Consider the following 57,671-nt stretch of genomic DNA (forward strand, 5'->3'; position numbering starts at 1 on the left):
GCCTCGGTGTTTTCAAATGCGCGGGCGGCGCTGACCAGTTCCTCAAGGTTTTCGACCCGGGCCTGGCCTTTCTCGCCTTTTTCCGCTTCGTGATAGGCAATCAGCCCGGACTGCTCGATCACGGTCTGGGTCATCAAATGCAGGGGCATTTCTGCGCACTTGGCCGTCAGGTTTTCGATCAGCTCGACAAACACCCCCAACGCCCCGGCGGCACGGCCGGTCAGGCCTTTGTTGGCGATCAGCAAGCGCATGGCTTCCCACATCGACACATCGGCATGGCGGGCATGGTCGCGAATCGCTTCAACGGTTTTTTCGCCGATGCCACGGGCCGGGATATTGATCACCCGCTCCAGCGCCGCATCGTTGCCACGGCCTTCCAGCAAACGCAGGTAGGCCATGGCGTTCTTGATTTCGGCGCGCTCGAAGAAGCGCTGGCCGCCGTAAATGCGGTACGGGATGCGCTCGCGCAGCAAGGCTTCTTCCAGCACCCGCGATTGGGCGTTGGAACGGTACAGAATCGCGATGTCGCTGCGGGCCAGGCCGGTTTTCAATGCGCTTTCGATGGTTTCCACCACGTAGCGCGCTTCGTCGTGCTCGTTGAACGCCGCGTACAGGTTGATCGCTTCGCCTTCGCCGCCGTCGGTCCACAGCTCTTTGCCCAGGCGCCCGGTGTTATTGGCGATCAAGGCGTTGGCGGCCTTGAGGATACCGGCGGTGGAGCGGTAGTTCTGCTCCAGGCGGATGGTGACCGCGTCCGGGAAGTCTTCGGAATACTGGTAGATGTTCTCGATTTTCGCGCCGCGCCAGCCGTAGATCGACTGGTCGTCGTCGCCCACCACCATCAGGCTGTCGCCGCCCTTGGCTAACAGGCGCAACCAGGCGTACTGCACGGCGTTGGTGTCCTGGAACTCGTCCACCAAGATATGCCGGAAGCGTTTCTGGTAATGGGCCAGCAGGCCGGGGTTATCGCGCCACAGGTCGAGGGCGCGCAGCAGCAACTCGGAGAAGTCGATCACGCCGGCGCGCGCGCAGGCGGCCTCGTAGGCTTCATAAATGCTGCGCATGGTGGCCAGGAACAAATCGCCGCTGGCCTGGATATGTTGCGGGCGCAGGCCTTCGTCTTTCTGGCCGTTGATGAACCACTGGGCCTGGCGCGCCGGCCAACGCTGTTCGTCGAGGCCCAGCTCGCGGATCACGCGCTTGACCAGGCGTTGCTGGTCATCGCTGTCGAGGATCTGGAAGGTCTGGGCGAGGCCCGCTTCCTGCCAATGCGCCCGCAACAGGCGGTGCGCCAGGCCGTGGAAGGTGCCCACCCACATGCCGGCCGGGCTGATGCCCATCAACTGCTCGATGCGGTGGCGCATCTCGGCAGCGGCCTTATTGGTGAAGGTCACCGACAAGATGGAATGCGGGGACGCGTTCTCGACCTGGATCAACCAGGCGATACGGTGCACCAGCACTCGGGTTTTACCGGAGCCAGCACCGGCCAGGACCAACTGACGGCCAACGGGGGCCGCTACGGCCTGGCGTTGGGCATCGTTGAGGGAGTTCAGCAAAAGGGAGAGATCATCGCGCATCGGCGCATTCTATGGCCCGCGGGGGAGTGGGGCAAATCCCAATGCCGGGTGGTCGACGGAAAACATCCATGGCAATCCTGGACGGGTGGGCATTCTGGCGGCGCTGATGACCGGTCGGTCATGGGCCGCAGGCCGCGCAGCGCCTCGCTCAAGCTGTCTGGCCCCGAGGTTTGCGTGGCACGCCCCGGTGGTTTTTATGACGCGCAGCAGTTTGGCCCAGGCGCTTGCTTGTGTATGCTCCGTCGACGTTTCGGGCTCACCATTATAAGAACACCGCCTATGACCCTTAGCACCGACCTGTTTGGCCCCACGGCGGCGCCCGCGCAGGTTATCCGAAAACACTACGCTACCGAGATGGCGGTCGAACGCACGCGCCTGCTCTACCAGGGTTCGCTGCTGCCGACCTTATTGATGCTGGTCAACGGCCTGGTCTGCGCCTGGTTGATCTGGAACCCCAAACACTACCTGCTCGACAGCATCTGGCTGGTCTGGCTGCTGGCGCTGGTGGCGTTGCGCGTGATCCAGGTGGCCGCCTTTGACTCGGCGATGCCCAGCCGCCAGGCCCAACCGATCTGGCGGCGCATGTTCATGCTCGGCTCAGCGGTCAGCGGCCTGACCCTGGCCACCGCCGCCATTGCCCTGGTGCCAGCGGACAGCTTTATGCAGCAGGCTTGGGTGTTCGGCCTGATCGGCGCGGCGACGTTGTCCGCCAGCGTCGCCTATGCGGTGAGCCTGTCGGCGTTCCTGTCATTCGCGCTGCCGTGCCTGGTGCCGGCCATCGTCTATCTCTTCTGGAACGGCGCCGAGCAACAACAGGGGTGGGGGGTGCTCGGCCTGATCCTGCTGGGGTCTTTGAGTGTGGTGGCGTGGCAGGTCAATCGCCTGATCCAGCACGGGCTGTTGCGGCGCTTTCAAAACCAGGCGCTGATCGAGCATTTGCAACAGGCGCAGCAGCGCAGTGAACAGTTGAATCAGGACCTGGTGCGCGAAGTCGAGCAGCGCCGCCAGGTTGAGCAGGAACTGCGTGAAGCGCAAATCGGCCTGCAGGACCGCGTGGCGCAACGCAGCCAGGAGTTGGACGCCGCCAGCCTGGCGCTGAATAAAAGCGAAGCGCGCCTGGCGATGGCGCTGCAAGCCAGCGAATTGGGCCTGTGGGACTGGAACCTGCAAACCGATGAAGTCCACCACACCCAGCTCAAGGAGCTGTTCGGCCTGGAGCCCGAGTACGTCACGGCGATGCTCAGCCACCTCAAGCCGCGCCTGCATCCCGACGACTTGCCGCTGCTCAAGCGTGCGCTGGTGGAGCACCTCAAGGGCCGCAGCGAGGATTATCAGGTGGAATACCGGGTGCGCCATGGCGATGGCCATTGGGTGTGGATCGAAGACCGTGGCCGCGCCGTGGAGCGTTCGCGCAGCGGTCGCGTGACCCGCATGCTTGGCACGCGCCGCGACATCAGCGCGAGCAAAGTGTTGGAAGAACAGCAACGCTTGGCCTCGACCGTATTCGAAGCGGCCAGCGAAGGTATTGTGATTCTGGACCCGGACTACGCGCTGATCGCCGTCAACCAGGCCTTCAGTCGGGTCACCGGCTTTGATATCGACGACATGCTCGGACGCAATGTGGTGGAGTTGCCGTGCAGCCGCGATGCCCGGCGGCATTTCCCGGTCATCCGCCAGGCGCTGCTCAGTCACGGCACCTGGCAGGGCGAGTTGGTAGAGACCCGCAAGAATGGCGAGCTGTACCCGCAGTGGCTGCAACTGAACGTGGTGCGCGATATTCGAGGAAACGTCAGCCATATCGTGGGCTTCTTCGCCGATTTATCGGCGCGGCGTGAATCCGAGGAGCGTATGCGCTACCTCACGCACTATGACGAGTTGACCGGCCTGGCCAACCGCTCGCTGTTTCGTGAACGGCTGCGCGAAGCGCACCAGCGGGTGCGGCAAGGCGGGCGCAGTCTGGCGTTGCTGCATATCAACCTCGACCGTTTCAAGTTGCTCAACGACAGCCTGGGCCATGACGTCGCCGACCAATTGTTGCAAAAAATGGCGCGCCGACTGATCAACGCCTTGCCCGAAGCCGACACCATTGCGCGTTTGTCCGGGGATGAGTTCGCTGTGCTCTTCGATGCCTACGGCAACCTCTCAAGCCTGGCGCGCGTGGCCACGCGCCTGCTGGCCAAGTTGCGCGTGCCGGTGGCGGTGGACGGGCATGAATTGGTGGTCAGCGCCTCGATGGGTGTCAGCCTGCTCCCGGATAATGCGCGGGAAATTTCGGCGTTGGTCAGCCAGGCGAACATGGCCATGCAACACGCCAAACACCTGGGCGGGAATAATTTCCAGTTCTACACCGACAGCCTGCAAGCCAGCACCCTGGAGCGTTTGCAGCTGGAAAACCAGTTGCGCAAGGCCCTCGACGAGCATCAGTTGTCGGTGTTCTACCAACCGAAATTGTGTTTGGCCACCGGCAAGCTGAACGCCGCCGAGGCGTTGATTCGTTGGGAGCATCCGCAGTGGGGCATGGTGCCGCCAGGCGACTTCATCGGCCTGGCCGAAGAAACCGGGCTGATCGTGCCGTTGGGCGAGTTCGTCCTGCGCCAGGCCTGCTGGCAGGCCTGTGAGTGGCAGCGTCAGGGGCTGGCGCCGATACGCGTGTCGGTGAACCTGTCGGTGCATCAACTGCGTCAAGGCAAGCTGGTCAGCCTGGTCCGCCAGGTGCTGGAAGAAACCGGCTTGGACCCGCAATACCTTGAGCTTGAGCTGACCGAAAGCCAGTTGCTCGACAGTGTCGAGCACATTATCGCCACCTTCCAGCAACTGCGCGACCTGGGGGTGAAGTTGGCCATCGACGATTTCGGTACCGGCTACTCGTCTCTCAGTTACCTCAAGCGCATCCCCGTGGACTACGTGAAGATCGACCAGACCTTTATCCGCGGCCTCGGCCAGGGGCGGGAAGACGCGGCCATTACCCGCGCGATCATCGCCATGGCCCACGGTTTGGCGCTCAAGGTGGTGGCTGAAGGGGTGGAAGATCAGCAGCAGTTGGATTTCCTGCGTGGGGAGCATTGCGACGAGGTGCAGGGCTACTTGATCAGTCGGCCGATGGCGGCCGAAGGGCTGGCAGAGTTGTTACGAAAAAATGCAGATTTTTCCTAGGGACGTGCCTTCAGCCTTTGTGGCTACAACTTGGCTGCCCTTAGATTCAAAGGGCAGCAGGGCGATTTAGTGATGCATCGGACGGGCAAAACGGCAATTCTTGTAGTATAACTACAAACTTGCTACATCCCTGGCATTGGCCAACAACAAGAGTCCTGTCCTTTGAACCTGTTGCAACATATCGCCCAGTCGCGCCACCTGTTACGCAAATCGGAACTCAAGGTTGCCGACCACGTGCTGCTTGACCCTGCGGCCGTAATGCACAGTTCCATGGCTGACCTGGCCCACAGCGTGGGCATCAGTGAGCCGACCATCGTGCGCTTCTGCCGCGCCATCGGTTGTTCCGGCTTCCAGGACCTGAAACTCAAACTGGCCCAAAGCCTGGCCGCCGGCGCGAGCTTCGGTCAGTTTGCGATTCACGAAGACGATTCTGTCGCTGACTACAGCCTCAAGATCTTCGACACCACGCTGCACACCCTGATGGAAGTGCGCGAGAAGCTCGACCCGGTGGAGCTGCAGAAGGCGGTGACGGCGATGTCCCAGGCCCAGCGTGTCGAGTTCTACGGTTTTGGTGCGTCGGGTGCGGTTGCGGCCGATGCCCAGCACAAGTTCTTCCGACTGCTGCTGACGGCGGCGGCCTACAGCGACCCGCACATGCAGGCGATGTCGGCCGTGACGTTGAAGCCGACCGACGTAGCCATCTGTATCTCCCAGTCCGGCCGCTCCAAAGACTTGCTGATCACCGCCAACCTGGTGCGTGAAAGCGGCGCCACGCTGATCACCCTGTGCCCGAGCCAGACGCCGTTGGCGGAACTGTCCACTATCAACCTGGCGATCGATGTTCACGAAGACACCGAAATCTACACCCCGTTGACCTCGCGCATCGCCCACCTGGTGGTGATCGACGTGCTGGCGATGGGCGTGGCCATGGCGCGCGGGCCGAGCCTGGTCAACCACCTCAAGAGCGTGAAGCGTAGCTTGCGCAGCCTGCGTCTCTCGCCCAAGTCCGTTAAAGCCCTCGACGACTAAGCGCCATACAGCGATCCAAATGTGGGAGGGGGCTTGCTCCCGATGGCGGAGTGTCAGTCACTGAATGCTTTGACTGAACCACCGCCATCGGGGGCAAGCCCCCTCCCACATTAGGTTCGGTGGTGTGGAGCAAGCTCCCTCCCACATTTGCATTTCTTGCCTGCCCAGAAGATTCATCGTCCTGTCATCCCCGCGCCGCCAAACCGTCATCCCCCACGCCCATCCTGAACTCCCCGCACTCGCATTGGGAGACTCCAAATGGCCCGGCCCTACGAAGATAGCAACAGCTCCGTCAAGACCCGTCGTCAGCAGGAAGACCAGCGCCGCATGGCGTTCCGTCGCGCAATCGAAGACCGCTGTGATCAACGCCAATTGCTGCAAAGCATCACGGACTACCCGGAACTGCACTGGCAGGCACCCGCGGCTGCCCAGCGAAGCGCTCAGCCAGCACGCTGATCTGCACCCGCTCGCTGCGGATAAAGCCCAGGAACGCATGGGCCACCGGTGACAGGCGCTTGGCCTTGGCCTGCACCAGGCACCAACTGCGGTACAGCGGCAGCTCTTCCACCGGCAGCTCCTTGAGCCCGCCGGTGGCCAGTTCCAGGTTCAGGGCGTGGCGCGTCAACAAGGCCACGCCCAACCCGGCCACTACGCACTCACGCTGCGCCTCGGCGGAGGCGACTTCCACCGTCTGGGTGAAGTGCACGCGTTTTTCCTTGAAGTATTCCTCGCACGCCAGCCGCGTGCCGGAGCCCGGTTCGCGCAGCAGCAGCGTGTAAGGCTCCAGGTCTTTCAGGCGCAGCGGCCCCTGCAGGCTCAAGGGGTGGTCGGGCGGCGCCACGGCGACAATCGGATTGTTGAGGAACGGCAGGAATTCGAGGCCCATGTCCTGGGGCACCATGGACATGATCACCAGGTCATCACGGTTGTCCGACAGTCGGCGGATCACTTGGGCGCGGTTGACCACCGTCAGATGCAACTGCACCTCAGGATGCAGGCGCTTGAACGCGGCAAACAGGTGCGGCACGAAGTACTTGGCGCTGGATTCCACCGCCAGTTTCAACTGACCCTGCAGCGAGCCTTGCATGTCCGACAACTGCATATCGAGGTTTTCCAGGCGCCCGAAAATATCACGGCTGGCCCGTTGCAGGGCTTCGGCCGCCTCGGTCATGTAGAGCTTCTTGCCGACGTAATCGAACAGTGGCTGGCCGATCAGCTCTTCCAACTGGCGAATTTGTAGGCTAACGGCCGGTTGGGTGAGGGACATTTCCTCAGCCGCACGGCTGTAGGAGCGCAAATCACACACCTCATTGAAAATCTGAAGTTGACGTAATGTCAGCCTCATCAATGACTTACGCATTTTTTAAAACCCCTCGGTCGCGTTCAATCGGCCAACTATAAGTCTTTACTTATGCACGACCCAATAATTATTGATTTTTGTTAATCCCTCAACGGGCTTAGTGTGTGTCTCGCGACTGGCTTGAAACATTTAGTCACGCGCCGACCCGGGTCTAGCGGGTCGAAGAACGCAGCAATCGGCTCAAGGGAATTTCCAAGTGATAAAAAAGATCCTGATCGCCAACCGTGGTGAAATTGCCGTCCGAATCGTGCGTGCGTGCGCCGAGATGGGCATTCGCTCGGTCGCGGTCTATTCCGACGCCGACCGCCACGCGTTGCACGTCAAGCGTGCCGACGAGGCCCACAGCATCGGGGCCGAGCCCCTGGCCGGTTACCTGAACCCGCGCAAGCTGGTGAACCTGGCCGTGGAAACCGGTTGCGATGCGTTGCACCCTGGTTACGGCTTCCTGTCGGAAAACGCCGAATTGGCGGATATTTGCGCCGAACGTGGGATTAAATTCATCGGTCCATCGGCGGAAGTGATTCGCCGCATGGGTGACAAGACCGAAGCGCGCCGCAGCATGATCAAGGCCGGCGTACCGGTCACTCCCGGCACGGAAGGCAACGTCGCCGACATCGCCGAAGCCCTCGTCGAAGGCGACCGTATCGGTTACCCGGTGATGCTCAAGGCCACCTCCGGCGGTGGCGGTCGCGGCATTCGTCGTTGCAACAGCCGCGAAGAATTGGAGCAAGCCTTCCCGCGTGTGATTTCCGAAGCCACCAAGGCCTTCGGTTCGGCGGAAGTGTTCCTGGAAAAATGCATCGTCAATCCCAAGCACATCGAAGCGCAGATCCTCGGTGACAGCTTTGGCAACGTGGTGCATCTGTTCGAGCGCGATTGCTCGATCCAGCGCCGCAACCAGAAGCTCATCGAAATCGCCCCGAGCCCGCAACTGACCCCTGAACAGCGCGCCTACATCGGCGACCTGTCGGTGCGCGCGGCCAAGGCGGTGGGCTACGAGAACGCCGGTACCGTGGAGTTCCTGCTCGCCGAAGGCGAGGTGTACTTCATGGAGATGAACACCCGGGTGCAGGTGGAACACACCATCACCGAAGAAATCACCGGGATCGACATCGTTCGCGAGCAGATCCGTATCGCCTCGGGCCTGCCGCTGTCGGTGAAGCAGGAAGACATCCAGCACCGTGGTTTTGCGTTGCAGTTCCGGATCAACGCCGAAGACCCGAAGAACAACTTCCTGCCGAGCTTCGGCAAGATCACCCGCTATTACGCGCCCGGCGGCCCCGGCGTGCGCACCGACACGGCGATCTATACCGGCTACACCATCCCGCCGTTCTACGACTCCATGTGCCTGAAACTGGTGGTCTGGGCGTTGACCTGGGAAGAAGCCATGGACCGTGGCCTGCGTGCCCTGGATGACATGCGCCTGCAAGGCGTGAAAACCACCGCCGCCTACTACCAGGAAATCCTGCGCAACCCGGAATTTCGCAGCGGCCAGTTCAACACCAGTTTTGTGGAAAGCCACCCCGAGCTGACCAACTACTCGATCAAGCGCAAACCCGAAGAGCTGGCCCTGGCCATCGCCGCCGCCATCGCCGCCCACGCAGGCCTGTGAGGAATATAACAATGAGCAAGAAGATCTTTGTCACCGACACCATCCTGCGCGACGCCCACCAATCGTTGCTGGCCACCCGCATGCGCACCGAAGACATGCTGCCGATCTGCGACAAGCTCGACCAAGTCGGCTACTGGTCCCTGGAAGTCTGGGGCGGCGCGACCTTTGACGCCTGCGTGCGCTTTCTGAAAGAAGACCCGTGGGAGCGCCTGCGCAAACTGCGCGCCGCGTTGCCTAACACGCGCCTGCAAATGCTGCTGCGCGGCCAGAACCTGCTGGGCTACCGCCACTACAGCGACGACGTGGTCAAAGCCTTCGTCGCCAAGGCCGCCGTCAACGGTATCGACGTGTTCCGCATCTTCGACGCGATGAACGACGTGCGTAACCTGCGCGTGGCCATCGAAGCGGTCAAAGCCGCCGGCAAACATGCCCAGGGCACCATTGCCTACACCACCAGCCCGGTACACACCATCGACGCGTTTGTGGCCCAGGCCAAGCAAATGGAGTCCATGGGTTGCGACTCGGTGGCGATCAAGGACATGGCCGGCCTGCTGACGCCGTATGCCACTGGCGAGTTGGTCAAAGCGCTGAAAGCCGAGCAGAGCCTGCCGGTGTTCATCCACTCGCACGACACGGCGGGTTTGGCCGCGATGTGCCAACTCAAGGCCATCGAAAACGGTGCCGACCACATCGACACCGCCATCTCCAGCTTCGCCTGGGGCACCAGCCATCCTGGTACCGAGTCGATGGTCGCGGCCCTTAAAGGCAGCGAATTCGACACCGGCCTCGACCTGGAACTGTTGCAGGAAATCGGCCTGTACTTCTATGCCGTGCGTAAGAAGTACCACCAGTTCGAAAGCGAATTCACCTCGGTCGACACCCGCGTGCAAGTCAACCAGGTGCCGGGCGGGATGATTTCCAACCTGGCCAACCAGCTCAAAGAGCAGGGCGCACTCAACCGCATGGGCGAAGTGCTGGCTGAAATTCCGCGCGTGCGTGAAGACCTTGGTTTCCCCCCGCTGGTCACCCCAACCTCGCAGATCGTCGGCACCCAGGCGTTCTTCAACGTGCTGGCCGGCGAGCGCTACAAGACCATCACCAACGAAGTGAAGCTCTACCTGCAAGGCGGCTACGGCAAGGCGCCGGGCACGGTGAACGAGCAACTGCGTCGCCAGGCCATCGGCAGCGAAGACGTGATCGACGTGCGCCCGGCCGACCTGCTCAAGCCGGAAATGACCAGGCTGCGCGGTGAAATCGGTGCGTTGGCCAAGTCTGAAGAAGATGTGCTGACCTACGCCATGTTCCCGGACATTGGCCGCAAGTTCCTCGAAGAACGCGACGCCGGCACCCTGACCCCTGAAGTGCTGCTGCCGATCCCGGAAGCCGGCGGCGTGGCCCGTGTCGGTGGCGAAGGCGTGCCGACCGAGTTCGTCATCGACGTCCACGGCGAAAGCTACCGCGTCGACATCACGGGGGTCGGCGTGAAGGCTGAAGGCAAGCGTCACTTCTACCTGTCCATCGACGGCATGCCCGAAGAAGTGGTGTTCGAACCGCTCAACGAGTTCGTCGGCGGTGGCGGCAGCAAGCGCAAGCAAGCCACCGAGCCAGGCCATGTGAGCACCACGATGCCGGGCAATATCGTCGACGTGCTGGTCAAGCCAGGCGACGTGGTCAAGGCCGGCCAGGCGGTGCTGATTACTGAAGCGATGAAGATGGAAACCGAAGTGCAGGCAGCGATTGCCGGCAAGGTGACCGCCGTTCACGTGGCCAAGGGCGACCGGGTGAACCCTGGCGAAATCCTGATTGAAATCGAAGGCTGATCCAGCCTTCGACACTACCGCTTAATCCTCGGGGGAGCAGGTGCTCCCCTTTTTTTTGCGCGCCATTTGGCCGTCGGGTGCTGCGGGGGTCAGAACTTTATTTGCCACTGGCCCATCAGGCCCTGATTGCGGCTATGGTTGCCTGTTTCGTTGGCGTAGGTCAGGCCCACGGTGTGTTGCGGCGACAGTGCGAGGTCCAGGCCGGCCTCGACGTTCAGGCTATTGCGGTCCAGCGACGTGCCCTGGAGGGTAAAGCCGTCGCTTTGCACCGGCGTATAGCGAAAGGATTGGCGGACCTGGCTGTCGACATCGCCGTAGAGGTGTTTCCAACGGGTGCTGAGGTGGGGTGTCAGGCTCATCTGATTATCGAACCGATACAGCGACGCCAGGCGAAGGCCAAAAGTGCTGCTCAGATTCTGTTGGTTTTGTGAGCCGACGTTCAGCGCGCTCAGGCCACCCCGCTCCTTGAAACCGTCGCGGTGATAGCGCTGGTAACCGAGGCCGGCGAAGGGTTCCACGCTGAAATCCGCACTGCCCAATTGGTAACCCATTTCGGAGAAGACGGTTTGGCTGTGGGCGGTGTAATTACCCCTGAGCTGCTCGGCGTAATCGAGCAGCTTGACGCTGCGCTTGTTCTGCCCGTCATGGCTGCTGTAGATCGCCCCCAGGCGCAGGGCCAACGGGCCGTCCTGACGCACGGCGTAGCCGCCCAGGTGCCAGCTGTCGAGGTCGGCGGAGAAACGCTGGGCGTCGAGGTGGCTGCTGGATTTGGCGCCCATCACGCCGACACGCCAGGCGTGGTCCAGCGCCCAGTCGGCACCCAGCAACAGGCCTTGGGTACCGTGTTTCAGGCCGGCGCTGCCGGCTTTTTTGTCGAGCGTGCCGTCATTGCCCAGGCCCTTGAGCCAGAAGTGGCCATCGTCGTCGGCGGGCAGGGTGCGCAGGATCGAAAGCAGTTGGGCGCTCAGTTGCTGCGTGGTGTTTTGGGTCGCAGCGGCGAGGTTGGCGTTCTGGCTGCCGGCCAATTGCTCAAGGGCCGCGCCGATGCCGCCGGGATGATTGGCGAGCGCGGCATCGAACTTTTCCAGCTCTTTGATCTGTTCGGAGGTCAATTTGCCGGACGCCAGCAATTGAACCAGCGCGGGTTCCAGGGCCTTGGCGACCTGCAAGCCATTGTGCGTGGTGGCTTGCCCAGTGAGGTAACCGTCGATGGGTTCGGCTTTTTCAGGCGACGCGTCGGCCCACTCAGCATCAAGCGCGTCATAGGGTTGGAAATGATACGGCCGGTATTCGATATCGCCCCGCGCCTGGGCCTGTTGAAGGCTGGCGGCGCTGATCGCAAGCGCCATGACAAGTACAAGTCGTTGGTGTGTAAAGGACATGTGATCCCAACCTCTGATGAATGAGGCCGGAAATTTAGCGAGATGGCGGGGCGATAACTGTCAGGCTCTCGACCCCTGGTTTGCGGGAGTTGTCTCTAGTGCGGTGCGATTAAAAACTCATCTGAACAAGTCCTCACCCCCGTCGCACATACCCCTTGCCGTAATGCCGCTCCATGCGCGCCTGGATCAGTTCCAGGCCGAGGGACATCACCCAGTAAATGATCGCCGCCGTGGTGAGCATTTCGATATAGCGATAGCTGGAGCGGCCGTAGGACTGCGCGAGGAACATCACTTCCCACACGCCCATCACCGAGATCAGGGACGAGTCCTTGAGCATTGAGATGAACTGGTTGGTGGCGGGCGGGATGATGGTGCGCATGGCCTGGGGCAGGGTGACGTGCCAGAAGATCGCGCTGTCGCGCATGCCCAGGGCCAGGGCGGCTTCCCGTTGGCCGTGGGGTACGCCGAGGATGCCGGCGCGGAAGATCTCGCTCAGGTAGGCGCCGTAGTTCAGCGACAGCGCGATGATCCCGGCAACGATGGCGCCCGGCACCAGGCCCAGTTGCGGCAGGCCCAGATAGATCAGCAGGATCTGGATCAGCAGCGGCGTACCGCGAAAGAACGAGGCATAGAAACTCGCGACGCCGAAGGCCACCGCGCTTTTCGACAGGCGCCCCAGCGCAGTGATAAAGCCCAGTACCGACGAAGCCGCGATCGAGCACAGGCACAGGAACAAGGTCAGCGCCGCGCCTTGCAGAAACCCGTTGGGCGCCAGGTGCACGCCGACCAGGTTGGGCAGCTTGTCGAGGATGATCGAGAACTTCAGGTCAAAGCTCAGGAAGAAACTGGCGAACAGGCAAAACAGCGCGGCCCAAGTCAGGTACAGGCGCGTGCGAAAACCGAAGAGTCGCTGTAGCCGCGACGCGCTGGTCGGCGGCTTGGGCGGAGTGGGGAGTGCGGTCATTGGCTGATGTCGGCACCGATCCATTTTTGCGACAACTTGCTCAAGGTGCCGTCCTGTTTCAGTTGTGCAAAGACTTCACGGACTTTGCTGTCCCACTGCGGGTCGCCTTTTTCGATGGCCACCGAGTTGGGCTCGGCGTACAGCGCTTCGCCGACCAGCTTGAAGCGCTTGTCCTGGCTCAGGCGCGGTTGGGCGGTGACCAGGTTGGTGAGGATCGCATCCAGGCGCACGCCGGCGCCCAGGCCCAGGTCCTGGAAGGCCACGTTGTCGGTGTCGTAGGGGGCAATCTGCACGTTCTCGAACGGGTACTGCAGTTGGGTGTCTTCGGCGCCTTCGATTACCAGGTTTTTGTTCAGGTAGCTCTCGTAGCTGGAGGCGCTGGTGAGGCCGACTTTCTTGCCGCTCAGGTCTTTGGCACCGTGGATGCGCTCGTCCTTGGCATTGACCACGATCACCGCAGGCGAGGCGTAGTACTCCACCGGGAAGTCGAACACTTCAGCGCGGGCCTTGCTTGGGGTCATCGAGCAGATGCAAATGTCGTAACGCCCGCTCCAGCGACCGGCGGCGATCACGTCCCAGGAAGGGGTCTCCAGGCGCAGTTTCACGCCGAGTTTTTGCGCGACGGCCTTGGCCACGTCGACGTCGAAACCGTCGAGCTGGTTCTGCTCGTTGAGGAACGAGAAGGGTGGGTAGCTTTCCATCAGCACACCGACCAGTTCGTGGTTTTTCTCAACCCGGTCCAGGGTTGCACCGCCGAAGGCTTGGGTGGAGGCAGCCAGCATGGTCAGGCCCAGGGCCAGTAGCGGTTTTAGTTTCAAGAGAGACACCCGAATCAAAAAGAAGTTGTTATGGAGCGAATTTACCGTATTAAATAGTTATAAGGGCGACTCTCATAGTGAGTTATTTTCATAAGCTTATGAGTAAAAAGTATATGGCCGCAGCACGCACAGTAATTCTCGATGGTGGCATGGGCCGCGAACTGCAACGCCGAGGCGCGCCGTTCCGGCAGCCGGAGTGGTCAGCGCTGGCGTTGAGTGAAGCACCGCAGGCGGTGGCGGCGGTACACGCGGCTTACATCCAGAGCGGCGCCAACGTGATCACCAGCAACAGCTACGCCGTTGTACCGTTTCATATTGGCGAAGCGCGGTTTGCCGCCGAGGGCCAGGCCCTGGCGGCGTTGGCCGGTGAATTGGCGCGGCGTGCGGTGGTGGCATCCGGCCAAGCGGTACGTGTGGCAGGTTCCCTGCCGCCGCTGTTTGGTTCTTATCGGCCCGACCTGTTTGAAGCCGATCGGGTCAGCGAGCTGCTGACGCCCCTGGTGACTGGCTTGGCGCCTTATGTTGACCTGTGGCTGGCGGAAACCCAGAGTTCGATCGTCGAGGCGCGGGCTATCCATGCCGGTCTGCCGGCGGACGGCAAACCGTTCTGGCTGTCGTTTACCCTGAAGGACGAAGACACCGACGGGGTGCCGCGCCTGCGTTCCGGCGAGCCGGTGGCAGAGGCGGCCGAAGCGGCTGCGCAACTGGGGGTGCAGGTGCTGTTGTTCAACTGCAGCCAACCGGAAGTGATTGGCGCGGCGATTGACGCGGCACGCCAGACCTTCGAGCGCCTGGGGGTGGCGATCCAGATCGGCGCCTACGCCAACGCCTTCCCGCCGCAGCCCAAGGAGGCCACGGCCAACGACGGCCTCGACCCGTTGCGCGAAGACCTTGACCCGCCGGGCTACCTGCAATGGGCGGCCGATTGGCAGAAGCGCGGCGCCAGCCATTTAGGCGGTTGCTGCGGGATCGGGCCGGAGCATATTGCGGTGCTGGCCAAGCAGCTTGCCGACTGACACCCCGTGCGGATGGCGCTGACGACCGAGTGTGGGAGGGCGCTTGCCCCCGTGGCGGCCTGTGGGCCGACCCTTTATTCGGGTTGGAATGAGTACATATCCATTATTCAGGTAACGGCCGCTATGGGTTCCGCCCTTACGGCGGCTCACTTTTGAAAAGCGCAAAAGTAAGCAAAACGCTCTTGCCCCACCACTCGGATTCAAGCCTGCGTTCGGCCAGCGTGGTTAACGGGGCGCCTAAGATCAAAATCAAAAACAGAGCAAAAGCAAAGCAACCGCTCGCGATACGACTGGGGTTGTCTGCGCCATCGGATGTGTAGATACCTATGCCGCGATAGCGGTAGGCCAGTCGAAAATCAATCTCGACTGACCCACCGCCTCGCGGGCAAGCCCGCTCTCATATTTTGCTGCTGCGCTGTCTGTGGGATTTAGGCGCGGCACTCCGCCAGGCTTTTCAATTGCCCCGAACCTGCCTGGTTGGCCTCCGACAGCCATTGCTCAAACCCCGCCCCGATCGGCGGCCATTCCGAGTCCAGAATCGAATACCACGCCGTGTCCCGGTTCTGCCCCTTGACGACCATGTGCTGGCGGAACACCCCTTCAAAACTGAACCCCAGCCGCTCGGCGGCATATTTGGAGCGGGCATTGCCGTTGTTGCACTTCCACTCCAGCCGGCGGTAGCCCAGTTCGAAAGCATGCTTGGCCAATAGATACACGGCTTCGGTGCTTTTCGGCGAGCGCTGCATCGGCGCGCCGAAGGTGACGTGGCCGATTTCGATGCGCCCGTGGGCCGGGACGATGGACATCAGGCTGAGGATGCCCTGCACATCGCCGCTGGCGCGGTCGATCACGCTGAAGAAATACGGCTCGTTGTGCTGGGCATGGTTGTTGAGCCAGGCATCGAACGCGGCGCGGTCGCTGAACGGGCCATACGGCAAATAGTCCCACAGCTTGGGGTCGGCGCCGGGGCCTTCGAGGGCGTGCCACAGACCGTCGGCGTGGCGCGCCGGGTCGAGTTTTTCCAGGCGAATGAAACGCCCTTCGAGCAGTTGTACCGTGGGCGCCGGGACGCCTTGCCAGTCGGCGAGAGAGGTGGACATGCTGCGCTCCTTAAAGGCCTTTGCGAAATTGGATGAAACCAGGGCGTTCGGCGATGCGTTCGTACAGTTGGATCGCGGTGGCATTGGTCTCGTGGGTCAGCCAATGGACCTTGCAGCAGCCGTCGGCTTTGGCCGTGGCGTAGACGAATTCGATCAATGTGCGGCCAACCCCGGTGCCGCGCTGGGCCGGGTCCACCAATAGGTCTTGCAGGTAGCAGGAGTTTTCAATGCTCCAGTTGGAGCGGTGGTAGATGAAGTTGACCATGCCCACCGCTTTGCCGTCTTGCCAGGCGAGCGCGGAATGGGTCGGCTCACGGGCGTCGAGCAGGCGTTGCCAGGTGCTCTGGCTGACGGCGTCCGGCAGTTCGGTGTTGCAGAACTGCAAATACGCGTGCCACAGCGGCAGCCAGGCGGCGTGGTCGGCGGCGGTGACCGGGCGGATGTCGATCGGGCTCATTCTGGGGTTCCTTGAGGAATAAAACGGGCGAGGGTCTGGTCGCGCACGTCAAGGCTGGTGGCCAGCCCTTCGCGCACGCCCTGGATGTCGGCGGCACTGCGGTTCTGGCTGAGTTTGCGTGTGCCGATCAGGCGTTCGATGGGCAAGGCGAAACCGACGATGGCCTTGAGCATGCCTTCAATGTAGTCGGCCGGCGCGTCGCTGACTTTCCAGGGCTGGGCGCGGCGGCCTTCGTGGCGGTCGGTGAGGGCGCTGACCACGCCGAGCAGGCGCTCGGCGTCGGTAAACACGTCGGCCGTGCCGTAGGCGTGCACCGCCAGGTAATTCCAGGTGGGCACTACTTTGCCGTGCTCGGCCTTGGCCGGGTAAAACGCCGGGCTGACATAGGCGTCGGCCCCGGCAAAAATCACCAGCGCTTCGCCGCTGTTCTGCAGGTCGTGCCACTGCGGGTTGGCCTTGGCCAGGTGGCCGTAGAGCGTGCCGTTCGGGCCCTCGTCCGGGTTGAGCAGCAGCGGCAGGTGGCTGGCTTGCAGGCCGTGCTCACCCATGGTCACCACCTGCGCCAGGCGTGTGTGCTGGATCAGTTGTTGCAGTTCGGGTAAATCGTCGAGGGCAAAGGCGCGCGGTATGTACATGAAAGTATTCCTTGGCGAATGCCTGCATCCTAGGCAGGCTAATGGTTCGTTGTAAGAGCCATCTAGGACCAATTTTATAGGTCCAATTACGGAGCCTGCCCTATGTCGCCCCCTGCGCCGCCGCTGTCGTTCAACCCTGCGGGAATCGAGCTGGATCGTCGTCAGGGGCTGACCCGCCAGCTGTATGACGCCCTGCGCCAGCGGGTGCTGGACGGGCGACTGGCCAGCGGCACGCGCTTGCCCGCCACGCGCGACCTGGCCGCGGCGTTATCGATTTCGCGCAACAGCGTGGTACGCGCCTACGATCAGCTATATGCCGAGGGCTTCACGCAAAGCCGCGTGGGCGACGGGACTTATGTCGCCCAACTGCCCAGCTCAAAAAAACTATCCACAAAACTGTCCACAGGGTTTTCAACAGGCTTATCCCCAGCCTTATCCACAATCGACCCTAAAAAAGCCGATATTCCGCGTGAAAAAGTTATCCACAGCGCGGCCCTGGAGCGCCTCGAAAACAACCATTTGCCCCTGCCGCCCACCGGTCCACCACGGGCGTTCCGGGTGGGGGTTCCGGCCTTCGATCTGTTCCCGTTTGACGTCTGGGCCAAGCTGAGTGCGGCTTTTTGGCGCAAGCCGGACCTCGAACGCCTGTGTTATGGCAACCCGGCCGGGGACGAGCGATTGCGTGGGCTGATCGCCGCTTACCTGCGCAGTTCGCGGGGCATGCAATGCACGGCTGAGCAAATTGTGATCACCAGTGGTGCACAGCAGGCAATTAGCCTTTGTGCACAGTTGCTGGTGACCCCCGGCGATAGCGTGGCGATTGAAAATCCCGGCTACCGCGCCGCCGGTCATGCGTTCGCCGTGGCCGGTGCGCAGCTGCAGGGTGTGGCGGTGGACAGCGAGGGGATCGACTGCAGCGTATTGAACCGCCTCGATAACTGCCGCCTGGCGTATGTCACCCCGTCCCATCAGTACCCGCTGGGCGTGGTCATGAGCCTGGCCCGGCGCCTGGAGTTGCTGGCCTGGGCCGAACGCAGCGGTGGCTGGATCGTCGAGGATGACTACGACGGCGAGTACCGTTACAGCGGCGCGCCGCTGGCCCCGCTGGCGGCCCTGGATCGCAGCGGGCGGGTGCTGTATGTGGGGACGTTCGGCAAAGTCGCGTTCCCGGCGCTGCGCCTGGGTTATCTGGTGTTGCCGCCGACGCTGGTCGACGCGTTCGCCCAGCGCCGCGCCGTGGATGTGCGGCATTCGGAGGTCAGCACCCAGGCGGTGATGGCGGAATTCATGGCGGCGGGGCACTTCCAGCGGCATATCCGGCGCATGCGCCGCGCTGCGCTCAGCCGGCGTAACGCACTGCTGGAGGGCTGGCCGGGCGAGCTGCCGGGGGTGGGCAGCCTGCCCAATAGTGCCGCAGGCCTGCACCTCACCGTGCGGGTGGACAGCCTCGCCCGCGAACAACAACTGGTGGCGCAGGCCCGCGCGGTGGGCGTGGAGGTCAATGGCCTGAGCAGCTATTGGCTGACGCAGGCCGGGCCACCGGCCGATCAGCGCGCCGGCCTGGTGCTGGGTTTTGCCGCGGTGCCTGAAGCCGCGATCCGCCAGGCGCTCGGGCGGTTGCGCGAGGCCTGGACAGGTCAGGCTGCGGGCTGAGGCGGCTTGGCTTTAAGGAACAGCGAGCGGGCCAGATGCAGGCCGATTTCACTGCGGTACACGGCGATGTCGCTCAAGGGTTCGAACCGGCCACCCATCAGTCGCTGTTGCCGATTTTTCAGGTGGGCTGCGGTGTAGGCTTCCTCCGGCCCGGTGAGGGTGGGGTAGTGAAAGTGCGCGTACCACAACGGGCGTTTGGTGTTGGCGTCCACCACTGCATATTCCTGCAGGAAACCCTTGTCGCGCCCCCTGAGTCGGGTGCGGGGGCCGACAGGCGGGTCGACCGTCACGGCGCCCTCGCGCAAGAGCAATTCGACGTGCGCCGCCTCCGGTGGCCGGCGCTTGAGCACCTCGATCATGACCCGCTTGCCTTCCCGGTAGAGCCGGGTGATCGCCTCATTGAGGCTGCGGTTAGTCAACGCGGCTGATGGCGAGGCGCTTTCTGTCTGGTTGCTGGAGGTCAGCGCCTCTTCGATATCCTGGCTGGCCCGTTCGAGTTTTTTGGCGTGCTGGTGGAAGCGTTCTTCGATTTCCACCGGCAGTTGTCGGGTTTCCTTCGCCCAGGCTTCCTTGTTGGCGATAAAGGCGCCGACCCCATCGACCAGCGCCTGACCGTCGCTGATGCTGATTGCCAAGTTACGCGCCTGGGTGCGGGTAACGGGTTTGGGCTTCAGTTCGCGTTCGACCCAAACACCCGGCTCTTTCTCATGGAAGGTTGCAATCACCTTGCCGGTCAGGGGTTCCTTCACGTCGACCAGGGTCTTGCCGTCTTCGGCGGGGCTTTCACGCTCATCGCCGACCACCACACCCTTGGAGCGCGTCTTGATGTATTTTTTCTTCGCCCTCGGGGCCGGGCGCGACGGGCCTGCGGTGGGCTCCATGGCTCTACGTTCGCGAAGCAGGGTCGTCAGTTGCTTCTCAGTGAGTTGCGCGAATTCGTCAACCTGCTTGCGCAGGCTTTCCAGATGAGGCTTGTTGAGGTCGTTGGGAAATTCCGCCGGCAGATCCACCAGGTTCTGGTCCACCCTGGAAAACTGATCCATCAGGCTATCCAGGGTCTCGATCAACTGAGCCGGCGGCGCTACGTTGCCCGGCTTCATGGCGCCTCTGGCGCTTTGGACCGCCAGTTCCGCCACATCGACGATACGGTGCAAGGCTTCTCTGGCATCGGCGCGTGTGGCCGATTGGCTTTCTGACACGCACAGGAAGTGGCCCAGGGTAATCCTGAACGCCTTGAGATCATCAACGGCATACGTGGGCAGGTGCGGTTCGTAGAGTTGGATCAGCTTGACCCCTGGCACGCCCAGGGTGCGGGCCTCCTTGAAGCGCGCCTGCAGATAGTCCATCCGCTCCACCATGGCCTGCGTCGCGGCGTACATGGCGCGGTAGTGAGCGGCAGGCAAGGCGTCTTCTTCAAAACCCTCGGTGTCGAGGTGGCCATGTATGGCTTCCAGTTGTTCGCGAAACGGGATCTGTTGTTCGCTGATGGCGGAGCTCGCCAGAAATAGCTGATGTTCCAGGTAGCCGACCATGGCGTTCTGATAGTTGGGCACCGTGTCGAGAATATTCAGGGATTTGAGCTGGGAAATCGGCACGTCGATCTCTTTGAGGCGTGTATCCACTTGTTCGAGAAAGGTGGTTCTGGCGACTGCTTTGGCGTCGTCCGCTGTGCGGTCGATGGCGCCTTGCAGGGCCTCAATATCGCGTTGGCGTTGGGGGCGCTCGCTGTCGAAGGTCGCCAGATGCTGGCGTAAATCGTTGATTTTAGGTGGCCTGAGGGCTTCGCCTTTTTTGCGCCGGCTGCGCAGGCCGCCTGCACGGAGGCGCAAGCGCGTGTCGACGAACCATTGACCCAGGCGATTGGCAATCAGCGGGGGGCCGCGTCGGCCGGGTTGGTGCGGATCGATGATCAACACGGCGTCGTTTTCGTCGACGATGACTTCAAACCAGCGTGTACCCACCGGGGCGTACCAGTGGGTGTCTTTGGCGTAGAGATGCTGATGGGGGCCTTCCACTGTCTGTTGTGTGCCCAATTGATCGGGCTTGGGCAGCGCGAAACCGTCCAGGAACGTACCCAGGCTCAGTGCGCTGCGGTTCAAGGCGCCACTGATGTGCAGGGTGTGTTCGTGGTCGACGGGCAGTTCTGCCGTCGTGATATCCGGCTTTTGGACGACCTCTACCGTGGTCTCCTGCGCCTGCAATGCCGGCGGCTTGGCAGGTTTCTCGATGGGCGATTCAGGCTGGTGGGCCGTGGCGACATGCGTCGCCAACACCACGCCGAGCGTCAGCAAGATATCTACCAGCGCCGAGAGCCCGGCTGAACGGTCACCGATCTCATTGGCGTCGACCATCTGTTGCAGGTCATCCATCAATTGCCAGATCCAGGTCGCGGCGCCCGCGGCGCGGCCCATGAACGGCAGCACGGTATTGAACATCAGCCACCCGGCATGCTTGAAACTCTCCCAGCGCGCCTCGGCATTCGACACCGATTGGCGGTCGGCCAGGGTGACCAGCGCGTCGGCAGTGGCTTGGAACAGTGTGGCAAAGTCGTCGTTGCGCACCACTTCCCGCCCCAGTTCGATGGGCCCGGTCATCACCAGTGCGTTCAGCGGGTCGTTCAGCATGCTGGTAAATACCCAAGGCGAGGGCAGGCTGCCGGGAAACACAAACTGTGCATAAACCGTTCGCACCTTGTCGGGCAGCCAGGCCAGGACCGATTGGCGCAAGGGCGTGTCTTGTTTGATCGCGTACAGCAGGTTGGTCGGTGACGGGAACTGCATCAACGGTTGGTTGGACAGCGGACGATAGAGCAGACAGGGGCCCTTTTTTGGGTCTTGAGGGCCGATGACGAACATGTTGCCGACGACGTCGACGGCCGAGCTCAGGCGGCGTTTGGGGAGCAGGGACAAGCGGCGGATGACCACCGCCATGCCGTCGACCACACGCGCTGCGCTGTCTGGATTCATCGCTGCGCAGACATAGCGATAGCCCTGTTCGCTCAGGCCATGGAAACGGCGGACCTTATAGTGCAACGCCAGTAACGGTAATTGCAGGCGTAACTGAGCGGTGTAGAGATGTTGCCGCCGCGTGGACTCGGCCGGGTCGTCGAGCAATGTGCGCTTGACCAGGGCCGGGTAGTACACGCCGACGTTCGCCTGGGTAATCAAGCGTTCCAGGTAGGACGCCGTCATCCAGGCGGGTACGGCGCTGCCGCTTTCATAACGGACGGTTTTGTTGCCCAAGGGCAGGGCTATCAGGTTTTCCAGGGCCAACTCGGCCAGAGTAAAGGTTTGGGTCTGGGTATTTCCCGGCACAATCAGGGTGCCCCAGACCTGCACGCTGGTGACGCTGATCCGCACGCTGTCCAGCGTCGTGCGGGCCACGCTGGGGTGGTCCTTGACCATCAGGGTGTGGATCGCATCCAGGGCAAAATCGCCGATGTGCTTGATCCCGTCATCAAAGGCTTTACCGGCGTGCCGCAGGTGCAGGGCCGCCAGGTCCATCATGTAGCGCCCGTAGGTGGCCTGGTCCGACGAGGATGCGCTAAGTATCCAGTCGGGCAAGGCACGATGAACCCAGCCGATTCTGTTTTGATTCAGCGGGGCGCGAAGGGCGATTTCGCTGCCTGGCTTGTCTTGCATCATGGTTGGGATCAGCTCATCGCTGTCGAGCGCGATTACGCCGATCGCCTGAATCTGCAAGGAAATAAACGCACAGGCCTGCTGTTCGAAAAAGTCCCCGGAGGGTTGGAACAATCGCCAGTGGAGCTTGGCCGCCTGTGGATTGGCGACTTGAATGCTCAGGGCATCGCCAAGCGCTGGCAGGCTTTTGAAGGCGGCGAACCCATCGGCGATCGAATAGCTGAGGATGATGTCACGCTCGCCAAGACGCCCGACCAGCACCGCCAATGCCGACAGAGTGAGGTGTTTGACCTGGGTGGCGTGCTCCAGGTCGACGTCGATCAGATAAGCCTTGGTCGCGTATTTGTCCTGGGGCAAGCGCTGGGCGTAATCCGGGTGGTGAAAAACGCTCCTGGCGACGTTGCATTCATCCTCGTCCCAGCCTTCCACGCTGTCGACATTCCAGATCGCGCGTAAGGCGTTGGCAAAGGTGCGCCAACGTGGGCCGTTGTGGTGGTCGCTTTCGTTCCAGTACGCGAGCTGTTGCTCCTGGTACGCGACGCGCAGCAAGGGTGCCAGCTCATTGATCAGGCGGCCGACGGCATCTACTTTGATCGGTAGATGCACGTTCGGCCCGGCGGCAGATTGATAGATCAGGTAGTGCTCGCCGTCAATCCAGGTCACCGGCACGCCGGACGTTGCACTGCGGTACAACGCGCCGGTCAGCGACTGAAATTTCGGGGCGCCGGGCAGGATCGCCCCGGCAGTGATCTGCCAGTGCGGCGTCACTACAACGGTCAGGTCGGGGTCGATGTCGAGATCCGGGTACAGCCCGCGCAAGCTCGAGCGCAGGGTGGCGGCCGCGACTTCGCGCAAGGAGGGGCCGGTGGTCAGTTGAGTCAACAGGTCATTGGCATTGGGGGGCGATGAGGGCAAGGGAGGGCTCCTGACGGGCGCGGTGAGGAGGGCTGCCGAATGCAACCCGAGACCTCGACCACGTTAGAGCGCAGGCCCGTCAGGCGGTGGTAGTTAGATAGCGGGGCGCCCCTAGGTCCCCGATTTGATCTTGGTCCAGGCCCGTGTCCTGGCGCGCTCGGCGTCGCGGCCCAGGGGTTTCAAGGTATACAGCGTGGCCATCGCCGCCTCGGTGGGGTACAGGTTGGGGTTGTTGCGGATGGCCGGGTCAACCCGTTCTGTCGCGTCTTTGTTCGGGTTGGGATAACCGACGAAGTCGCTGATCGGCGCGATCACCTGCGGTTGCAGCAGGTAGTTGATGAAGGTGTAGGCGTCCTGCGGGTTTTTCGCGCCTTTGGGCAGGGCGAGCATGTCGAACCAGATCGGTGCACCTTCCTTGGGCAGGCGCATGTCGACCGTCACGCCGTTCTTGGCTTCCTTGGCGCGGTTGGCGGCCTGGGAGAAGCTGCCTGAGTAACCGACGGCCACGCAGATGTCACCGTTGGCGATATCGGCCATGTATTTGGAGGAGTGGAAGTAGGTGATGTACGGGCGGATTTTCATCAGCAACGCTTCGGCTTTTTCATAGTCCTTGGGGTTGTTGCTGTTGGGGTCCAGGCCCAGGTGTTGCAGGGCCAGCGGCAGGATCTCAGACGGCGAATCGAGCAGCGCGACGCCGCACTGCTTGAGCTTGCTGATGTTCTCTTCCTTGAAGATCAGGTCCCAGCTGTCCACCGGCGCATCGGTGCCGAGCGCGGCCTTGATCTTGTCGGGGTTGAAGCCGATCAGGATGGTGCCGTACATGTAGGGCACGGCGAACTTGTTGCCGGGGTCGTTGGCCTCGATCAGCTTCATCAGCTTGGGGTCGAGGTGGTTCCAGTTCGGCAGTTGGCTGCGGTCCAGGGGCTGGAACACCCCAGCTTCGATCTGCTTGGCGAGGAACACGTTGGACGGCACCACTACGTCGTACCCGGAATTGCCGGTGAGCAGCTTGGCTTCCAGGGCCTCGTTGGTGTCGAAGATGTCGTACACCAGTTTGACGTTGGGGTTCTGCGCCTTGAAGTCTTCCAGCGCCTTGGGCGTGATGTAGTCGAACCAGTTGTAGACCCGCAGGGTTTTCTCTTCGGCATGGGCCGCGCCGCCGAGAACGGCGGCGCAGAGGATGAGCGACTTGAGCATGTTCATTGGATGGACCCCTCAAAACCTTCGAGAACGTTGACGGCGTTGATGCCGATTTCTGCTACGGCGTAGCCGCCTTCCATCACAAACAGCGTGGGTTTGCCCAGGCGGGCGATGCGTGCGCCCATGGCCAGGTAGTCCGGGCTGTCGAGCTTGAACTGCGAGATGGGGTCGTCCTTGAACGTGTCCACGCCCAGGGACACGACGACGATGTCGGCGGCGTAGCGCTCGATTTCTGTGCAAGCCTCGTCAAGCGCCGCGCGCCAGTGCGGCCAGTCGGAACCGGCCGGCAACGGATAGTTGAAGTTGAAGCCTTCCCCGACGCCGTCTCCGCGTTCGTCGGCGTAGCCGAGGAAAAACGGGAACTCCGCCTCCGGATGTCCGTGGATCGAGGTAAAGAGCACGTCGTTGCGCGCGTAAAAGATCGATTGAGTGCCGTTGCCGTGGTGGTAGTCCACGTCGAGGATCGCCACCTTCCGCTGGCCTTGGTCGAGAAACGCCTGGGCGGCGATGGCGGCGTTGTTGAGGTAGCAATAACCGCCCATCAAGTCGCCGGCGGCGTGGTGCCCCGGCGGGCGGCACAAGGCGAACGCACTGTGGGCGCCGCGCTGGATCGCTTGTTGCGCGGTCAGCGCCACCTGGGCGGCGCTGTAGGCGGCTTGCCAGGTGCCGGCGGTAATCGGTGCGCCACCGTCGAAGCTGTAGTAACCGAGCTGGCCGTGCAGGCTGGTGGGCAACACGTGGCGCAAGGTGCGGGCGGGCCAGGTGTAGGGCAACAGGTCGCCGTCCTCGCCGAATGCGGTCCAGCGTTGCCAGGCACCTTGGAAGAAGTCCAGGTAGTCGCGACTGTGGACACGTTCAAGCGGCGCCAGGCCAAAGTCCTGCGGCGCAAGGACCGGGCCCAGCCCACGCTCTTTGACCCGTTGCAGTACGTGGTCGGCGCGCGAGGGCATTTCAAAGCAGGGCATCAGTTGCCCGTCCATCAGTTCACAACGGCCGTGGTGCAGGTGGTGATCGTCCGAGTAGATCGTCAGCATTTTGTTGTTCTCCGCAGGCGGTATCGGTGCTTGCAGTCTTGCGGGCGACGCGCTTTATGAGAACGGCAGGAGCGGCCAAAAGGGGATAAATCGGGCCAAATTGTGTGTCCGCAATTCGCCCATTAATGGGGCGTCATGCGCGAAATTGGCTCGGCGCCACGCCGCTCCAGCGCACAAAGGCATGCCGGAAACTCGCGGTTTCGCTGAAACCCAGTTGCTCGGCGATGCGGTAGATCGGCAATTCATCTGTGGCCAGCCATTGCTTGGCCCGCTCGAAGCGCAGTTCGTCGAGCAGTTCCTGATAGCTGCACCCCAGGTCATGCAAGTGCCGGCGCAAGGTGCGCGGTGAACAGTTCATCTGCGCGGCCAGGCCTTCAATCCCCGGCGCGGCGCCGAGTTGGCTGGCGAGCAACTGGCGGATTCTGCCCAGCCACGCCTGGCGACCGGTGAATTCCAGGTTCTGCTTGCGGCAACGCTCGGCCATGGCCTGGTGAGTCACGGCGTCGGCCAGCGGCAGGGGCTGGTCGAGCCAGTGCTTGTCGAAGGCGAACGCGTTGGTGCCGGCGTCAAACTCTAGCGGGCAGGCGAAACACTCGCTGTAGCGTGCCCGATAGTCCGGCGCGCTGTATTCAAAGCGCGCGCCAAGCAGCGCCAGGGGCTGGCCGAGCAGGTCGTCGCAGATCACCTTCAGCGAGGCCAGGCACAGTTCGACGTTGAACATCTGCATGGCCGGGTTTTCCCGATAGTCACTGGCGGTGAACCAGATGCGCTCGCCATCCGCCTCCAGGCTCAGTTCGAAAAGTGTTCCCAGTAGCGCCGGATACCGCAGCGCCAGGCGCAAAGCGTCACCGAAGGTGGCACTCGTCAGCAGTGCGTAACCGAGCATGCCGTAGGCCGACACATGCATCTGGCGGCCCAGCGCCAGGCCGACATCCCGGCGCAGGGCCACGGCATTGGTGCATACGCGCATTTCCTGATTGGTGGTGATGCGCGTGTCGGCGCGGCTCAAGTCCGCCGCGCAGATGCCGCTGCCCGCGAGCAAGGCCTCGCTGGGCAGCCCTTCGGCCTTGAAGGTGTTGAGCACCAGCGACACCGCGTTGAGGGTGGTGAGATGAGCGTGCAGCATCGACGGCTCCAACGGGTCTGGTGCGGTGAAGGAGCAAGTTGTGTGCCGTCGTCTGCGTGTCAGGCCGGGTTGAAAAATAACGTTGCGGCCTGACTCTCGTTGATCTCGCTGCGGTGGAACGCCACGCGTTGCGTGCTGCTCAGGCCTTTGGTGGTATCGGCTGCCGCGCCAAGGCTGTGCTCTCGTGGTGTCTTGAGGCGTGCGCGGATAAACGACCGGGACGTGGTCCAGTCGGTCGAGTAGTGGAAATGCGCATACCACAGCACCTTATGGGTGCTGCTGTCGGTGATGGTGTATTCGTCCAGGTAATCGGGCCTGATGGACTTGATGCGCCGTCGGCTGATGGTTTTTTTGATGGTGATCGCGTTGCGGGCCTTGAGCCATTGCACGCCGGAGGGGGTGGGCGGGTGCTGTTGAGTCATCCTCAGCACGTTCTCTATGGAGTGTTGATAGAGGGTGGTCGCGGCGTCGCTGAGTGCTTTTTTGACGGTGCTGGCCAGGGCCACGTCGCCTTGCGCGAGGTTCTTCTGGGTCAGGGCGTGCTCGATATTGCTCGTGGCTTGCTCCAGGCGCTGGGCGTGTTGATGGTACAAATATTCGATGCCGATGGGCGTGCGTTGGGCTTGACTGGCCAGCCCGGTGATCCGTTGTTTGAAGTCCGGTAGTCCGTCGAGCAGGTCCTGGCCGGTGTCCACGCTGGTTTGCAGGTCGATGGGCGTGCTCACCGTCTGTTCGCTCCTGACCCGTTGCACCCAAAAGCCGTCCGGTTTTTCGTGAAACGTGGCCACCACGGTGTTGGACAGGGGCGAGCGAACATCCACCAGCCCGGTGTCCAGGCCCGCGTCGGACAACTGCGGCTCGCCCACCACCATGCCGTGGTAACGCGTGCGGATGAATTTATTCTGCGCGCGTGGCGGAGTGGGCGGCGGGCTGGGGGTGGCTCTCAGCGAGCTGCGTCGGTCGGCTAATTGCGTCAGATGGGTACTGGCGCGTTTTGTGTACTCGCCGAGTTGGTCGCGCAGGCGGGTCAGTGGTTCCGCCAGGGAGACGCTGGGGAACTCCGTGGGGAAGTCCTGCAGGCGCTCGCCCAGCACGGTGAACTGTTCGATCAGGCTGCTCAGGGTCTCGATCTGTTCGTCGATTCGCCTGTCACTGTGTTCGCGCAAGGTGTCGCGCAGGGCCTGGATGGCGATGTCGCAGGCATCGACGATATGGTCGATGGCCGCCCACGCCAGCGGTGCGCTGAGGGTGGTGTTTTCGCGCAGGCACAGGTTGCGGGCCAAGGTCACTTGCAACGCCTTGAGGTCGCCGCTGCTGTAGGCGGGCAGCAGGCTTTTGGTGTCCTTTATCAGGCGCAGGCCTTCGCCGGGCAGGTCACGCAGTTCGTTGAAGCGCGTTTCGAAGTAATCCAGGCGCCCAACCATGCCGCGCAGCGTTTCGTTCATTTCGAGCGCATCGGGGATGTTGCGCACGCGTGCGTCGGCGGCCTGCTTCGCGATGTGGTCCAGGGTTGTGCGTAATTTGGGGGTAAAGGCTTTCAGCACCTCGTTGAGGCCGGTCCAGCTGAGGCTCAGTTGAGCTTTGACATACCCCACGGCGCGGTGCAGGTAGTCAGGCGTTGGGGCAACCACATTCAATTCTTTGAGGTTTTGCAGGGCGGTTTCGTAGTCTGTGCGCTGGACCTCCAGTTGATTGAGGTAGGCCCTTTGCGCGGCCTGGGCCGAGGTCGACGGGGCGTCAACCAATGCTTGATGAGCCTTTTGCAGGGTTTCCTGGGCGGTCTTTTTCTGTTGCTCGAAGGTGGTGATCGGGGCGCGCAGTTGGCTTGCCTTGCGTTCGGCTGCCGCCCGGGCTTTGCGCTCCAGGCTCCTTGAGCCGCCGCCACGCAGGCGCAGCCGGGTGTCGATGAACCACTCGCCCTTGAGATTGCCGATCAGAAAGGGGCCGTTGCGCATTGGTTGCTTGGGGTCGGCGATCTGCACGTCGTCATTCTCGTCCACCGTCACTTCGAACCAGCGTTCACCGACCTGTGCGTACCATTTATCGAGCAGTGGGTAGAGGTGACGTTGAGGGCCGATGCGCGCCGAGGCTTTGCTGCGCACCCCCGGCTTTTCGACCTTGAAACTGTCCAGCAGGCTGCCCAGGTCGCTGGCATTGCGATTGATCGCGGCAAGCGTGTGCAGGGCATGCGGGTGATTGCCGGGCAGTTCAGGTGCCGAGAGGTTGGCCAACTGTTTGACCGTTACGGGCTTGGCGATCACCTCGGGCTCGACGGGAAGTTTCGGCGCGGGTTCTTCCTTGGCCAGGCGGGGCTCTGACGGTGCGTTGCGGCTGGCGATGTGCAGGGTCAGCACCATCCCGAGGTTGAGCAGTAATGCCGCCAGGGCGGACCATTCAGCCGGTTTGTCCTTCTGCTGCCGCGCGTCGACCACCGCTTGCAGTTGATCCAGGATCTGCCAGATCCAGGCGGCGGTGTTCACGGTTCGGCCCAGGAACGGCAGCGCCGCGTTGAAGATCAGCCAGCCCGCCTGCTTGAACGACGCCCAGCGGCTTTCGGCGTTCGACGCCGACTGACGGTCCGCCAGCGTGATCAGCGCGTTGGCGTTGGCCTTGAACAGCTCGCCGGGCAGGTCACCACTGAGCACTTGCGTACCGAGATCCATGGGGCCGCTCATCGTATAGAGTTTGACCGGGTCCAGCAGCAGCTCCACGACGGCCCAGGGCGAGGGCAGTTCGCCGGGGAACGCGTAGCGGGCATAGTCGTCGCGCACGCTGTCCGGCAGCCAGGCCAGGACCGAGTCGCGCAGATGGCGCGATTGGCGGATCGCATACAGCAGGTCGGCCGGCGACGGGTATTGCAGCAGTTGCAGCTCGGCCATCGGGCGATACAACAGGCAGGGCCCGGCGCTCTGGTCTTGGGGGCCTATCACAAACATGTTGGCGACCACGTCTTGCGTGCCTGCGCTACGGTTTTTCGGTGCGAAGGCCAGGGGGCGAAGGACGATGGTTTGCCCGTCGACCTGGCGGTCCGCCGTCTCTGGCGCTAGCACGGCAGCGACGTAGCGATATCCCAGCTCGTCGACCCCGGCGTGTTGGCTTATTTTGTATTGCAACGCCTGCAGCGGCAGTTGGATACGCAAATGGCTGCTGTACAGGCCCTGGCGGCGGGTGGATTCGAGGGTGTTGTCGAGCAACTTGCTTTTGGCCAGGGCCGGGTAGTGTTGGCCGATGTCCACCCGGCGGATCAGGCTTTCGATGTAGGCCACGGTCAGCCACTCAGGCAGGGCGCCGCCGTTGCGCAGGCGAATGCTTTTGTCGCCGAGGGGCAGGCTGATCAGGTTTTGCAGGGCCAGGTCGGCCAGGCTGAAGAGGGCGGTGTCGACCTTGCCCGGCAGGGTGAAACTGCCCCAGACGATCAGGCTGCGCACCTGAATCTCGATGTTATCCAAGTGCAGGTTCGCCGCGTCGGCGTGCTCCTTGAGCATTTCGGTGCGCAGCCTGTCCAGCGCGTAGGTCTGGATCTGCGGGATGTCGTCGTCATAGGACTTGCCGGCGTTGAGGCTGTGTAGGGCGGCGAGGTCTTTCAGATAGCGGGCGTAGAGACTCAGGTCGGTGGTGGAGGCAGACGTCAGCCACTTAGGCAGCGCGTCGAGATAGGGTTTGAGGTCGGGTTGCTTTTCACCCACCAGCTCTTTGGTGGCCGGTGGCAGGTTGAGTGAGGACTCGCTGGGGTCGGTGCGGCTCAGTTGCTGAACGTCGAGTTGCGCAATGAAGGCGAGCTGATGGGCGATCAGCGTGCAAGCCTGGTGATCGAAAAAATGCCCCGTGGGTTCGAACAGTCGCCACTGGATATGGGTGCGCGATTGGCGGTTGAGGTAGTCGGGCAAGCTCCGGCCCAGTTGTTCCAGCGAGGTGAACTTTTCGTAACCGTTGAGCAGCGAGTAGGTGAGGATAAGGGTCTCCCCTTCATAGCTGCCGATCAGCACGGCGATCGACAGCACGCCCAAGTGGGTCACGGTTGCGCCGTCGACCTGATCAACGTCCACCAGGTAGGCGCGGCTGGCGAAGTCGTCGCCGACCTGGCGGCGCGTCAGTTCAGGCGCGGCGTACAGCGTGCGGGCCATGGCACAGTCCTGCGCGTCCCACCCCTCGACACGGGTTACGTTCCACAGCGACCGCAGCGTGCTGGACAGGGCTTGCCAGTGGGTGCCGGAGTTGCCATTGCTGGTGTTCCAGAACGCCACTTGTTGTTCCTGATAGGCGGTGAGCATCAGGGGCGCCAGCAGGTTGATCAGGGTGGCGATCTGTGTGATGCGCACCGGCAGGTGGGCGGTGGGTTGCTGGTTTTTCTGCTGAATGAGGAAGTGCACGCCTTCGATATAGAGCGTGGGTTCGCCCGAGACGGCCTGGTGGGTGAGGATGTCGGTAAGGGGCTGGTACCCGGTGGGGCGGGCGACGATTTCGTCGTCGACAACGTCCCATACCGGTGTGCCGACCATGGCGGTGTCCGGGTCGATGCCGAGGTCTGGGTAGCGTTCCTGCAACGAGCGCCGTAGCAACGCGCTGGCGGCTTCCCGGAAGGCGGGGCCGACGCAGAGTTGAGTGATCAGCGTATCGGAGGGGCTGTGTGGGGGGGTAGACGTTTGTTGGCTCATGGGTTCCTGCCTTGCCATTTCATGGACGCTGCCGGAAGAACAGCTTCGGCATGCTAGAAAGTGGCAAGGCACGGAGGAGGCTAACTATGTAGTTGGCCGGGGTTTTTTACTCAGGTTGCGACCTGATTCAGGCCAACTCACCGCACAGGTCCAGTTCCACCAGGCGGCGCACTTCGCTGGTCGCGAGGCCAGCACCGAGCAGGGCCTGCAACTTACCGAACGCGGCTTCACGGGTCATGCCGCCACCGGACAACACGCCCACACCACGCAAACGGCTGCCCGCTTCGTAGACGTCCAGTTCCACGCCGCCTTCATGGCATTGGGTGATGGCGACCACGACCACGCCTTGCGCCTGCGCGCGCTGGAGGCTGGCGAGGAACTCGGGGTTATCGCTGGGCCCGGTGCCGCTGCCGAAGCATTCCAGGATCAGTGCCTTGAGGCCGCTGCCGATCAGCGCATCCAGTTGCGCGGCAGCGATGCCCGGCACCAGCGGCAGCACGCCGACGTTGGCCAGGGCTTTGGGCTGACGGTAATCCAATGCAGCGGGCAGTGCCTCGGCCTTGGCCACACCGCCGTTGCGTTGCAGCGCGGCAAACGGATGGCGCCCGAAACTGCGGACCTTCGCACAGCGTGTCGGCGCCATCAGCGTGCCGTGAAAGTACAACTGCACACCCGGCGCCAGGCCTTGGCCCAGGGCCAACAGCGCACCGCTGACGTTTTCCCAGGCATCGCTGTCCGGCACGCCGGCGGGGAGCATGGAGCCGGTGAACAGCACCGGCGCCGGCAGGCCCAACAGTTGGAAGCTCATGGCGGCCGCGCTGTAGGCCAAGGTGTCGGTGCCGTGCAGGATCAGCACCGCGTCGCAACCGTCGTCCACGGCCTCGACCACGGCGGTGCGCAGGCGCTGCCAGTAGGCCGGGGTCATGTTGGCGCTGTCGATCAGCGGCGCCATTTCCCGGAAGCGCCATGCAGGCACGGGCTGGTTGGCGAGTTGTTCGCGCATACGGGCTTCGAAACCGGATGCGGGGGTCAGGCCGTTGGCGCTGGCTTGCATGCCGATGGTGCCGCCGGTGTAGAGCACCATGACGTTGTTAGCTGCTTGCATCGAAAAATCTCCTGAACGAAAAACGCCGCCAAGCCCAGAGCATGCCCAAGGCCAGGCGGCGTGTCATCTACGCTTAGCGTTGCGCCAGCGCGATCGATTCAGCAGGCGCTTTAGCGGCAGGCTCCGGTTTCACCGGGTTGGCCGGCCAGGCGTTGCGGTCCAGGTCCAGGTCGGGGAACTGGCTGGAGTCGAAGACCGGGGTCTTGATGCCCGCTGCGCGCTGGTTGTCGTAGTCGTTCAGGATGCGCATGGCAATCTTGAACAGGAACGCCAGGGCGAACAGGTTGACGAATGCCAGCATCGTCATGGTGATGTCGGCAAAGGCAAACACGGTGCTCAGGTTCTCAATGGAACCCCAGAAAATCAGCACCAGCACCAGTGCGCGGTAGCCCATCAGCACCTTGCGGTTGTTGCCGACCAAAAAGCGCAGGTTGCTCTCGCCGAGGTAGTAGTTGTACATGATCGAGGTGAACACGAACAACGCCAGGGCCACCGAGATGAACATCCGGCCCCACTCGCCGACCACGGCCGCCAGGGAGTTCTGGGTCAGGGCAATGCCGTCGCCTTCGAAGCCTGGGGTGTAGAAACCGGAGAGCAGGATCAGCAACGCGGTGCAGGTGCAGATCACGAAGGTGTCGAGGAACACGCTGAACGCTTGCACCACACCTTGGGCGATCGGGTGTTCCACCGACGCGACTGCTGCCACGTTAGGCGCACTGCCCAAACCGGCTTCGTTGGCGAACACGCCGCGCTTCACACCCATGATGATCGCGCTGCCCACCAGGCCGCCGAAAGCCGGGTCGAGGCCGAACGCGCTCTTGACGATGGTCGCGAGCATGGCCGGCACGTGGTCGAATTGCAGCACGATCACGTACAGGGTCACGGCGATGTAGACCAGGGTCTTGACCGGCACCAGCAGGTCGGCGATCGAGGCGATCCGCTTGATCCCGCCGATGAACACCAGGCCCAGCAATGCCGCCAGGGCCAGGCCGGTGTAGGTGGTGTCGAGGCCGAAGGCATTGTTCAGCGAATGCGTCACGGCATGGGCTTGCAGGCCGTTGAACGCAAAACCGAAGGTCACCAGCAGCAGGAACGCCATCACCATGCCCAGCCAGCGTTTGTGCAGGCCATGCTGGATGTAATAGGCCGGGCCGCCACGGAAGGTGCCTTCGGCGTCGGTGCGCTTATACAGTTGGCCGAGGGAGCACTCGATAAAGCTCGAGGACATGCCCACCAACGCGGTGACCCACATCCAGAACACGGCACCCGGGCCGCCCAGGGTCACGGCAATGCCGACGCCTGCGATGTTACCGGCACCGACGCGGCCGGCCAGGCTGAGCATCAGCGCCTGGAACGAGCTGAGCTGGTCGGAGCTGTTTTTCAGGCTGTCGCGAAACACCGAAAACATGTGGAAAAAGTGACGCAACTGAACGAAACGCGAGCGGATCGTGAAGTAGCCGCCGAGCCCGACAATGAGCACGATCAGTACTTTCCCGGAGAGGAAGTCGTTGATGACTTCGAGCATGGAGTGTTCCTCGCTGATTTTTCTAATGGCAAACGCAGGACGGTTCGACGCTGTCGCTTGGCACCAGGCAGTGCGCGACGGTTCGACCCAATCCTTTTGCGGGTGTTGTTATTCATGCGGTTTCGCGTGTGTCCGGGCCTCGTTACCGACGACCGTTGGCGCGAAGAGGGGCGGCACTATACCTAGGCGAACGTGATCCGTCTGCCTGGGCTGATTAAAGGTTTCAGCCAAGGGGTGGCGGGCACGGGCAATATTGGAATTTTTATGGGCGTCATTTCACAACCTTGAGGCAAAAAAAAGGGCCTGAAGAACGAGCCTTCGGGCCCTCAAAAGGTGAGAGGTGTCTAGTCCCTCAACCTGGTGAGCGGTGCAACAAACGCTTAGGCCTTCAGTGGGACCAAACGTGGGGCAATCATGTTTTCGGGGCGCAGGATGTCGTCGAGCATGGCGTCGTCGAGCAAGCCTTCTTCGCGCACCAGTTCCAGCACGCCGCGGCCGCTTTCGAGGGCGATACGCGCGATGCGGGTGGCGTTTTCATAGCCGATGTACGGATTCAACGCGGTGACCAGGCCGATGGAGTGCTCCACCAGTTCGCGGCAGCGCGCTTCGTTGGCGGTGATGCCGACGATGCAGTGCTCGCGCAGCATGTCCATGGCGCGTTGCAGCAGGCGGATCGAGTCGAAGATCTTGAAGGCGATCAGCGGTTCCATCACGTTCAACTGCAGTTGGCCGCCTTCGGCTGCCATGGTCAGGGCCAGGTCGTTGCCGATGACCTGGAAGGCCACTTGGTTGACGGCTTCCGGGATCACCGGGTTGACCTTGCCGGGCATGATCGAGCTGCCTGGCTGGCGTGCTGGCAGGTTGATCTCGTTGATGCCGGTACGTGGGCCGCTGGACAGCAGGCGCAGGTCGTTGCAGATCTTCGACAGCTTCACCGCAGTCCGCTTGAGCATGCCGGAGAACAGCACGAAGGCGCCCATGTCGGAGGTGGCTTCGATCAAGTCCGCCGCCGGAACCAGCGGCTGGCCGCTGATGGTGGCCAGGCGTTGTACGGCCAGGGCCTGGTAACGCGGGTCGGCGTTGATGCCGGTGCCGATGGCGGTGCCGCCCAGGTTCACTTCGGTCAACAGCTCCGGCGCCAGGGTTTTCAGGCGGGCCAGGTCTTCGTTGAGGGTGGTGGCAAAGGCGCGGAATTCCTGGCCGAGGGTCATCGGCACGGCGTCTTGCAATTGGGTACGGCCCATTTTCAGCACGTGGTTGAACTCGACGCCCTTGGCGGCGAACGCCTGGATCAGGCTGTCGAGGCTGGCCAGCAGCGCGTCATGGCCCAGCAGCAGACCCAGGCGGATCGCGGTTGGGTAGGCGTCGTTGGTCGACTGCGCCATGTTCACGTCGTTGTTCGGGTGCAGGTACTGGTATTCGCCCTTGTTGTGGCCCATGGCCTCCAACGCGATGTTGGCGATGACTTCGTTGGCATTCATGTTGGTTGAAGTGCCGGCGCCGCCTTGAATCATGTCCACCACGAACTCTTCGTGGAAGTCGCCGCGGATTAGGCGGGCACAGGCTTCGCTGATGGCTGCGTGCTTGGCTTCGCTGAGCTGGCCCAACTCGCGGTTGGCGTCAGCGGCTGCTTGCTTGACCATTGCCAGGCCGACCACCAATTTCGGGTAATGCGAAATCGGAACGCCCGAGAGGCGGAAGTTATTCACCGCTCGCAGGGTCTGGATGCCGTAATACGCTTGGGCAGGTACTTCGAGTACGCCAAGCAGGTCTTTTTCTGTGCGGAATGATGCAGCGGAGGACATGATGGAAATCATCTCGATATGGACCCGGAACTAGCCGGAACGCTGTGAATGCTAGGCTTGTGGAAGTTTTTGGGCCAATGCTGTTAAGCACTGGCCTATGCACAAACGGCATAATGGTCGTGTGACCCGGCTATCATGGCGGGCGTGTGGGCCAAAATGGTGCGCACCCGTGGGAGGAACTGATGAACCTTGAGAGCAAATGGCTGGAAGACTTCAGCGCCCTGGCGGCGACGCGCAGTTTTTCCCAGGCGGCGGAGCGACGCTTTGTCACCCAGCCGGCGTTCAGTCGCCGTATCCGCAGCCTGGAGGCCGCACTGGGCCTGACCCTGGTCAACCGCTCGCGCACGCCGGTGGAATTGACGGCGGCGGGGCAGTTGTTCCTGGTGACCGCGCGCACGGTGGTCGAGCAGCTCGGTGAAGTGCTGCGCCATTTGCACCATCTGGAAGGCGGGCAGGGCGAAGTCATGCAAGTGGCGGCGGCCCACTCCCTGGCGCTGGGCTTCTTCCCGCGCTGGATCGCGCAACTGCGCAACGAGGGTTTGAACATTGCGACCCGTTTGGTCGCCACCAACGTCGGCGACGCCGTGCATGCCCTGCGCGAAGGCGGTTGCGACTTGATGCTGGCGTTCTACGACCCGGATGCGGCGATGCAGATGGATCCGGAGATCTTCCCGTCACTGCACCTGGGCAATACCGAAATGCTCCCGGTGTGCGCCGCCGATGCCGAGGGCAAGCCATTGTTCGACCTGGAAGGGGAAGGCAGTGTGCCGCTGCTGGCCTACAGCGCCGGAGCATTTCTGGGGCGTTCGGTGAACCTGCTGTTGCGCCAACGTGCCTTGCGCTTTACCACGGTTTACGAAACCGCGATGGCCGACAGCCTCAAAAGCATGGCCCTGGAAGGCCTGGGCATTGCCTGGGTGCCGCAACTGAGTGTGCGGGCGGAACTGGCCCGCGGTGAGCTGGTGGTGTGCGGCGGGTCGCAATGGCACGTGCCGCTGGAGATTCGTTTGTACCGCTGTGCGTTGGTGCGCAAGGCGAATGTGCGGTTGTTGTGGCGCAAGCTGGAAGGTGGCGCAGCGCAGACTACTTGAGCCCAACACCGCTCAACGGTGGGAGGGGGCAAGCCCCCTCCCACAGGGATTTTTGGTGTTTTCGCTGACTCTTAAGTCAATAAAATCGTTGGTTTGCGCCGCTAGACAGATGGTCAACCGAGGGGCTGTTTATCTGCGTTATTACGGTATACTGCGCGGCCTTCGGCCGGTCCAACCGGCCTTAATTCGTACACCAAGCCACGCCGGATTTCCCGCGTGGCTTGTTGTTTTTTGACGCGCCTGCGGGCGCCCAGAGAGAAGAGGCACGACGATGAGTGCATTGGTTGGCGTGATCATGGGCTCCAAGTCCGATTGGTCCACCCTTAGCCACACCGCCGATATGCTGGAAAAACTCGGCATTCCGTATGAAGTGAAAGTGGTCTCTGCCCACCGCACCCCGGATTTGCTGTTCCAGTATGCCGATGAAGCAGAATCCCGTGGCATCGAGGTGATCATCGCCGGTGCCGGCGGTGCAGCGCACCTGCCGGGCATGTGTGCGGCCAAGACCCACCTGCCGGTGCTTGGCGTACCGGTGCAGTCGTCGATGCTCTCGGGCGTGGATTCGCTGTTGTCCATCGTGCAGATGCCAGCCGGTATTCCGGTGGCAACCCTGGCGATCGGCAAGGCCGGCGCGATCAACGCCGCGTTGTTGTCCGCCAGCATCCTGGGCGCCAAGCACCCGCAGTTCCACGCGGTGCTGAAAAAATTCCGTGCTGAACAAACAGACAGCGTGCTGGACAATCCAGACCCACGTATCGCCTGAGGTTGTTGACGATGAAAATCGGTGTAATCGGTGGCGGCCAACTGGGTCGCATGCTGGCCCTGGCGGGAACGCCGCTGGGGATGAACTTCGCTTTCCTGGACCCGGCGCCGGATGCCTGTGCGGCCGCGTTGGGTGAACACCTGCGCGCTGACTACAGCGACCCGGCCCACCTGCGCCAACTGGCCGACGAAGTCGACCTGGTGACCTTCGAGTTCGAAAGCGTCCCGGCCGAAACCGTGGCCTTCCTCTCGCAGTTCGTGCCGGTGTACCCGAGCGCCGAAGCCTTGCGCATCGCCCGTGACCGCTGGTTCGAGAAGAGCATGTTCAAGGACCTGGGCATTCCTACCCCGGCCTTCGCCGATATCCAGTCCCAGGCGGACCTGGACGCCGCCGTCGCCAGCATCGGCCTGCCGGCCGTGCTGAAAACCCGCACCCTGGGTTACGACGGCAAGGGCCAGAAAGTCCTGCGCACCGCCGCCGATGTGGTCGGTACTTTCGCCGAGCTGGGCAGCGTGGCCTGCCTGCTGGAAGGCTTCGTGCCGTTCACCGGCGAAGTCTCGCTGATCGCCGTGCGTGCCCGCGATGGCGAGACCCGCTTCTACCCGCTGGTGCACAACACCCACGACAACGGCATCCTCAAGCTGTCCGTGGCCAGTACCGATCACCCGTTGCAGGCCCTGGCCGAAGACTATTCCAGCCGTGTGCTCAAGCAACTGGATTATGTCGGCGTGATGGCGTTCGAGTTCTTTGAAGTCGACGGTGGCCTCAAGGCCAACGAAATCGCCCCGCGCGTCCACAACTCCGGGCACTGGACCACCGAAGGCGCCGAGTGCAGCCAGTTCGAGAACCACCTGCGCGCGGTGGCGGGCTTGCCGCTGGGCTCTACGGCCAAGGTGGGCGAGAGCGCCATGCTCAACTTCATCGGTGTGGTACCGCCGGTTGAAAAAGTCGTCGCCATCGACGATTGCCACCTGCATCACTACGGCAAGGCCTTCAAGGCCGGGCGCAAGGTCGGCCACGCCAACCTGCGCTGCCAGGACCGTGCGACGCTGCAAGCGCAGATCCTTAAAGTAGAGGCGTTGATCGCCGAGCAATAATCCTGGGGGCGGCGGGAACCATTGCCGGCCGCCGTCTCTCTGATGGCAGGATGATAAAGCCTGACTAGGCTTTGTCATGACCCACATTCAATCAGAGGGAAATGCCATGGGTATCATCGGAACCATCTTTATCGGCCTGATCGTCGGCCTGCTGGCGCGTTTCCTCAAGCCCGGCGACGACAGCATGGGCTGGATCATGACCATCCTGCTGGGTATCGCCGGCTCCCTTGCCGCCACCTATGGCGGTCAGGCACTGGGTATCTACCAGGCAGGCCAGGGCGCGGGCTTCATCGGCGCATTGGTCGGCGCCATTGTGTTGTTGGTGATCTACGGCCTGATCAAAAAGAAGTAATCGAGCGACAAAGTCCTCTGCGCTGCGCAGGCGCAGAGGGCTAGAATGCCGGCACTGTTTACCTTGTCGAGCTCCTCCATGCGCCGTCTCCTCTTGATGTTTCTCCTGTTGGGCCCTGGCCTGGCTCATGCTGGCGAATTGCCAGAAACCGACTGGCTGGACCTGATGCCGCTGTCGGACCAGAAAGCCCTCGAACAGATGCCGGAAATCGACCACAACTCCCCCGAAGCCCAGGGCACCTTTACCGACAAAGGTGGCTTGAAGCAGAGCAAGGGGTTGCCGGCGGTGATGTATTCCACCAAGACCGTGGCCGCCATGAACGGCAAGAACATCCGCATCGGCGGTTACCCGGTGCCCTTGGAAACCGACGCCAAGGGCCGCAGTACGCTGTTCTTCCTGGTGCCTTACCCCGGCGCATGCATCCACGTGCCGCCACCGCCGCCGAACCAGTTGGTATTGGTGCGTTACCCCAAGGGGTTGAAGCTGGATGATATCTACACGCCGCTGTGGGTCACGGGCACGGTGAAGGTGGAGACGGTCAACAATGACCTGGCCGATGCGGCGTATGCGTTGGATGCGCAGAAGGTGCGGGCGGTGAAGGAGTCGGATCTCTAAAACCCAACGCATAACAATGTGGGAGGGGGCTTGCTCCCGATAGCGGTCTATCAGACACAAATGTGCTGACTGACCCTCTGCTATCGGGAGCAAGCCCCCTCCCACATTTTGATTGGGTTTACAGCTCGAGACTGATGATGCTCACGCCCAGCGTGTGGCTTTCGCCCGGCGCCAACGCCACCACATCATCCAGCACATTGGCCGTCTCGATGCACAACATGCCCTGCCAGCCGTCGTCGGCCATGTCGTCGAAGGCCTTGGCCCGTTCGGTCCAGGGGTTCCAGATCACGGTCGACCGGGAACCTTCGCTGGTGAGCTGGACGCGGCGCTGCCAGTCTTTATCAACGATGTTCAGCTGAGCGGGGGTGTCGAGGTAGATGCGGTCGGTCTCGGCGCTGAAGTGCAGCAGCCCCGCCTGTTGCCGGGTGGCCCAACCGTCGGCGGTATCGATATACGAACACCCGTCCAGGCCTTCGACCTGCACGTTGCGCACGTCGCTTACGGCGAAGTAGGTGTGCAGCGCCTGGCTGAGGGTCACCGTTTCGTGGCCATGGTTATGGCTGGTCAGGCGAATGTGCAGTTGATCGTCCAAGCGCAGGCTCAGCTTCAGGTCGACCTGATGGGGCCAGCCGGGAAAGCCGCCCGCAGGTACGGGGAGTACCAGATCGACGCGCAGCGCGTCGCCGTCGCCGTCGAGTTCGGTCGTGGCCAATTCCCAGATCGCAGTACGCACGAAACCGTGGGCCCCCGCAGGTTGATCGCTCTGGCGCATGGCCTGCACGCTGTGCGGGTTGCGGTCGAACACGCCAAACCACGGCCAGCACACCGGTACACCGGTGCGGATACCTTTGCCTGCCTTGAAGACGGCGGCCTTGTTCGGCCAGATCAGCGGCTGCTCGCCTGCGCGTTGGTAGCTGAAGATGTGCGCGCCCTGTTGGGCCACCATCAGTTCGGCACCGTTGTGGCGGATGCGCCAGCAGTCCAGCTCGTCGATTTTCACGGTTTCAACGTGGGGCGTGGGCATAACAAAGCACTCTCAATGGCAGGCAATGGGCAATTGACCGTCAAAACCCGGCGAGGTTTAACGCGCCCGCGACGGCACCGAACGGGTACGGCCGCTGCCATCGATGGCGACGAACACGAACACCGCCTCGGTGACCTTGCGCCATTCGCTGGACAGCGGGTCGTCGCTCCACACTTCGACCATCATCTGGATCGAGCTGCGGCCGATTTCCAGCGCCTGGGTATAGAAGGACAATTGCGCGCCCACGGCCACCGGCACCAGGAACGCCATGCGATCAATGGCCACGGTAGCCACACGCCCGCCTGCGACCTTGCTGGCCATCGCCGTTCCGGCCAGGTCCATCTGCGAGACCAGCCAGCCGCCGAAGATATCGCCGAAACCGTTGGTTTCACGCGGAAGCGCGGTGATTTGCAGGGCGAGATCGCCTTGCGGAATGGGATCTTCTTGTTCGAGTTCGATCATGCCGAGGGTGCCTCTGAGCCGTGACGCTTCATGGGTGTTTCAAGTGGATAGTCGTCTCGTAGAAAAACATTCCAGCACCCACGCACGACGCGAGCTGTGTTTCTCGTAAGGCGTACTAAAGGGAAACTCTGCCAAACCGGCTGGATGGCACCCAACGGCGTTTTGGCACAGCAGCCCCTCAAGACTGCGGGTCTGGCGCTTGCAAGGGCCGAGTATATCGAGACGCTGGCGTCGCGACGACCTCTGGGCGCTCATTTGGTCGGTAAATAGACGCTGTAATGGAGCTTTTTCCGGCAACTGTTCTTCTGCCCAGGTTGACGGACTCTCTGCGCCGTGGGTATTTCGCCTGTCTGGACGGTTAAGCGTTCGGCGCTGTGCTTTTTCCGGCGATTTGTTATCTTGCCAGACCGCCGCAAGCCCAGGGCGTGCCGTCCCTATTACGCTGATTACTATAAGAGAAGCCTTGCCATGTCCTCCGTGCCCGCAAGCAGTGCGCAACCGTCGCGCCCGCTGACCCGCAACGACTACAAAACCCTGTCGCTGTCTGCCTTGGGCGGGGCGCTGGAATTCTACGATTTCATCATCTTCGTGTTTTTCGCCACCGTGGTCGGAAAACTGTTCTTCCCGGCCGACATGCCCGAGTGGTTGCGTATGATGCAGACCTTCGGCATCTTCGCCGCCGGCTACCTGGCGCGCCCCCTGGGCGGCATCATCATGGCGCACTTCGGTGACCTGCTGGGCCGCAAGAAAATGTTCACCCTGAGCATCTTCTTGATGGCCGTGCCGACCCTGATCATGGGCCTGCTGCCGACCTACGCGCAGATCGGCCTGTGGGCGCCGATCCTGTTGCTGCTGATGCGCGTGATCCAGGGCGCGGCGATCGGCGGCGAAGTGCCGGGCGCCTGGGTGTTCGTCTCCGAGCACGTCCCGCCGCGGCACATTGGCTACGCCTGCGGCACCCTGACCAGCGGCCTCACCGCCGGCATCCTGTTGGGTTCGCTGGTGGCCACCGCCATCAACACGCTCTACAGCCCGGAACAGGTCTCGGATTACGCCTGGCGCATCCCGTTCCTGCTCGGCGGTGTGTTCGGCCTGCTGTCGGTGTACTTGCGCCGCTGGCTGCATGAAACGCCGATCTTCGCCGAGATGCAGCAACGCAAGACACTCGCCGCCGAACTGCCGCTGCGCGCGGTACTGCGTGACCACCGTGGCGCCATCGTGCTGTCGATGCTGCTGACCTGGCTGCTGTCGGCCGGCGTCGTAGTCGTCATCCTGATGACCCCGACCGTGCTGCAAACCCTCTATCACTTCAGCCCGACCGTTGCGCTGCAAGCCAACAGCCTGGCCATCGTGACCCTGAGCCTGGGCTGCATTGGCGCCGGCGCCCTGGCCGACCGCTTCGGTGCCGGCCGCATACTCTTGGCCGGCTGCGCGATGTTGCTGGCGACCTCCTGGACGCTGTATCACAGCCTGCTGGACCACCCGGACTGGCTGTTCCCGCTGTACGCCCTGACCGGCCTGTTTGTCGGCACCATCGGCGTGGTGCCTTACGTGATGGTCAAAGCCTTCCCGCCGGTGGTGCGTTTCAGCGGGTTGTCGTTTTCCTACAACGTGGCCTACGCCGTGTTCGGCGGGCTGACGCCGTTGGCGGTGTCGCTGCTGATGAAGGAAAGCCCGATGGGCCCGGCCTACTACGTTGCCGTCCTGTGTGTGATGGGGATGGGGGTGGGTGGGTATCTGTGGAAGCGCGGCAGGTAATCAAGCATCTGAAGATCGTTCCTGCGCAGTAGCGTAGGAGCGATCATAGGTTACAGAGTGTTTCAGCGTCATCGCTTCAACCGCCTCGCCATCCCCGTCTTTTCGGCACTTGCCGCCTGCAGCCGCTTTTTCTCGCAATACTGGCCTTTCATCTAATTGTCATATTCCGGACATAGAGTGTTCACACGGCCTACCGATACTTGGTCCCGATCTAACTATCACTATCTGCTAGGAGTAAGGCATGAAACTGAAGCGTTTGATGGCGGCAATGACTTTTGTCGCTGCTGGCGTTGCGACTGCCCACGCGGTGGCCGCTGGTGTTGACCCGGCAATTCCGGCTTACGTGAAGACCACTGGTGTGTCGGGCAACTTGTCCAGCGTCGGTTCCGATACCCTGGCTAACCTGATGACCCTGTGGGCTGAGGGTTACAAAAAGGAATACCCGAACGTCAACATCCAGATTCAAGCTGCTGGTTCTGCCACTGCGCCACCTGCGCTGACTGAAGGCACCTCCAACCTGGGCCCGATGAGCCGCAAGATGAAGGACACCGAACTGGCTGCCTTCGAGCAGAAGTACGGCTATAAGCCAACCGCTATCCCGGTTGCCGTGGATGCCCTGGCCGTGTTCGTCCACAAAGACAACCCGATCAAGCACCTGACCATGGAACAAGTCGACGCGATCTTCTCCTCGACTCGTCTGTGCGGTAGCAAAGCCGACGTGAAAACCTGGGGCGACCTGGGTGTGACCGGCGACCTGGCCAACAAGCCAGTGCAATTGTTCGGTCGTAACTCGGTATCCGGCACCTACGGCTACTTCAAGGAAGAAGCCCTGTGCAAAGGCGACTACAAGCCTAACGTGAACGAACAACCTGGCTCGGCTTCGGTCGTGCAGTCGATCAGCTCCTCGCTGAACGGCATCGGTTACTCGGGCATCGGCTACAAGACCGCCAGCGTGAAGACTGTGGCCCTGGCCAAGAAAGGCAGCACTGACTTCATCGAAGACAGCGAAGAAAACGCCCTGAACGGCAAATACCCACTGTCGCGTTTCCTCTACGTTTACGTCAACAAAGCCCCGAACAAGCCGCTGGCTCCACTGGAAGCTGAGTTCGTGAAACTGGTGCTGTCGAAGCAGGGCCAGGAAGTAGTAGTGAAAGACGGTTACATCCCACTGCCAGCCAAAGTAGCCGCCAAGGCCCTGGCTGACCTGGGTCTGAAAGAAGGCAACTAAGTTGCTAGGCCGGGTAAAACCGGCCTTTCTGTAGGAGCGAGTGGCGATAGAGCACCGCGTTTATTCAGAAGCGGCGCTTATCGTTAACGTTCTTCGCGAGCAAGCTCGCTCCTACAGAACCTCCGAATTTTTTGGTCCGCTGCCAGCCCTGCTAAGCGGCGGATTTTTTGCGTCACTGCACTGTCATCTTTCTGTCATACAGGATCGCTAGGGTGTGCGCATGAATGATCTGGCCAATTCCACCATGACGACGACTTCTCCCCCCAAGCGCATTGACTTCAATACGCCTGAGCTGCAACGCAAGCGCCGCATTCGCGCGCTCAAGGATCGCCTGACCCGTTGGTACGTGCTGGTCGGCGGCCTCGCCGTTCTCGGCGCTATCACCTTGATCTTCTTCTTCCTGGCCTACGTGGTCGCGCCCTTGTTCCAAGGCGCCTCGCTGACCAAGGAAGCCGCGCTGACACCGGCGTGGATACAAGACGCGGGCAAGCCGTTGATGATCTCTCTGGAAGAACAGAACCAGGTCGCCATGCGGGTTTCCGACAAGGGCCAGGCGCTGTTCTTCGACGTGGGCACCGGTGCCGAACTCAAGCGCGTCGACCTGCCGCTGGCGGCCGGCGTCAGCGTGGTGTCGATTGGTAAAGACCAGCCGGGCAGCCCGCTGGTGATCCTCGGTTTGTCCAATGGCCAGTCCCTGGTGTTCCGCCACACCTACAAGGTGTCCTACCCGGACGGCAAGAAGACCATCAGCCCGGCGATCGAATACCCTTACGGCGAAACCCCGATCGTGCTGGATGACGCCGGTCGCCCGCTGGAGCATGTCGCGCTGAACGCCACCGACACATCGCTGGTGGTGGCCGGCTCGGCCGGTTCGCGCTTGAACGTGCTGTCCCTGAGCCGTGAAGAAAACATGATGACCGGCGAGGTCACCAGCGAGCAGAAGCGCATCGAGCTGCCGCAGATGACCGAGCCGGTGAAGGCGATCTTCATCGACCCACGCCAGCAGTGGCTGTACGTGATCAACGGCCGTGCCCTGGCCGATGTGTTCAGCCTGCGCGACAAGAGCCTCAACGGTCGCTACAAACTGCTGGAGGATGGCGGTGCCGAAATCACCGCCAGTACCCAACTGGTGGGCGGTATCTCGCTGATCGTCGGTAACTCCAAGGGTGGCCTGGCCCAGTGGTTCATGGCCCGTGACCCGGATGGCGAACAGCGCCTGAAGCAGATCCGCACCTTCGAGATGGGCACTGCGCCCATCGTTGAAATCACTGCCGAAGAACGTCGCAAAGGCTTCACCGCCCTCGACGCTTCCGGCAAATTCGGCGTGTTCCACAGCACCGCCCACCGCACCCTGTTGGTGGACCCGGTGGTCGACGGCCAGGGCGTGTTCGGCCTGTCGCCACGGGCCAACCGCGTGATCGTCGAAGCCGGCGGCAAGCTGCAACCGTTGCTGCTCGACAACCCGCACCCGGAAGTGTCGTGGAGCGCGCTGTGGAGCAAGGTCTGGTACGAAAACTACGACGAGCCTAAATACGTCTGGCAATCGACCGCCGCCAACACCGACTTCGAACCCAAGATGAGCCTGGCGCCGCTGACCTTCGGTACGCTGAAGGCCGCGTTCTACGCCATGTTGCTGGCCGCACCGCTGGCCGTTGCGGCGGCGATCTACACCGCGTACTTCATGGCCCCGAGCCTGCGCCGCAAGGTCAAGCCGGTGATCGAGCTGATGGAAGCGATGCCGACGGTGATCCTCGGCTTCTTCGCCGGCCTGTTCCTCGCGCCGTATGTCGAAGGGCATCTGCCGGGGATTTTCAGCCTGCTGATGCTGGTGCCGATTGGCATCCTGGTGGCCGGCTTTGTCTTCAGCCGCCTGCCTGAGTCCATTCGCCTGCGGGTTCCCGATGGCTGGGAAAGCGCGATCCTGATCCCGGTGATCCTGTTTGTGGGCTGGCTCTCGCTGTACATGAGCCCGTACCTGGAAACCTGGTTCTTCGGCGGCGACATGCGCATGTGGATCTCCCACGACCTGGGCATCACCTATGACCAGCGCAACGCCCTGGTCGTTGGCCTGGCCATGGGGTTCGCGGTGATCCCGAACATCTACTCCATTGCCGAAGATGCCGTGTTCAGCGTGCCGCGCGGCCTGACCCTGGGCTCCCTGGCCCTGGGCGCCACGCCGTGGCAGACCATGACTCGCGTGGTCATCCTGACCGCCAGCCCGGGGATTTTCTCGGCGCTGATGATCGGCATGGGCCGCGCCGTAGGCGAGACCATGATCGTACTGATGGCCACCGGTAACACCCCGGTGATGGAGATGAACCTGTTCGAAGGCCTGCGCACCCTGGCGGCCAACGTCGCGGTGGAGATGCCCGAGTCGGAAGTGGGCGGCAGTCACTACCGCGTGCTGTTCCTCTCGGCGCTGGTGCTGCTGTTGTTCACCTTCATCATGAACACCCTCGCCGAGCTGATTCGTCAGCGTCTGCGCAAGAAATACTCGTCGCTTTAAGAAAGGTAGAAGTCTGTGAAACAGAACTCCCTGAATGGATGGTTCAAGAGCGGCGCCCCCGGCGTCTGGATCAGCGGTGGCGCGGTGTCCATCGCGGTCATCATGACCCTTGGTTTGCTGGCGGTGATTGCGGTGCGCGGTTTGGGCCACTTCTGGCCGGCTGACCTGATCCAGGCCAACTACAACGTACCGGGCCAGGAAAACCATATCGTCATCGGCGAAGTGGTGCAGAAAGAAGAAGTGCCGCGCGAGCGCCTGAAAAGCGCTGGCCTGCCCGTGCCCGATCAGGGCCCGGAATTCATGACCCGCGAGCTGATCAAGGTCGGCAACCGCGATCTGAACGGTAACGACTTCACGTGGATCATCGGCGAATGGCTGAAAAACCAGACCCGGCCGTTGGAATTGATGACCATCGAGCGCCGTGAATGGGGCAACTTCTACGGCACCCTGGTCAACGTCAAGCAGGATGGCAAGGTCATCGCGGAAGGCGAGGCCGCGTGGCCGGAGCTGCAGGCCCGTGTCGACCGCGTGAACAAGCTGGCGGCCCAGCTCAAGGCCCTTGAGAAGTCCGATATCGGCGCGATCAACGCCGGTCTCGAACGTATCCGCCTGCATGGTCGCAAGCTGGAGCTGGAAGGCAAGCTCGACGCCGCCGCCCAGGCCGACATGGACTCAGGCCGCGCCGAACTGAATGCCCGTTACCAGGACATCGAAGCGCGCCTGGCCGACCTGCACGCCCAGTTCAACCGCGACGCCCTGACCGCCCGCGATGCGAACGGCAAGGAATTGGAAATCGGCATCGGCAAAGTGGTGCACGCCTATCAGCCGAACGCCATGGGCACGATGACCAAGATCGGCTTCTACTTCAGCAAGGTCTGGGAATTCCTCAGCGACGACCCACGGGAAGCCAACACCGAAGGCGGGATCTTCCCGGCTATCTTCGGCACCGTGATGATGACCCTGATCATGGCGATGATCGTGACCCCGTTCGGCGTGCTGGCGGCGGTGTACCTGCGTGAATACGCCAAGCAGAACACCCTGACGCGGATCATCCGCATCGCCGTGAACAACCTGGCGGGTGTACCGGCCATCGTTTACGGCGTGTTCGGCCTGGGCTTCTTCGTGTATGTACTGGGTGGCTCGGTTGACCGCCTGTTCTTCGCCGAAGCCCTGCCGGCGCCGACGTTCGGCACGCCGGGCCTGTTGTGGGCGTCGCTGACGCTGGCGCTGCTGGCGGTGCCAGTGGTGATCGTGGCCACCGAAGAAGGCCTGGCGCGGATTCCTCGCACCGTGCGCGAAGGCTCCCTGGCACTCGGCGCGACCAAGGCGGAAACGCTGTGGAAGATCGTGCTGCCGATGGCCAGCCCGGCGATGATGACCGGCATGATCCTCGCCGTGGCCCGTGCCGCCGGTGAAGTGGCGCCGCTGATGCTGGTCGGTGTGGTCAAGCTGGCCCCGTCGCTGCCGCTGGACGGCAACTACCCGTACTTGCACCTGGACCAGAAGATCATGCACCTGGGCTTCCATATTTATGACGTCGGCTTCCAGAGCCCTAACGTCGAGGCCGCACGGCCGCTGGTGTACGCCACCGCGTTGTTGCTGGTGCTGGTGATCGCCACGCTCAACTTGTCGGCGGTGTGGATTCGTAACCACCTGCGCGAAAAATATAAAGCGTTGGATAGCTAATTGAAGTGACGCGGATTCAATGTGGGAGGGGGCTTGCCCCCGATGGCGGCGTATCAGAAACACATATACCGGCTGACACACTGTTATCGGGGGCAAGCCCCCTCCCACACTGGACCGCGCTACACGCAGAATTTGAGTAAACCGCCCAGGCGGTTCAACGAAACGAATTGGTAGCACAGGGAGCATCCCATGCAACACGAAACCCATTCCCACGGCATCAACATGTCTGCCCTGGGTCGCGACAAGCAGAGCCTGAGCCTGGCCCAGGAAACCGTGGCCATCGAAGTGCCGGGCCTGAGCCTGTACTACGGTGACAAACAGGCGCTGTTCGACGTCAGCATGAATATCCCCAAGCAGCGCGTGACCGCCTTTATCGGCCCGTCGGGCTGCGGCAAGTCCACGCTGCTGCGCACCTTCAACCGCATGAACGACCTGGTCGACGGTTGCCGCGTGGACGGTGCGATCAACCTCTACGGCACCAACATCTACCGCAAGGGCGAAGACGTGGCCGAGCTGCGTCGCCGGGTGGGCATGGTGTTCCAGAAGCCTAACCCGTTCCCCAAGACCATCTATGAAAACGTGGTCTACGGCCTGCGTATCCAGGGCATCAACAAGAAACGCATCCTCGACGAAGCGGTCGAGTGGGCCCTTAAAGGCGCGGCGCTGTGGGACGAGGTCAAAGACCGCCTGCACGAGTCCGCACTCGGCCTGTCCGGCGGCCAGCAACAACGTCTGGTGATCGCCCGTACCATCGCCGTGGAGCCTGAAGTGCTGCTACTCGACGAACCTTGCTCGGCACTCGACCCGATCTCGACGCTGAAAGTCGAAGAGCTGATCTACGAGCTCAAGTCCAAGTTCACCATCGTCATCGTGACCCACAACATGCAACAGGCGGCGCGGGTTTCCGACTACACCGCGTTCATGTACATGGGCAAGCTGGTGGAGTTCGGCGATACCGATACCCTGTTCACCAATCCGGCGAAGAAACAGACCGAAGACTACATCACCGGTCGCTACGGCTAGGATGCTGTGGTTCAGATTGCATTGACGCTGCGGTTCTCCGCACCTTTCCGGACGCTCCAAGGACGCCAACATGATTAGTAAAGAAGGCCTTACCCATCACATCTCCGCGCAGTTCAACGCCGAGCTTGAGGAAGTGCGCAGCCACCTCCTGGCGATGGGCGGGCTGGTGGAGAAGCAAGTCAACGATGCAGTCACCGCGTTGATCGAGGCCGACTCGGGCCTGGCCCAGCAAGTGCGTGAGATCGATGACCAGATCAACCAGATGGAACGCAACATCGACGAAGAATGCCTGCGCATTCTCGCCCGTCGCCAGCCGGCGGCTTCCGACCTGCGCTTGATCATCAGCATTTCCAAGTCGGTGATCGACTTGGAGCGTATCGGCGATGAGTCCACCAAAATCGCTCGCCGCGCCATCCAACTGTGCGAAGAAGGCGAAGCCCCGCGCGGTTATGTGGAAGTGCGGCATATCGGCGACCAGGTGCGCAATATGGTGCGCGATGCCCTTGACGCGTTTGCCCGCTTCGACGCCGAGCTGGCGTTGTCGGTGGCCCAGTACGACAAGATCATCGACCGCGAATACAAGACCGCGCTGCGGGAGCTGGCCACCTACATGATGGAAGATCCGCGCTCTATCTCGCGGGTCTTGAGCATTATCTGGGTGCTGCGCTCCCTGGAGCGGATCGGTGACCACGCGCGCAATATTTCGGAGCTGGTGATCTACCTGGTGCGTGGCACGGACGTGCGGCACATGGGCCTCAAGCGCATGAAAGCCGAAGTTGAAGGGTCAACTGATCAAATCCCTAATGTTCCGGGTGAATCTGACGATAAGTAAGGTTGCCCGAGAAATTAACGCCCGGCCTTTGGTCGGGCGTTTTCGTTTGTGGCAGCTGATTTTTTTACGCGTAGGGCGAAAGAAAACCCAACGTGACTACAGAGTTTTGGCAAAATGCCATTAGTCAGGCGTTCTGCGTGCCGCGTTTTTATAGGATAAAGGGTCGATGAGTAAAGTCAGTGTATTGGTGGTGGATGACGCCTCGTTTATTCGCGACCTGGTGAAGAAGTGCCTGCGCAACTACTTCCCAGGGATCAAGATTGAAGATGCAGTGAACGGTAAAAAGGCCCAGGCCGTCCTGATGCGCGAAACCTTCGACCTGGTGCTGTGCGACTGGGAAATGCCCGAGATGTCCGGCCTGGAGCTGTTGACCTGGTGCCGTGAGCAACCGCAGCTCAAAGCCATGCCGTTCGTGATGGTGACCAGCCGTGGCGACAAGGAAAACGTGGTGCAGGCGATCCAGGCCGGGGTTTCCGGCTACGTCAGCAAACCGTTCACCAACGAACAGCTGTTGACCAAGGTCAAGCACGCCCTGCACAAGGTCGGTCGCCTCGACGCCCTGGTCGCCAGCGCACCGACCAAGATGAACTCAGCCTTCGGTAACGACTCCCTGAGCGCCCTGACCGGTGGCAAGCCTGAAGCGGTCAAGTCCGCCCCAGTGGCGGCGGCTGCCCCGAGCAGAGGCCTGCTCAACAGCCCGCCCGTACAGGCGGCCTCGGCCGCTGCGCCTGCCAGCGGTCGTGGACAGGGCCAGTTGCGGCTGTCCAGCGGCACCCAGCAATGCGTGATCAAGGGCCTGAGCATCAAGGAAGCGCTACTGGTGGTCCGTCGCAGTGAGGTCCTGCCCCAAGTGCTGGAAAGCGCGGTGCTCGACCTTGAGCAAGGCGACAACGCCGAAGTCGCGCGGCTCAACGGCTACCTGCACGCCATCGTCGCCTTCGAGCCCAAGCCCGACAGTGACTGGCTGCAACTGACCTTCCGCTTTATCGACCAGGACGCGCAGAAGCTGGACTACATCTCGCGGCTGATCGCGCGGGGTACGGCGCAGAAGCATTTTGTGCCGGGCGCCTGATTCACAGCCCGCCACCCGTCCCGTGTGGGAGGGGGCTTGCTCCCGATGGCAGTGGGTCAGTCGCCGCATAAGCTGATTGATACCGCTCAATCGGGAGCAAATCGAATCGTCGCACCGCCCCTCCCACATTTGAAGTTCGCTGTTGCAGCTATCGTATCCGGCTGCAGTCCGGGTTGAGCCTCACACAGTCTTGTCATCAAGGCTTGCTAGCCTGCCGTTCAGTCTCCCCGGCAGGTTCGCGCCATGCTCCTTCGCCTATTGCTGTTCTGTGGGCTGGCCACGGTCGCCACGTCGACCCCGGCCATGACCCTCTACAAATCCACCGACGCCAACGGCGAGGTGTTTTTCAGCGACCGGCAAACCCCCGGCGCCCAAGCGTTCGTGATCCAGGAGCGCAGGGCCGAGCGTGTGCAACGGCCGGTGCTTGAGCGGCCAAAACCCGGTTACTCGCTGCAAGCCTACCGCTACCCGTTGCCTTGGCGCGGTGGACCCTTTCGCCTGACCCAAGGCCCCAACGGCAACTTCAGCCATACCGACGCGAAAAGCCGCTACGCCATGGACATTGCCATGCCCGAAGGCACGCCGATCATTGCGGCGCGCAGCGGTGTGGTGGTGAAGATCGAAAATAGCCAGGCTGGGCGCGGCAACGATGCGTCAGGGAATTTCGTGCGAGTGCGGCACGATGACGGCACCCAGGGCGTGTACCTGCACCTCAAACAAGGTTCGGTGAGCGTCCGAGTCGGGCAGCGGGTGGCGCTGGGCAGTGCGCTGGCGTTGTCGGGCAATACCGGCAACAGCAGCGGGCCGCACCTGCACTTTGTGGTGCAGCAGAGTACCGAGGCGGGGCTGGTGTCGATCCCGTATGAGTTCAACCAGCCCGTGGGGGTGCTGCCCAATTTTGCATTGGGCAATTGAGGGTCAGTCCAGCAGCAGGACCTTGGCCAGCACGATCTTCGGCCCTTTCATCTTCTTGATGATGATCCGCAGGCCTTCAACCTCGAGCACTTCTTCCTCTTCCGGCACCCGCTTGAGGGTGTCGTAGACCAGCCCGGCCAGGGTTTCCGCTTCGATGTGGTCGAGGTCGACGCCCAGCAGGCGTTCTACCTTGAACAGCGGCGTATCGCCGCGTACCAGCAGTTTGCCCGGCTGGTAGGCGAGGATGCCGCGTTCGGCCTTGCGGTGTTCGTCCTGGATATCGCCCACCAGCACTTCGAGCACGTCTTCCATGGTCAGGTAGCCGATGATATTGCCGTCGGCCTCTTCCACCAGGGCGAAGTGCGCGCCGCCTTTGCGGAACTGCTCCAGCAACTGCGACAGCGGCATGTGCCGCGACACGCGCTCCAGCGGGCGGGTCAGTTCGGCCAGGTTGAACGACTCGGGGATATGGTCCAGGTTCGCCAGTTCCAGCAGCAGGTCCTTGATGTGCAGCAGGCCGACAAACTCGTTGCGCTGCGCGTCATACACCGGATAACGGCTGAATTTGTGGCGACGGAACAGCGCGAGGATTTCCTTGAGCGGGGCGTTGAAGTCCAGGGTTACCAGGTCTTCCCGCGAGTTGGCCCAGTCCACCACTTCCAACTCGCCCATTTCCACGGCCGAGGCCAATACGCGCATGCCTTGGTCGCTAGGGTCCTGGCCACGGCTGGAGTGCAGGATCAGCTTGAGTTCTTCGCGGCTGTATTGGTGATCATGGTGCGGGCCGGGTTCGCCTTGCCCGGCAATACGCAGGATGCCGTTGGCGCTGGCGTTGAGCAGGTAGATCGCCGGGTACATGGCCCAGTAGAACAGGTACAGCGGCACCGCCGTCCATAGCGACAGCAATTCCGGCTTGCGAATGGCCCAGGATTTGGGGGCCAGTTCACCGACCACGATGTGCAGGTAAGAAATCAGGAAGAAGGCGGAAAAGAACGACACGCCCTTGATCACTTCCGGCGACTCGACGCCGACGGCGCCCAGCAGCGGTTCGAGGATATGCGCAAAGGCCGGCTCACCGACCCAGCCCAGGCCCAGGGAGGCGAGGGTGATACCCAACTGGCAGGCCGACAGGTAGGCGTCGAGCTGGCTGTGTACGGTGCGCAGGATCTGCCCGCGCCAACCGTTGGTGTGGGCGATGGCCTCGACCCGCGTGGAACGCAATTTGACCATGGCAAACTCCGCCGCAACGAAGAAACCGTTGAGCAGTACCAGGATCAGTGCAAAGAGAATCATGCCGAAATCGGCGAAGAGCGTGGCGAGGGTGATACTTGGGGAAGGGTCCATGATGGGGTTTTGCGGGTTCCGTGTGTTCAATAGGGGTGACAGGAGCGCCTGAAAGGCAGACACAAGTCGGCCAATGTAGCGGCTGGCGCAGCGCTTGCCTAGTGGTTGCTGCCCGGTGGGGCCTGGAATGCCTTCTTCGGAACAACACAACTCCAAACTAAAGGTGGGAGGGAGCTTGCTCCCGATAGCGGTGTATCAGTATCAGATAAGCCGACTGACACACTGCTATCGGGAGCAAGTCGAATCGTCGCACCGCCCCTCCCACATTTAGGTTTGTAGAGTGTCCGGGTTACTCATCATTCACGACCATCCGCGAACGGGTCACCTGGGTCGGCGGAAAATGGCAGGTAAAGGTGCTGCCGTGGCCGAGCACGCTGCTGATTTCCAGGCGGGCGCGGTGGCGCAGTAGCACATGCTTGACGATCGCCAGGCCCAGCCCGGTGCCGCCGGTGTTGGAGTTGCGGCTGGAGTCGACGCGGTAGAAGCGCTCGGTCAGGCGCGGCAGGTGCTTGGCGTCGATGCCGATGCCGGAGTCCTGCACACTCAGGTGCGCGCCCTGCGCGTCGGCCCACCAGCGGATGCGGATATTGCCCTTGTCCTGGGTGTATTTCACAGCGTTGAACACCAGGTTGGAAAACGCGCTACGCAATTCGCCTTCACTGCCCTTGAGCAGTATCGACGGGTCGGCTTCCAGGGTGATCTGTTGCCCGCGCTGGCCAGAGAGGGCCTGGGCGTCGTTCTTGATGGTCTGCAACAGGCTTTGCACCGCTACCGGGTGGTTATCCGACGGGTAATCGGTCGCCTCCAGCTTGGCCAGCAACAGCAAGTCATTGAGCAGGGTTTGCATGCGCGAGCCCTGCTGCTGCATCTGCTGCAGGGCACGGCTCCAGCGCGGGTTGATCTCGTCGACGTTGTCCAGCAGCGTCTCCAGGTAGCCGCAGATCACCGTCAGGGGTGTGCGCAGTTCGTGGGAGACGTTGGCGACGAAGTCCTTGCGCATCTGTTCCAACTGGTGGATGCGGGTCACGTCGCGTACCAGCATCAAATGTTCGTTGTTGCCGTAGCGCGTCAGGTACAGCTGGATACGCACGCGGTCGTTGGTGGGCGAGGGGATTTCCAGGGCTTCTTCGTAATTTTCCTGCTCGAAGTATTCCTTGAAGCGCGGGTGGCGGACCAGGTTGGTCACCGGCTGGCCGCTGTCCTGGGGCGTCTTGAGGCCCAGCAGGGTCTCGGCGGCGCGGTTCCACCATTCGAGGTTGCCGTCGCTGTCGAGCATGATCACCGCGTCTTTCAGCGCGGCGGTGGATTCCTGTACGCGGTCGATCACCGCTTGCAGGCGCCCGCGCACCCGTTGGTCGCGGCGTTGCAGGTGGTAGATGCTGTCAAACACCTCGCCCCACAGGCCGTAGCCATCGGGTGGTGCTTCATCGGGTTTGTGCTGGCGCAGCCATTCATGCAGGCGCAGCAATTGCTTGAGGGTCCAGCCCAGGTACAGGCCAATGCCGACGGCCAGGCTCCAGCCGTATTGGCCGCTGAGCAGGCCTACCAGCAGACAGCCGGTGATCAACAGCAGCAGGTGGCGGATAAGCGTGCCATGCCAGTTTTGGTTCACGATCGGTCCTTCGGCCAGTGAAAAGTTTCAAGCCTCACGCTTCAAGTAAGCGTGAGCGGCTTTTACTTGAAGCGTGTAGCTAACAGCTTGCGGCTCAACCTTTGGTTGAAAACCGATAGCCGGTGCCGCGCACGGTTTGTACCAGATTCTCGTAGGCATCGCCCAAGGCTTTGCGCAGACGACGGATATGCACGTCCACGGTGCGTTCTTCCACGTACACGTTGCCGCCCCACACTTGGTCCAGCAACTGGCCGCGCGTGTAGGCGCGCTCCTGATGGGTCATGAAGAACTGCAGCAGGCGGTATTCGGTCGGGCCCATCTCGGCGGGCTTGCCGTCGATGGTCACGCGGTGGCTGATCGGGTCCAGCAACAGGCCGCCGACTTCGATCGGTGCTTCGCCATCGGTAGGGCCGGCACGGCGCAGCACGGCTTTCAGGCGTGCGACCAGTTCCCGTGGGGAAAACGGCTTGGTGATGTAGTCATCGGCGCCGACTTCCAGGCCCTGGATCTTGTTGTCCTCTTCGCCCTTGGCGGTGAGCATGATGATCGGGATATCGCCGGTCAGCTCGTCACGCTTGAGGCGGCGGGCCAGTTCGATGCCGGAGGTGCCGGGCAGCATCCAGTCCAGCAGGATAAGGTCCGGTTTGCGGTCGACAATAATGGCATGGGCCTGCTGCGAGTTCTCGGCCTCCAGGCAGTCATAGCCGGCCATTTCCAACGCGACGGCGATCATCTCGCGAATGGGCGCTTCGTCGTCGACGATCAGAATGCTCCTGCCAACCATGCCTAAAGTCCTCTTGTCATTTAACTGTCTTGCGCCGCATTAGATAACGGAATTATTGCAGTCGTGTGACAGTAATTTAGCTGCTCGCGCAATTCCCGCCTCGGTGGACTACGCTTTGGGTCCGAATCCTGACAACCACAAAAGGAAGGTTCCGATGACTTACAGTACTTTTTCCTGGAAGGCCCTGCTGGTCACGGCGGCGTTGACGCTGCCGACCCTGGCATTCGCGGCTGACCCTGCGATGACCAAAGACGGAATACTGGTCGATCAAAAGGGCATGACGCTCTACACCTTTGCCAAGGATGCCAATGGCAAATCCATGTGCAACGATAAGTGCGCTGCCAACTGGCCGCCATTGACAGCTGCGTCCACCGACAAGCCCATGGGCAAGTGGACCGTGGTCACCCGTGACGATCAAAAGAGTCAATGGGCCTACAGCGGCAAGCCGCTCTACACCTTCGTCATGGACAAGAAGGCCGGTGACATGACCGGTGAAGGCAAGATGGACGGGGCCTGGAAAGTCGCCAAGCCTTAGTTCAACCCCCTAGCGATGAGGGGCCTGGCCCCTCATCGCAACCCGTAATCCGCGACAATCCCGACAAAGATCGCCAACCCTGCCCAGTGGTTGTGCAAAAACGCCTTGAAGCACTTCATCCGGTCCCTGTCGCGGGTGTACCAGAACTCCCAGGCAAAACAGCCCGCCGCCGCCAGCAACCCCAAGTGGAACCAGCCGCCCAACTCGAACCGCGCCCCTGCCAGTAACAGGCATGCCAGCGCCAGGCCTTGCAGGGTCAGAATGATCACCCGGTCGGCGTCGCCAAACAGAATGGCGGTGGATTTCACGCCGATCTTCAAGTCGTCGTCGCGGTCCGTCATGGCGTAATAGGTGTCGTAGCCCACCGTCCACAGCACATTGGCGATATACAGCAGCCACGCGGCGGCAGGCAGGCTGCCGGTCTCGGCGGTGAACGCCATCGGCATGCCCCAGGAAAACGCCGCGCCCAGCACCACCTGCGGGTAATAGGTGTAGCGCTTCATGAACGGATAGCTTGCCGCCAGCGCCAGGCCGCCGAGGGACAGTAGGATGGTCGTCGCGTTGGTCAGCAGCACCAGCAGGAAACTGATGCCCATCAGCAGCGCGAAAAATACCAGCGCCTCTTTCGAGCTGATCTTGCCGCTGACCAACGGGCGTTGCTCGGTGCGCTTCACATGGCCGTCGACCTTGCGGTCGGCCCAGTCATTGATCACGCAGCCACCGGCGCGGGTCAGCACCACGCCGAGCACGAAAATCACGATATTGATCAAGGAAGGCGAGCCCTTGCCGGCGATCCACAGCGCCCACAGCGTCGGCCACAGCAGCAGGTAGATGCCGATGGGTTTATCCATGCGGGTCAACTGAATGAAATCCCAGGCCCTGGGGTTCAGACGGTTCAAGGATTTGAGCAGGCGTTGATACATCAGCAGTTCTCCGGGTGGTCATGCACCGCCTGCCACAGGCTCGGCAGGAAGATTTCGGCGACCAATACACTCAGCGTCCCACGGTCGAACCGCGAGCGGCGCGCCCACAGCCCGTCGACCTGATCCGCCGTGGGCAACCATGGGCGTGGGTAGTGGCAGACCTCGATCGCCTGGCGCGTGAACGCGCGGTCGCAGAACAGCAGTTCGCCCAGCGATCGGCTCCCCAGTTCGTCCATATGCAGCCCGTCGCCTTGTAACGCACTGCGCGACGCCACGCTGCGGGCAAACACCCACGGCTGGGCATGCCCGCACAAATACACCTCGCGTACCCAACCGATACTGGCCTCGGGCAGGTCCAGCGCCGCGCATTCGTCATCGCGCAGCGGCTGCCAGCCTTCGAACAGCGGCGTCACGCTGAAGCCGTCGCGGGACAGCCGCGTCAGCCGCCGCGTCAGCGAGCCCTCGTC

Annotated in this window: 44 protein-coding genes (2 of these 44 cut by a window edge); 21 read left to right on the forward strand and 23 right to left on the reverse strand. The window is 62.1% G+C overall.

Going from position 1 to position 57,671, the window contains the following annotated elements; genetic code table 11:
- Nucleotides 1-1,577 carry the 5' portion of a DNA helicase II gene (uvrD, locus tag ACP7CJ_RS23415; protein WP_247405109.1) on the reverse strand. The gene continues 607 nt to the left of window position 1, outside the view, so only the first 1,577 of its 2,184 coding nucleotides appear in the window; its start codon is at nt 1,575-1,577; the stop codon falls past the left edge of the window.
- Between the two features lie 279 nt (nt 1,578-1,856).
- On the opposite strand from uvrD, the gene ACP7CJ_RS23420 reads away from it, so the two are divergent.
- The 3 genes from ACP7CJ_RS23420 to ACP7CJ_RS23430 all read left to right on the forward strand — a co-directional run bounded on the left by ACP7CJ_RS23420 (nt 1,857) and on the right by ACP7CJ_RS23430 (nt 6,215).
- Nucleotides 1,857-4,730: an EAL domain-containing protein gene (locus ACP7CJ_RS23420; RefSeq protein ID WP_426102214.1), complete on the forward strand. Its 2,874-nt coding sequence runs from the start codon at nt 1,857-1,859 to the stop codon at nt 4,728-4,730.
- 162 nt (nt 4,731-4,892) lie between these two features.
- Nucleotides 4,893-5,759: a transcriptional regulator HexR gene (gene hexR / locus ACP7CJ_RS23425; protein WP_426102212.1), complete on the forward strand. Its 867-nt coding sequence runs from the start codon at nt 4,893-4,895 to the stop codon at nt 5,757-5,759.
- Between the two features lie 258 nt (nt 5,760-6,017).
- The gene (locus ACP7CJ_RS23430) at nt 6,018-6,215 is read left to right on the forward strand and encodes a PA3496 family putative envelope integrity protein (protein ID WP_079444958.1); all 198 of its coding nucleotides are present in this window, start codon (nt 6,018-6,020) and stop codon (nt 6,213-6,215) included.
- Here the strand turns inward: ACP7CJ_RS23430 and ACP7CJ_RS23435 are convergent.
- Entirely contained in the window at nt 6,145-7,119 is a 975-nt protein-coding gene (locus ACP7CJ_RS23435; protein ID WP_276195524.1) for a LysR family transcriptional regulator, read from the reverse strand. The genes ACP7CJ_RS23430 and ACP7CJ_RS23435 overlap by 71 nt on opposite strands.
- Before the next feature lie 196 nt (nt 7,120-7,315).
- On the opposite strand from ACP7CJ_RS23435, the gene ACP7CJ_RS23440 reads away from it, so the two are divergent.
- Nucleotides 7,316-8,731: an acetyl-CoA carboxylase biotin carboxylase subunit gene (locus tag ACP7CJ_RS23440; protein ID WP_276195523.1), complete on the forward strand. Its 1,416-nt coding sequence runs from the start codon at nt 7,316-7,318 to the stop codon at nt 8,729-8,731.
- An 11-nt stretch (nt 8,732-8,742) separates the two neighbouring features.
- Nucleotides 8,743-10,551 (forward strand): sodium-extruding oxaloacetate decarboxylase subunit alpha, encoded by a 1,809-nt coding sequence (gene oadA / locus ACP7CJ_RS23445; protein ID WP_247405731.1) that lies wholly within the window; start codon nt 8,743-8,745, stop codon nt 10,549-10,551.
- Nucleotides 10,552-10,640: 89 nt separating this feature from the next.
- Here oadA and ACP7CJ_RS23450 read toward each other — a convergent pair whose 3' ends face one another.
- From ACP7CJ_RS23450 to ACP7CJ_RS23460, 3 genes are all read right to left on the reverse strand, one after another.
- Entirely contained in the window at nt 10,641-11,933 is a 1,293-nt protein-coding gene (locus tag ACP7CJ_RS23450) for an autotransporter outer membrane beta-barrel domain-containing protein (RefSeq protein WP_426102210.1), read from the reverse strand.
- A 133-nt stretch (nt 11,934-12,066) separates the two neighbouring features.
- A complete protein-coding gene (locus tag ACP7CJ_RS23455; RefSeq protein WP_276195521.1) occupies nt 12,067-12,897 on the reverse strand; it encodes an amino acid ABC transporter permease in 831 nt (276 codons plus the stop codon).
- Nucleotides 12,894-13,715 (reverse strand): ABC transporter substrate-binding protein, encoded by an 822-nt coding sequence (locus tag ACP7CJ_RS23460; protein ID WP_276195520.1) that lies wholly within the window; start codon nt 13,713-13,715, stop codon nt 12,894-12,896. Before ACP7CJ_RS23460 ends, ACP7CJ_RS23455 begins: the two co-directional genes overlap by 4 nt.
- 113 nt (nt 13,716-13,828) lie before the next feature.
- On the opposite strand from ACP7CJ_RS23460, the gene ACP7CJ_RS23465 reads away from it, so the two are divergent.
- Complete coding sequence (locus ACP7CJ_RS23465) at nt 13,829-14,731, forward strand: homocysteine S-methyltransferase family protein (protein ID WP_426102208.1); 903 nt, start codon at nt 13,829-13,831, stop codon at nt 14,729-14,731.
- A gap of 428 nt (nt 14,732-15,159) precedes the next feature.
- On the opposite strand, the gene ACP7CJ_RS23470 is transcribed toward ACP7CJ_RS23465, so the two are convergent.
- The 3 genes from ACP7CJ_RS23470 to ACP7CJ_RS23480 are packed head-to-tail and all read right to left on the reverse strand — an operon-like array spanning nt 15,160 to nt 16,923.
- Entirely contained in the window at nt 15,160-15,831 is a 672-nt protein-coding gene (locus ACP7CJ_RS23470; protein ID WP_276195518.1) for a GNAT family N-acetyltransferase, read from the reverse strand.
- Between the two features lie 10 nt (nt 15,832-15,841).
- Complete coding sequence (locus ACP7CJ_RS23475; protein WP_426102206.1) at nt 15,842-16,288, reverse strand: GNAT family N-acetyltransferase; 447 nt, start codon at nt 16,286-16,288, stop codon at nt 15,842-15,844.
- Nucleotides 16,285-16,923, reverse strand: coding sequence for an FMN-binding negative transcriptional regulator (locus tag ACP7CJ_RS23480; RefSeq protein WP_426102204.1), 639 nt, complete (start codon nt 16,921-16,923; stop codon nt 16,285-16,287). The genes ACP7CJ_RS23475 and ACP7CJ_RS23480 overlap by 4 nt, the downstream gene beginning before the upstream one ends.
- A gap of 102 nt (nt 16,924-17,025) precedes the next feature.
- Between ACP7CJ_RS23480 and ACP7CJ_RS23485 the strand changes: the two genes are divergently transcribed.
- Nucleotides 17,026-18,576 carry a PLP-dependent aminotransferase family protein gene (locus tag ACP7CJ_RS23485; protein ID WP_426102202.1) on the forward strand — a complete coding sequence of 517 codons (1,551 nt, stop codon included), beginning with the start codon at nt 17,026-17,028 and terminating at the stop codon, nt 18,574-18,576.
- On the opposite strand, the gene ACP7CJ_RS23490 is transcribed toward ACP7CJ_RS23485, so the two are convergent.
- From ACP7CJ_RS23490 to aspA, 8 genes are all read right to left on the reverse strand, one after another.
- Entirely contained in the window at nt 18,561-23,132 is a 4,572-nt protein-coding gene (locus ACP7CJ_RS23490) for a dermonecrotic toxin domain-containing protein (protein ID WP_426102200.1), read from the reverse strand. The two genes, ACP7CJ_RS23485 and ACP7CJ_RS23490, sit on opposite strands and share 16 nt — an antisense overlap.
- Before the next feature lie 111 nt (nt 23,133-23,243).
- A complete protein-coding gene (locus ACP7CJ_RS23495; protein ID WP_426102198.1) occupies nt 23,244-24,335 on the reverse strand; it encodes a polyamine ABC transporter substrate-binding protein in 1,092 nt (363 codons plus the stop codon).
- On the reverse strand, nt 24,332-25,366 hold the full coding sequence (locus ACP7CJ_RS23500; protein WP_426102196.1) for a histone deacetylase family protein: 1,035 nt from the start codon (nt 25,364-25,366) through the stop codon (nt 24,332-24,334). The genes ACP7CJ_RS23495 and ACP7CJ_RS23500 overlap by 4 nt, the downstream gene beginning before the upstream one ends.
- 133 nt (nt 25,367-25,499) lie before the next feature.
- Entirely contained in the window at nt 25,500-26,492 is a 993-nt protein-coding gene (locus tag ACP7CJ_RS23505) for an AraC family transcriptional regulator (protein ID WP_426102194.1), read from the reverse strand.
- A gap of 59 nt (nt 26,493-26,551) precedes the next feature.
- Complete coding sequence (locus ACP7CJ_RS23510; protein WP_426102192.1) at nt 26,552-31,147, reverse strand: dermonecrotic toxin domain-containing protein; 4,596 nt, start codon at nt 31,145-31,147, stop codon at nt 26,552-26,554.
- 127 nt (nt 31,148-31,274) lie between these two features.
- Nucleotides 31,275-32,252 (reverse strand): asparaginase, encoded by a 978-nt coding sequence (locus tag ACP7CJ_RS23515; protein WP_276195510.1) that lies wholly within the window; start codon nt 32,250-32,252, stop codon nt 31,275-31,277.
- 73 nt (nt 32,253-32,325) lie between these two features.
- The gene (locus tag ACP7CJ_RS23520) at nt 32,326-33,777 is read right to left on the reverse strand and encodes an alanine/glycine:cation symporter family protein (protein ID WP_276195509.1); all 1,452 of its coding nucleotides are present in this window, start codon (nt 33,775-33,777) and stop codon (nt 32,326-32,328) included.
- 380 nt (nt 33,778-34,157) lie between these two features.
- Nucleotides 34,158-35,582 (reverse strand): aspartate ammonia-lyase, encoded by a 1,425-nt coding sequence (aspA, locus tag ACP7CJ_RS23525; RefSeq protein WP_017850012.1) that lies wholly within the window; start codon nt 35,580-35,582, stop codon nt 34,158-34,160.
- A gap of 182 nt (nt 35,583-35,764) precedes the next feature.
- On the opposite strand from aspA, the gene ACP7CJ_RS23530 reads away from it, so the two are divergent.
- The 5 genes from ACP7CJ_RS23530 to ACP7CJ_RS23550 all read left to right on the forward strand — a co-directional run bounded on the left by ACP7CJ_RS23530 (nt 35,765) and on the right by ACP7CJ_RS23550 (nt 39,500).
- A complete protein-coding gene (locus tag ACP7CJ_RS23530; RefSeq protein ID WP_276195508.1) occupies nt 35,765-36,673 on the forward strand; it encodes a LysR substrate-binding domain-containing protein in 909 nt (302 codons plus the stop codon).
- A gap of 271 nt (nt 36,674-36,944) precedes the next feature.
- Nucleotides 36,945-37,436 carry a 5-(carboxyamino)imidazole ribonucleotide mutase gene (purE, locus tag ACP7CJ_RS23535; protein ID WP_003195648.1) on the forward strand — a complete coding sequence of 164 codons (492 nt, stop codon included), beginning with the start codon at nt 36,945-36,947 and terminating at the stop codon, nt 37,434-37,436.
- Nucleotides 37,437-37,447: 11 nt separating this feature from the next.
- Nucleotides 37,448-38,533 carry a 5-(carboxyamino)imidazole ribonucleotide synthase gene (locus tag ACP7CJ_RS23540; RefSeq protein ID WP_276195507.1) on the forward strand — a complete coding sequence of 362 codons (1,086 nt, stop codon included), beginning with the start codon at nt 37,448-37,450 and terminating at the stop codon, nt 38,531-38,533.
- Between the two features lie 106 nt (nt 38,534-38,639).
- Nucleotides 38,640-38,885, forward strand: a complete 246-nt coding sequence (locus ACP7CJ_RS23545) for a GlsB/YeaQ/YmgE family stress response membrane protein (RefSeq protein WP_005792540.1) — start codon at nt 38,640-38,642, stop codon at nt 38,883-38,885.
- A 78-nt stretch (nt 38,886-38,963) separates the two neighbouring features.
- Nucleotides 38,964-39,500 carry a DUF3299 domain-containing protein gene (locus tag ACP7CJ_RS23550; protein ID WP_276195505.1) on the forward strand — a complete coding sequence of 179 codons (537 nt, stop codon included), beginning with the start codon at nt 38,964-38,966 and terminating at the stop codon, nt 39,498-39,500.
- Nucleotides 39,501-39,618: 118 nt separating this feature from the next.
- On the opposite strand, the gene ACP7CJ_RS23555 is transcribed toward ACP7CJ_RS23550, so the two are convergent.
- Together ACP7CJ_RS23555 and ACP7CJ_RS23560 are read right to left on the reverse strand one after the other, a co-directional pair.
- Entirely contained in the window at nt 39,619-40,524 is a 906-nt protein-coding gene (locus tag ACP7CJ_RS23555) for a D-hexose-6-phosphate mutarotase (protein ID WP_276195504.1), read from the reverse strand.
- A 57-nt stretch (nt 40,525-40,581) separates the two neighbouring features.
- Nucleotides 40,582-40,986 (reverse strand): acyl-CoA thioesterase, encoded by a 405-nt coding sequence (locus tag ACP7CJ_RS23560; protein WP_010566936.1) that lies wholly within the window; start codon nt 40,984-40,986, stop codon nt 40,582-40,584.
- 468 nt (nt 40,987-41,454) lie between these two features.
- Between ACP7CJ_RS23560 and ACP7CJ_RS23565 the strand changes: the two genes are divergently transcribed.
- The 8 genes from ACP7CJ_RS23565 (at nt 41,455) to ACP7CJ_RS23600 (ending at nt 52,006) form a co-directional block, all read left to right on the forward strand.
- Entirely contained in the window at nt 41,455-42,744 is a 1,290-nt protein-coding gene (locus ACP7CJ_RS23565; RefSeq protein ID WP_426102190.1) for an MFS transporter, read from the forward strand.
- A 241-nt stretch (nt 42,745-42,985) separates the two neighbouring features.
- Entirely contained in the window at nt 42,986-43,972 is a 987-nt protein-coding gene (locus tag ACP7CJ_RS23570) for a phosphate ABC transporter substrate-binding protein PstS (RefSeq protein ID WP_247404674.1), read from the forward strand.
- 472 nt (nt 43,973-44,444) lie between these two features.
- Nucleotides 44,445-46,478, forward strand: a complete 2,034-nt coding sequence (locus ACP7CJ_RS23575) for an ABC transporter permease subunit (RefSeq protein ID WP_426102258.1) — start codon at nt 44,445-44,447, stop codon at nt 46,476-46,478.
- A 15-nt stretch (nt 46,479-46,493) separates the two neighbouring features.
- Entirely contained in the window at nt 46,494-48,164 is a 1,671-nt protein-coding gene (gene pstA / locus ACP7CJ_RS23580; RefSeq protein WP_276195502.1) for a phosphate ABC transporter permease PstA, read from the forward strand.
- Between the two features lie 189 nt (nt 48,165-48,353).
- The gene (gene pstB, locus ACP7CJ_RS23585; protein ID WP_247404680.1) at nt 48,354-49,187 is read left to right on the forward strand and encodes a phosphate ABC transporter ATP-binding protein PstB; all 834 of its coding nucleotides are present in this window, start codon (nt 48,354-48,356) and stop codon (nt 49,185-49,187) included.
- A 70-nt stretch (nt 49,188-49,257) separates the two neighbouring features.
- Nucleotides 49,258-50,019, forward strand: coding sequence for a phosphate signaling complex protein PhoU (phoU, locus tag ACP7CJ_RS23590; protein WP_276195500.1), 762 nt, complete (start codon nt 49,258-49,260; stop codon nt 50,017-50,019).
- 166 nt (nt 50,020-50,185) lie between these two features.
- On the forward strand, nt 50,186-51,091 hold the full coding sequence (locus ACP7CJ_RS23595) for a response regulator (RefSeq protein ID WP_276195499.1): 906 nt from the start codon (nt 50,186-50,188) through the stop codon (nt 51,089-51,091).
- A 243-nt stretch (nt 51,092-51,334) separates the two neighbouring features.
- Nucleotides 51,335-52,006 (forward strand): M23 family metallopeptidase, encoded by a 672-nt coding sequence (locus ACP7CJ_RS23600; protein WP_276195498.1) that lies wholly within the window; start codon nt 51,335-51,337, stop codon nt 52,004-52,006.
- A gap of 3 nt (nt 52,007-52,009) precedes the next feature.
- Here ACP7CJ_RS23600 and ACP7CJ_RS23605 read toward each other — a convergent pair whose 3' ends face one another.
- The 3 genes from ACP7CJ_RS23605 to phoB form a co-directional block, all read right to left on the reverse strand.
- Nucleotides 52,010-53,350 carry a hemolysin family protein gene (locus ACP7CJ_RS23605; RefSeq protein WP_276195497.1) on the reverse strand — a complete coding sequence of 447 codons (1,341 nt, stop codon included), beginning with the start codon at nt 53,348-53,350 and terminating at the stop codon, nt 52,010-52,012.
- A gap of 289 nt (nt 53,351-53,639) precedes the next feature.
- Entirely contained in the window at nt 53,640-54,965 is a 1,326-nt protein-coding gene (gene phoR / locus ACP7CJ_RS23610; RefSeq protein ID WP_276198013.1) for a phosphate regulon sensor histidine kinase PhoR, read from the reverse strand.
- Between the two features lie 91 nt (nt 54,966-55,056).
- A complete protein-coding gene (phoB, locus tag ACP7CJ_RS23615) occupies nt 55,057-55,746 on the reverse strand; it encodes a phosphate regulon transcriptional regulator PhoB (RefSeq protein ID WP_003176964.1) in 690 nt (229 codons plus the stop codon).
- A 154-nt stretch (nt 55,747-55,900) separates the two neighbouring features.
- On the opposite strand from phoB, the gene ACP7CJ_RS23620 reads away from it, so the two are divergent.
- A complete protein-coding gene (locus ACP7CJ_RS23620; RefSeq protein WP_276195494.1) occupies nt 55,901-56,281 on the forward strand; it encodes a COG4315 family predicted lipoprotein in 381 nt (126 codons plus the stop codon).
- Nucleotides 56,282-56,313: 32 nt separating this feature from the next.
- On the opposite strand, the gene ubiA is transcribed toward ACP7CJ_RS23620, so the two are convergent.
- Together ubiA and ACP7CJ_RS23630 are read right to left on the reverse strand one after the other, a co-directional pair.
- The gene (ubiA, locus tag ACP7CJ_RS23625; protein WP_276195493.1) at nt 56,314-57,204 is read right to left on the reverse strand and encodes a 4-hydroxybenzoate octaprenyltransferase; all 891 of its coding nucleotides are present in this window, start codon (nt 57,202-57,204) and stop codon (nt 56,314-56,316) included.
- Nucleotides 57,204-57,671 carry the 3' portion of a chorismate--pyruvate lyase family protein gene (locus ACP7CJ_RS23630; protein WP_426102188.1) on the reverse strand. It continues 96 nt past the right edge of the window, so 468 of the gene's 564 nt are visible here — the last part of the coding sequence; its start codon lies off the right edge, out of view; the stop codon is at nt 57,204-57,206. Before ACP7CJ_RS23630 ends, ubiA begins: the two co-directional genes overlap by 1 nt.

The organism is Pseudomonas sp. PSPC3-2 (genome assembly GCF_049897085.1).
In the GTDB taxonomy this organism is placed as follows: domain Bacteria; phylum Pseudomonadota; class Gammaproteobacteria; order Pseudomonadales; family Pseudomonadaceae; genus Aquipseudomonas; species Aquipseudomonas paraveronii.

Bases quoted from the DNA above. Each gene is read 5' to 3' on its own strand.
- purE (WP_003195648.1), top strand. From the start codon at position 36,945: ATGAGTGCATTGGTTGGCGTGATCATGGGCTCCAAGTCCGATTGGTCC.
- ACP7CJ_RS23515 (WP_276195510.1), bottom strand. From the start codon at position 32,252: ATGCAAGCAGCTAACAACGTCATGGTGCTCTACACCGGCGGCACCATC.
- ACP7CJ_RS23495 (WP_426102198.1), bottom strand. From the start codon at position 24,335: ATGAACATGCTCAAGTCGCTCATCCTCTGCGCCGCCGTTCTCGGCGGC.
- phoB (WP_003176964.1), bottom strand. From the start codon at position 55,746: ATGGTTGGCAGGAGCATTCTGATCGTCGACGACGAAGCGCCCATTCGC.
- ACP7CJ_RS23620 (WP_276195494.1), top strand. From the start codon at position 55,901: ATGACTTACAGTACTTTTTCCTGGAAGGCCCTGCTGGTCACGGCGGCG.
- ACP7CJ_RS23555 (WP_276195504.1), bottom strand. From the start codon at position 40,524: ATGCCCACGCCCCACGTTGAAACCGTGAAAATCGACGAGCTGGACTGC.
- ACP7CJ_RS23430 (WP_079444958.1), top strand. From the start codon at position 6,018: ATGGCCCGGCCCTACGAAGATAGCAACAGCTCCGTCAAGACCCGTCGT.
- ACP7CJ_RS23565 (WP_426102190.1), top strand. From the start codon at position 41,455: ATGTCCTCCGTGCCCGCAAGCAGTGCGCAACCGTCGCGCCCGCTGACC.
- ACP7CJ_RS23435 (WP_276195524.1), bottom strand. From the start codon at position 7,119: ATGCGTAAGTCATTGATGAGGCTGACATTACGTCAACTTCAGATTTTC.
- ACP7CJ_RS23550 (WP_276195505.1), top strand. From the start codon at position 38,964: ATGCGCCGTCTCCTCTTGATGTTTCTCCTGTTGGGCCCTGGCCTGGCT.
- ACP7CJ_RS23505 (WP_426102194.1), bottom strand. From the start codon at position 26,492: ATGCTGCACGCTCATCTCACCACCCTCAACGCGGTGTCGCTGGTGCTC.
- ACP7CJ_RS23420 (WP_426102214.1), top strand. From the start codon at position 1,857: ATGACCCTTAGCACCGACCTGTTTGGCCCCACGGCGGCGCCCGCGCAG.
- ACP7CJ_RS23570 (WP_247404674.1), top strand. From the start codon at position 42,986: ATGAAACTGAAGCGTTTGATGGCGGCAATGACTTTTGTCGCTGCTGGC.
- ACP7CJ_RS23510 (WP_426102192.1), bottom strand. From the start codon at position 31,147: ATGAGCCAACAAACGTCTACCCCCCCACACAGCCCCTCCGATACGCTG.
- oadA (WP_247405731.1), top strand. From the start codon at position 8,743: ATGAGCAAGAAGATCTTTGTCACCGACACCATCCTGCGCGACGCCCAC.
- ACP7CJ_RS23480 (WP_426102204.1), bottom strand. From the start codon at position 16,923: ATGTACATACCGCGCGCCTTTGCCCTCGACGATTTACCCGAACTGCAA.
- ACP7CJ_RS23455 (WP_276195521.1), bottom strand. From the start codon at position 12,897: ATGACCGCACTCCCCACTCCGCCCAAGCCGCCGACCAGCGCGTCGCGG.
- ACP7CJ_RS23450 (WP_426102210.1), bottom strand. From the start codon at position 11,933: ATGTCCTTTACACACCAACGACTTGTACTTGTCATGGCGCTTGCGATC.
- ACP7CJ_RS23485 (WP_426102202.1), top strand. From the start codon at position 17,026: ATGTCGCCCCCTGCGCCGCCGCTGTCGTTCAACCCTGCGGGAATCGAG.
- ACP7CJ_RS23600 (WP_276195498.1), top strand. From the start codon at position 51,335: ATGCTCCTTCGCCTATTGCTGTTCTGTGGGCTGGCCACGGTCGCCACG.
- ACP7CJ_RS23520 (WP_276195509.1), bottom strand. From the start codon at position 33,777: ATGCTCGAAGTCATCAACGACTTCCTCTCCGGGAAAGTACTGATCGTG.
- ACP7CJ_RS23560 (WP_010566936.1), bottom strand. From the start codon at position 40,986: ATGATCGAACTCGAACAAGAAGATCCCATTCCGCAAGGCGATCTCGCC.
- ACP7CJ_RS23530 (WP_276195508.1), top strand. From the start codon at position 35,765: ATGAACCTTGAGAGCAAATGGCTGGAAGACTTCAGCGCCCTGGCGGCG.
- ACP7CJ_RS23540 (WP_276195507.1), top strand. From the start codon at position 37,448: ATGAAAATCGGTGTAATCGGTGGCGGCCAACTGGGTCGCATGCTGGCC.
- ACP7CJ_RS23595 (WP_276195499.1), top strand. From the start codon at position 50,186: ATGAGTAAAGTCAGTGTATTGGTGGTGGATGACGCCTCGTTTATTCGC.
- ubiA (WP_276195493.1), bottom strand. From the start codon at position 57,204: ATGTATCAACGCCTGCTCAAATCCTTGAACCGTCTGAACCCCAGGGCC.
- pstB (WP_247404680.1), top strand. From the start codon at position 48,354: ATGCAACACGAAACCCATTCCCACGGCATCAACATGTCTGCCCTGGGT.
- aspA (WP_017850012.1), bottom strand. From the start codon at position 35,582: ATGTCCTCCGCTGCATCATTCCGCACAGAAAAAGACCTGCTTGGCGTA.
- ACP7CJ_RS23545 (WP_005792540.1), top strand. From the start codon at position 38,640: ATGGGTATCATCGGAACCATCTTTATCGGCCTGATCGTCGGCCTGCTG.
- ACP7CJ_RS23465 (WP_426102208.1), top strand. From the start codon at position 13,829: ATGGCCGCAGCACGCACAGTAATTCTCGATGGTGGCATGGGCCGCGAA.
- phoU (WP_276195500.1), top strand. From the start codon at position 49,258: ATGATTAGTAAAGAAGGCCTTACCCATCACATCTCCGCGCAGTTCAAC.
- ACP7CJ_RS23605 (WP_276195497.1), bottom strand. From the start codon at position 53,350: ATGGACCCTTCCCCAAGTATCACCCTCGCCACGCTCTTCGCCGATTTC.
- ACP7CJ_RS23475 (WP_426102206.1), bottom strand. From the start codon at position 16,288: ATGAGCCCGATCGACATCCGCCCGGTCACCGCCGCCGACCACGCCGCC.
- ACP7CJ_RS23470 (WP_276195518.1), bottom strand. From the start codon at position 15,831: ATGTCCACCTCTCTCGCCGACTGGCAAGGCGTCCCGGCGCCCACGGTA.
- ACP7CJ_RS23500 (WP_426102196.1), bottom strand. From the start codon at position 25,366: ATGCTGACGATCTACTCGGACGATCACCACCTGCACCACGGCCGTTGT.